Below are 57,671 nucleotides of genomic sequence, written 5' to 3' on the forward strand. Positions count from 1 at the left end.
ATAGAACTGGCCAAGAAAGGTGATCAAGCTGCTTTTACTTATTTGCTTGACCATTATTGGAACGAGGTATATGGTTTTATGCTCAAACGTACTGAGAACGAGACCGATACCGAAGACATTGTCATTGAAACCTTTGCCAAGGCTTTTGATAAAATTCACACGTATAATCCGGATTTTCAATTCAACACTTGGCTCATTGCGATTGCTAAAAATGTACATATTGATATGTTGCGCAAACGCAAATCATCGTTGTCTGTTGACTTTTCAAACGAAGATGATTTTAGAGCCTACAATATAGCTGATACCGCTCCTTCAGCTGAAGACAAGATTATTACCGAGCAAAATTTATCAAACTTACTCAGTTGTATCAAAGAGCTCAAACCACACTATCAAGAAGTAATTCAGCTTCGTTACTTTCAAGAATTGAGCTATCAAGAAATAGCCGATCAATTGAGCGAACCCCTCAACAACATTAAAATTAAGCTTTTAAGAGCCAAAAAACTATTGGCAGAAATTATCTTAAATAAACACTAACAATCCTGAAAGTGTTAAATTTTTTATTTCTGACAATATCGGCTAAAGTGTAGCCGTTTACTGCATAAAGAAATGTTTATGAGGTAAATTCTACCTAACCAAAAATTGCTATCATGTTTCGCTTAAACCCGTTTTCTCACCCAAGGGTAAGTTCATTTTTTGAAGATAAAGATGAATCCACCTGCTCTATTCAGTGGCGTGCCCTGAATAATGAAACCACTTTATTGGCCTTCTGTTTAGTGTTATCACTAGTGGCCATGTTGCTCACTATTCCGCTTTTGGCCTCGAGTTTTGAGCCAGATTCGGCACATGAGTTCAACAAACATATTTTTCAAGTATCTGAGTTGCCCATCACAACGCAAAACAATTAATTCGTTTAGTTTAATTATACGAATAACGATAACCCTAAAATACTTCCGCCTATGAACCAGTAAATACTTAAACCACTAAAAACTATTTATTATGTCAAAGTTGAGTATTTACCAAAAAGGTTGGATTGACCTTGTTTTTGAAGAAAAAAACAAAACCTACGGTGCTTATCAGTTGCGTCAGCAAAGTGACCGAATTACCCTTATTGCTTTTTTGAGTGGATTGGCACTGCTTAGCGGCGTTTCTTGTGTGTATTTGCTGTCTCATTTATTGAATCATCATAATGAACCAATTGCTTTACCCGAAACTCTTGATCGAATTATCCAAATAGACCAATACCCAAAGCCTATTGATTTACCACAAGAACAGGTAAAAACTTCTGTCACCCAAAAGACAGAACCCACAGCTCACGAATCTTGGTTAAATCCTGAAATTGTGCATGCGCCACAAGCGAGCCCGACAGAACCTGTTGTCAATACTACAGTCACCAATTCAACCGGTTCATCAACCACTGACGCAACTCAGCTCGTCACCGGAACTGCCAACAACACACCTATAATAGATGTTCCGGACACAACCATCAGAAACACGATGGAACTAGACAAACAACCTGAATTTCCGGGTGGTATTGAAAAGTTTTATCAGTTTATTGGGCGCAACTACAAAAACCCAGACCTCGATGAGCCTCAAATGTATCGCGTGATGGTTTCATTTGTTATTGAAAAAGACGGAAGCATGAGCAACATTCGCGTATTGCGTGATCCCGGTTATGGCATGGGCCAAGAAGCCTTGAGGGTTTTGGAATCGCTCAAAACCAAATGGGCACCCGGCTTGCTCAAAGGTCAAAACGTTCGGACGAGTTATACTTTGCCGATTGTGGTGAAGATTATGTAAACAAAAAGCCTCGGTAATTCTGAGGCTTTTTATTTTATCTCAAGGGATGTTTACTTTTGTAACCATCTTGAGTTTTTTTATACTAACGGCTCGCGAGATATTCAATCATGAACCCAACACTTGAAGCCTTATTCATTGGCCCAACGTTCTTCTTATCATTTTTGATTTTGGCCAATATGCAACGCGCCAATATCAAAGCCAGTTATTGGTTTGCGGGTTTTATCTTCTGTATTTTTCTCATTCAGCTTGACGCTCCGCTTGCTAGGATTGGTTTGGATAAAAACTGGACATTCTTAAATGACTTTATCGGGCTTTCAAATTTTGTAGTAGCGCCGATTTTTTATTTGAGCATTGTTTATTATGTCAAACCTAAGCGTCAATGGAAAAAAAGAGACAATCTGCATTTTTTATTTCCAATGCTGATACTGATTCTTTTGATTTTAAGTCACTGGGTTGACCCTGAGCCGGTGTCGAAACCGCAACCTGAAATGGTTACTATCAGTACCGTCATTTTTATCATTTGCTTTTGTTTTTACATTGTTTTTTATTGTCTGAAATCTGTTGTAATCATCAATAAATACCAAAAAAGTCTTGTCTTATACACATCAAATACCGATGTTTTTGATTTAAAATGGCTTCAACAAGTGAGTTTTTGCGTATTGTTTATAGCTACTTTATGGATGCTCGATATCGCGTTTCAACTTTCTGAACACTCAACTCTATATAGTACTATATCGAGTGTTTCAACCTTTATGAGTATTTGTTTTATGGGTTATCATGCGTTGAAGCAGAGAGAAATTTATCCGTATAAGGCCGAAGAACAAAAGGAAATCGAAAATCTTATTACAGAAAATGAACCTACCGAAACGTTTAAAAAGAAATTGATTCCGGATGAGCAGTTGGATAATTTCAAAACATCGCTGATTGATTTAATGGAAACCGAAAAGCCATTTCTTGAAGCCGAACTGAGCTTGGTTCGCTTGGCGCAACAATTAAAAATCAGCCCGCATTTGTTATCATATGTCATTAACAACGGGTTTGGAGAAAACTTTTATCAACTGGTCAACAGATACCGAATTGAAGAAGCGCAAAGACTCATGAGCGACTCCGGAATGAATCACTTAAGTTTATTGGGAATCGCATACGAAGTTGGGTTCAATTCAAAAACTGTTTTCAACACCACTTTTAAAAAAGTTACCGGACAAACTCCATCAGATTACAAAAAAACGGTACAACACAAATAAAATGAAGTTCGGATTGATAAGTTAGAACGTTCGCAAAGCAGTAATAACACACTTTTGCGGCGAATTACAAACTTAAAAATCATGCTGACAAAAATTCTTCCGCAGGCTTTTACTCGGAGGCTTATTCCAAAAACATTCTACTTTTTTATTGCCTTTTGTACTGTTTCTTGTTCAAAAGAAAATAGTTCGACCGCTAATCCATATTCTGAAACTGACGTTGATTTAGGAACGCATAAGCTCAGAACTTATCAAATAAATCACAAAAGCAAGTATTTGGTGGTCTTTGAATCGGGTTTAGGCGATGGTCATTTATCGTGGAATCCGTCGGGAACTTCACAAGAAGTAAACGAACTGGCTCAAGCTTTAGGTTCAGATATCTTACTGTATGACCGAGCCGGTTATGAACATTCAGGCCAGAATAACAATCCGCGCAATATTGACAGATTGCGCAGCGAGCTCGAACAAGTAATCAGTCAAAAGGCACAAGGTCGAAAAGTCATATTGGTTGGACATTCGTTAGGAGGTATGATTGTTCGCGATTACGCCATTAAAAACCCAACAAAAGTAGCAGCGCTGTTGTTTGTAGATTCTATGCATGAAGGATACAATAATCCGGCAGTTGAAGACTATATTTATCAAGCAATGTACACGCAATTCGGAGCTGACTTTGGCGGTACTCTGGAAGCACGTGAACTCGCAGAAGACATTGCCTACGGTGCCTTGTTGCCACAATTACCCAATGTTCCGGTGGTTGCTTTAACGAGCATGAAAGATGACCCTAGCAGTCAGCAATCAGATTTGCTCAACGGAGCAACCCGCGAGCAATGGTATCAGGCCCACGAACAATTAGGCAACGGGCTTTCGGATTTTACCCACATTGCCACCGTAAATTCCGGGCATTATATTCAACTCGAAGAACCTGAATTGGTCATTGAAAACATTCTCTTATTGCTATCTAAATTGTCCAAATAAAAATGAAAACAGCTCCGTTATTCATCACGCTTTTTGCGGTTGTTGTGATTTCATGCTCCAACAACAAATCTCAAAATACCAATCAACAGAAATATTATCCGGCGGTAAAAACAATCGTCGCCGAAAAATGCCTTTCCTGTCATGCCTCAAACGGAACTTGGGCCGGTCGTCCGATAAAACTAGATTCTGATCAAGACATTTGCAATCAAAGTGAAATCATCAAAAAATCAGTTGCTGACCCAGTGAGTCCAAGCAATCGAAGAATGCCGCAAGAAGACAGTTTAACAGCAGAGCAAATTCAAGTCATCGTGAATTGGTATCAAAAAGGCGGTCAAACAAATCAATAAAATCAACATGAAAAAGATCATATTTATAACCTTAACGCTATTTTTCATAACGGCTCACGCGCAAACAAAAGGAAAATTTCGAACCGATATCAACTTGGATTTGTTATTCCCTTCGCCAGGCGGCTTAGGCATGGCTATTGACTTTGAACCTAAATATAACCTTGCTTCAAATATGAGTTTAGGGCTTAGGTTATCAAATGGCTTTGCCGTTAAAGAAATAGACTCATCGGTCAAAAACGCACCTAAAGAAGAACGCACCACTGTTTACACTTCTATTCTTGGCACCTCTGATTATTACTTCAATCGTTTGGGCACAAATACGATTCCTTTTGTAGGAGCCGGTTTAGGATATTTCAGTATGATTAATGCACAAGCCGAATCCGGCACTTCGCTCAATGATTTTGACCATCTTGACCGTGTTGGAAAATGGGGCGCGATGCTTCGATTCGGGTTTGAAACAGGAAAGTTCAGATTGGGAGCGAGCTATCATCTGATTCCAAAAACAAAAATTCAATCAAAAGACGGCAGTACCTTAGGCAGCCAAAATAACAACTACTTCACACTTCATTTTGGTTTATTCATCGGGGGAGGAAAATGGAAAAAACACAACTGTCCACTCAAATAAGTTGGTTATGCTTAAGGTAAGCACTCGGCTTTGTTGCTTGGGCCGGGTGCTTTTAAATTTCATCGGTTAAGTTTCACTGCTAAAAATCCAAGCCAACAAAAAAGCCTCAGGAATTCTGAGGCTTTTTATTTATTTTTTCTTTTTGATGGGTTTTTTCGTCGGTTTTTTGGTGCCGGCTTTTTTGGGCACTTCTTTTACGTAAGGCTTATACAAACCATCGGCTTCGGCGCGAGCTTTGGCATCGGCAGCGCGCTGTTTAGAATCAGGGTGCGAACTCATCATTCGATCAATAATCGATGAAGATTGTCCTTCTGAGAGTTTGGCCAAAATATTAAACGCTGATTCAACCGCATTGACATTATAACCGTTGCGTTTCATAAAATCATACGAATAAGCGTCCGCTTCTGATTCTTGTGTGCGACTGTGTTTACAATCAATCAAGGCGTTGGCCATTTTTCCGAGTTGACTATCAGTTACTGCAGCTACCTTACCTGATTGTGAAGCCGCTGCGTCTAAAAGTGCTTCTTTTTGGTATGCAGCTTTCATGGCATCGCGTGAATCATGATTGGCTACGTGTCCGATTTCATGACCAATCACCGCCAAAAGTTCGTTGTCATCCATGATGTCCATCAAACCTGAAAAAACACGTACACTTCCGTCTGCGGTAGCAAAAGCGTTAACTTCTTTGACTAAATATACTTTGTAATTAAGTGTCAATCCGTTTTCATTTTTGTGTTTGCCAAAAACTTTATTCAAACGAATCGTATAAGGGTCATTAGGACCGGCAACTTTGTTTTCTTTATCCATTTTGTCAACGGCTTGTTTTGAAAGATTAGCTGCGTCTGCATCAGAAAACATAAAACCTGATAGGCCTTTTTGCACTGCACCCAAAGCGCGATCGTTCAAATCAATGCCAATTTGTGCGTGAGCCAAAGTCGAAAGCATTATGATAAATGAGCCAAGGAAAAATTTTCTTTTCATAAATAAAATCTGATCAAATGTTGACACAAATATAATAAGTTGATGCGCTCAAAATAGGATTCTGCTTTTATTTTCAACGAATTTTAATATTTTTGAATGCATCACTCTCTCAAATATACAACTATGACAGCCACAGAAAATAAACTCAAACATCTTTTAGGTCTTCCGGTCATTGTGGCCGCTTTGGGCTATTTTGTTGACATTTATGATTTGTTGCTTTTTGGAATTGTACGCGTGCCAAGTTTGCAATCACTAGGGGTGAATGCCGATGTAGCCGGAACCCACATCATGAATTACCAAATGACCGGTTTGCTTTTGGGCGGAATTCTGTGGGGCATACTCGGCGACAAAAAAGGACGACTGTCGGTTTTGTTTGGTTCGATCATCGTTTATTCGACGGCCAATATTGTTTGTGGATTTTTACCTGTACTCAATGGGCCTTATATTGTTGAAATATACGCTTGGCTTCGATTTATTGCCGGCATTGGGCTGGCCGGAGAATTGGGCGCAGGCATTACCTTGGTTTCAGAAAGTTTGCCCAAAGAACTCAGAGCGCTCGGCACTTCAATCGTAGCCGGATTCGGTTTGTTTGGAGCGGTCGTAGCCAACCTAACTGTGGAACTTGCCGGAAGTTGGACCACCGCCTACCTCATTGGCGGCGTCATGGGATTGGCCTTGCTGGTATTGCGCATCAGCGTTTCTGAAAGCGGAATGTATCAGTCGCTTGAAAAAAAAGAACATGTTGCTAAAGGAAACTTCATTTCACTATTTACCCACAAAGGCCGTTTGATTCGTTATTTAAAATGCATTGCCATTGGTCTACCCACTTGGTTTTGCATCGGAATTTTGGCAGTCATGGCCAATCAGTTTGCGCCGGCTATGGGTATTGAAAGCCTCAATCCTGGTAAGGCGATTATGTGGGCTTATGTTGGAATTTCAGTGGGTGATTTTGCTAGCGGATTTATCTCACAATGGCTGCATTCGCGCAAAAAAGCCATTTTATACATGATGCTATTTACAGTTATTGGCATTGTACTTTTGCTCAGCGGAGTAGCCCATACCGAAAACCAATATTATTTTTATTGTGCTTGGATGGGCTTGGGCACCGGCTATTGGGCGATGTTTGTGACTTTGGCCGCCGAGCAGTTTGGCACCAACATACGCAGTACTGCCACAACAACGGTCCCGAATATGGTGCGCGGATTACTTCCGGTCATGCTTTTGGGCTTTGACTTTTTGAAGCCCAATCAAGGGGTCATCATGGCCGCAGCTGTGGTAGGAATTGTTGTGTTTGCTTTGGGAATTTATGCAACCATAAGCATCAGCGAAACGCATGGAAAAGATTTAGATTTTACCGAATAAATTGTTTTTGACGCTTCGATTGCTTAAAATCGATTTTGAGTTTAGCAGATTTTTTTGAAATTTAATTTATTTTTATTGTTTTTCAATAAATATTTATTATTTTAGCCGCGTTATTAAATCTCATTCGTTATGTCAAAAACCAATCAATTTGTGTTTCAAGGCTTACATATTGTAGCTTGGATTATTTTTGTCGGCTTGTGTATTGAAGCCGGCGCACTACTTGTAAATTTTGCGTTTGCCTTGTTCAAACCCGAAACCGTCAGTCATTTGTATGAAAAACTTAACCTCAGCCAAATGTATCAAACCAACGTTTGGGCTTTTGTGGGCATGTATAGTTTTATTATAGTTATTTCTGTACTCAAGGCTTATTTGTTTTACATCGTTATCAAACTCATGAGCAAACTTGATTTGACGCGTCCGTTTAGCAGCTTTGTATCAGAACAAATTACCCAATTGAGTTATTATACTTTATCGATTGGTTTGGTGGGATACATAGCCCGAGAAAGTGTGCGAAATTTGGAACATCGCGGTTATGAAATCGATCAACTCAGCAAATTTTGGCCCGATAGCCAGGCTTATATTTTGATGGGCGGTGTGATTTATGTGATTGCGCTGATTTTTCAGAAAGGAATCGAACTTCAAACCGAAAACGACTTAACCGTATAGCTATGCCAATTGTTGTAAATTTAGATGTGGTGATGGCCAAGCGAAAAATGTCGCTCAACGAACTCTCTGAAAAAGTGGATCTGACTTTATCAAACCTATCAATCCTTAAAACCGGAAAAGCCAAAGCCGTACGCTTTAGCACGCTTGAAGCGATATGCAAAGCACTTGATTGCCAACCGGCTGATTTGTTAGAATATACACCTGAAAAAGAATAATTAAAGATGAGATTTTATTTCAGTCGAAGCAACTGACCTTTGCGGCGAACAATGTTTTTGTAATCCCATTGAATATCGATGCTTTTTTGCAGCCAAACTTTGAGTTGCTCAGCATCAATATCATTTATATTTTGGTAAAAAACAGAAGCGTCTTTGAATTTTTTTCCGAGGATATTGAGCGCGGGTTCATCAAAATCGGCACCGCTCCAAAACATCAAACGAATGCCTGCCTTTTGCAAACTATAGCCCACAATCGGGTTTTGATCGATAAACCACACCGGATGCGCATGCCAAATTTTGCTTTCGGCATCGCTGAGTTCACTGTCTATGATTAGTGCCAAAGAATCGCACACCAGCTGATGTTCGGGACTCTGACTTTGATTGTATTTTAAAATATCTGGATGCATATTTACTTTTGATTTTGCGCTTCAAATCCGATGTTGATAGCTTTTTTTAATACCGATAAATCAATGTCTTTGAGCGATTTAAATTTAATGCAATAACCGCTCACACTGGCTTTTCCTATTTGATCAGCAAAGTTATTCGTCAAATAGTTTTTGTCGTCAATCCCCATAATATACACCGAAATTCCAGCGGTATTGGCACTGAGTCCCACTTGATAAAACGTTCTGGTTTTGCCGTTTGCATATTGTATTTCATAGCTTCCGTAGCCAATGTTGGGGTTTGAAACCACTTTGCCTTGGTCATTGGTTCCGTCTAAAAACCACAAAAGCGCATCAGGATTAATTTGCAAAATAAGTTCGTGCAAAATGCGCAAATCATTTTGTTTGAGCTCGCTTTGCGCAGCTATATAATTATGGATTTGCTCCTGAACACTCATGCCCATCAGCCTTGATTTACGTCATATTCAATCATCCACTCAATGCCAAAACGATCGCGAAACATAGCAAAATAAGTGCCCCACGGGCTGTCTTCAAGCGGCATTTCAATAGTTCCGCCTTGTGACAAACCTTTGAATAAATGCTCAGCTTCTTGCCTGCTCTGTGCGCGCAATGCAATTTTAGAACGATGCTCTAATTCATTGACGGTTCCCATAAAAGCCGGCACGTCATTACCGCTCAAAATATTATCGCCGACAGGCAAAGCAATATGCATGATTTTCTGCGCTTCTTGTTCAGAGACTTCGGCATCAAGCCCAGGCAAATCTTTGAAGCGAATTATTTTGGTAAAGCTTCCGCCAAAAACCGATTGATAAAAGTTAAAGGCTTCTTGGGCGTTTCCGTTGAAGTTGATGTGTGTATTGAGTTGCGGCATCTTTTTTTGTTTTAAAGATAGGATTTTTAAAATAAAACCAAAACATGCATGAATCTGTGCACCGCGCCAGGGATAGCAGCGGATATCCTTTTGCGGCGCAAGCAAGCAAAAGATAGCAGCGTATAGCCCGCTCGGGCGCCCTAAAAAACGAGCCTATTTTAGGAATTGTTAATTTGCACATCAGAGCAAAACAATCGTTATCTTTGCGGGGCAAATTTCAAATTATGGAAACCGTTCTTGACAACAATCTTCCGGTAGGTAAACCCAAATGGCTTAAAGTTAAATTGCCTATTGGCCAGAAATATACTGAGCTGCGCGGCTTGGTTGATCAGTACAAACTCAACACCATTTGCACCTCGGGCAGTTGCCCCAATATGGGCGAATGCTGGGGCGAAGGCACGGCTACGTTTATGATTTTGGGCAATGTTTGCACGCGCTCTTGCGGATTTTGCGGCGTTAAAACCGGTCGCCCGGAAACGGTTGATTGGGACGAACCTGAAAAAGTAGCGCGCTCAATTAAAATCATGAAAATCAAACATGCGGTAATTACCAGTGTGGATCGCGATGATTTAAAAGACGGCGGCTCAATTATTTGGATCGAAACCGTACGCGCCATCAGACGCATGAATCCTGAAACAACGCTAGAAACTTTGATTCCCGATTTTCAAGGTATTGAGCGCAATATTGACCGCATTGTAGAGGCCAACCCAGAGGTAGTTTCGCACAATATGGAAACCGTTCGTCGCCTAACGCGCGAGGTGCGCATTCAAGCCAAATACGACCGCAGCTTAGAAGTTTTGCGCTATTTAAAAGCTCAGGGCATTCGCCGAACCAAATCGGGCATTATGCTGGGCTTGGGCGAAACCGAAGAAGAAGTAATTCAAACCATGCGCGATTTGCGCGAGGCCAACGTTGATATTGTGACCATTGGCCAATATTTGCAACCGAGCAAAAAACACTTACCGGTGAAAGAATTCATCACACCAGAGCAATTCAAAAAATACGAAGATTTAGGCAAAGAAATGGGTTTTAGACATGTGGAAAGCGGCGCACTCGTGCGTTCGAGTTATCACGCTGAGAAACACATTTTGTAAATTTATGTTGCATGTTGTATGCTGAATGTTCAATGGAGCGCAGTGGAATAAATAATGAATAATGGGGCGTTCCCTGCGGGTCGGGCTTTCGGCACTTGCTTTTTGGTTTCATTGCATTACACCAAAAGAGCTCAGACAAAGCCTTAATCCCTAACGCAAAACTGTATATCATTAAACAACTGTAGTCAACTCTAAACTTTTTAAACTTTCTAAACTTTCTAAACTTCTTCTTCTCAACTTCTTCTTCTCATGATTAAAATTGCCATCAACGGTTTTGGACGCATCGGACGCAATTTGTTTCGGTTATTGCTGAATCACCCGCACATTCAAGTGGTGGGCATCAATGATTTGGCCGACAACAAAACCATGGCTCATTTGCTCAAATATGACAGTATTCACGGAGTTTTGGCTGATGAAGTATCTTATGACGAGCAAGGAATTTTAGTGAATGGTCAACACTATCGGTTCTTTCATGAAAAAAATATTTCTGAGATTGGTTGGGCGCAACTCAGCCCCGATTTTGTCATTGAAGCCACCGGAAAATTCAAAACACATTCAGACCTTTACCAGCACATTACGGCCGGAGCTAAACGAGTCATTTTATCGGCGCCTTCAGAAGTTGCAGAAATCAAAACCGTTGTTTTGGGTGTGAACGAGCATGTTTTAGACGGTTCAGAATTAATCATATCCAACGCCAGTTGTACCACCAACAATGCTGCGCCGATGATTAAAATCATCAATGAACTCTGCGGTATTGAACATGCGTATATTACGACTGTTCACTCCTACACCACCGATCAAAGCCTACACGACCAACCACACCGCGATTTGCGCAGAGCTCGCGGAGCAGCACAATCTATTGTTCCGACTACGACCGGAGCTGCCAAAGCACTTAATAGTATTTTTCCGGAAATGCTCGGAAAAATTGGTGGCGGAGGCATTCGTGTGCCGGTTCCTGATGGTTCTTTGACAGATATTACTTGTTATGTTTCACGCGAGGTGAGCATTGAAGAAATCAATTTGGCGTTTAAAAAAGCCTCCGAAAATGAGCTTAAAGGCATCTTAGCTTATACCGAAGATCCGATTGTATCTGTTGATATCATTGGCAATCGCAACTCTTGTTTATTTGATGCACAACTTACCTCAGCTCTAGGAAAAATGGTTAAAGTGGTGGGGTGGTATGACAATGAAATTGGTTATTCCTCAAGAATTATTGATTTGATTGTACATCTGTCTAAAAAATAATTTCGTATTTTTAGAGCCCCAAATCAACAATAAATTCTTTTCTATGAGGTATTTACTAGCCGTATTGCTTTTTCTAAGCATCTTTGCTCAGGCGCAAAAAAAGCCCAAAAACACCCGAAAAACAGACAGTGTAGCCTATTACATCGAGCTATCAAACTTCAATATTAAAACCAATAACTACAAATATTCTTTAGATTTTGCACAAAAAGCGATTGATTATGCGCACAACCAACGCAACGTAAAATCTGAAGCCTACGCCAGTAGTGTTTTGGGTGGTATTTATTTTGAGCTCAAGAAATATGATGATGCTATTGATTCTTATTACAAGAGTGTTGCATTATACAATACGCTCAAACCTTCGGGAAATCAAGGTTTCTGCTATTATCAGTTGGGGCTTTGTTTCATGGAAAAAGAAAACTACAATTCTGCCGAAGCCAATTTTGATAAGTCTAAAACCATTTATACAGCCATCAAAATTCCGGATGCCATTGAGCTTTTAAATCTGCAAAAGGGAATTTTATACAAAGCCAAAGGTCAATATAAGCAAGCCATTCCTATTTTTAACCAGATCATCGCCAAACCCGATCATACTGATATTACGCAAACCAAAGCCGAAGCGCTGTATCAAATGGGTAATATTGAATTGATCAATGAGCGAAGTAATCTGGCGTTGAATTATTTATCAAGATCACTTGCTATTAATGAACGCAATAAAAATCCGGAGCAAAAAGCTAAGATTTTATTGGCGCTGAGCAAAGCCTATGACAAATTACTCAATACCGAAAAAGCGTTTTACTTTCTTAAAAAACATTTGGGTCTCAAAGATAGTCTGGCTGCACTCAACAGTAAAAAATTAGGCGTTGAAGATTATGTTGAATTCAAAGACAACGAACGGTTAAAAACCATCGAACAGCTGGACCGCGAAAATAAAGAGCAACAAAAAGCCAACAAAGTAGCCAAACTGATTAGTATTTTGGCTATTGCGCTCATATCCATTTTATCTCTTTTGAGTTTGTCATTGTACAAAAACAACATCATCCGCAACCAATCTAATCAATTACTCAAAGAAAAAAACAGCGAACTTCAAATAGCCAAAGAAAAAGCCGAAAAGGCTTCTAAGGCACGTGCTGAGTTCTTATCAACCGTAAGTCATGAGCTCAGAACGCCACTGAACGCCATCAACGGAATCACGCATTTGCTTTTAGAAGAAAACCCAAAACCAAGCCAGATGAATTACTTGAATTCTCTGAAGTTTTCGGGAAATTATTTGCTGACCTTTATCAATGAAATTCTTGAAATCAACCGTATTGAATCAAGTGCTGTTGAGACTGAATACATCAATTTTGACCTCAAACTATTATTGTCAAACATTCAGCATTCACTCAAAGAATTGGCAGGCATCAACAACAATACGTTTTCTGTTGAGATAGATCCGAGTATTCCGGATTATTTAGTGGGCGACCCGACTAAATTGTCCCAGATATTTTTGAACTTGATCAACAACGCGCTCAAGTTTACCAAAAACGGTGAAGTAAAAGTGATTTTGCAAACCAATGAACTCAACGAAGAATTTACTTCGATTCACTTTAGAATTGTCGACACCGGAATTGGGATTCCGCAAGAAAAACTCGAAACCGTTTTTGAAAGTTTCTCTCAAGGCTCTATCGAAATCAATCGAAAATACGGCGGGACCGGTTTGGGGCTGACTATCGTAAAAAAACTCATCGAAATTATGGGTGGCAAAATTCACTTGGAAAGCGAAGTGGGCAAAGGCTCAACGTTTTATTTTGATTTGAGTTTCAGAATTGGTCATGACCAAAGCCATCTTGAAGCACAATCATTAGATTATGACGATTCTGTTTTAGATGGTAAAAAAGTCTTGCTCATTGAAGACAACAAAATCAACCAAATGATCACCAAAAAAATGGTTGAGAACAAAGGAATGATTTGCGAGGTAATCGACAATGGTGAAGACGCCATTGAAGCAGTCAAGAACAACAAATACGATTTGGTTTTGATGGATGTGCATTTGCCGGGCATCAACGGAACGATTGCTACCCAAACTATTCGAACCTTTGATAAGAAAACCAAAATTGTAGCGCTTACGGCTATTTCACTTAATGAAAACCGTGAAATGCTCTTGTCTTACGGAATGAATGATGTGCTTACCAAACCGTTTGACCCGAACGACTTTTATCGTGTTTTGAGCCAAACAGTCAGTAAAAAAGCTTAATATTTTTGAATTAACGCCTTGATTAAACTGCGAACTTGAGGTTCTGCTTTACGAGCAGCTTCGAGCACTTCTTCGTGGCTAACGGTTTCAATATTTTCTTCGTTACCCATATCAGTAATTACCGAGATTCCAAAGGTTTCAATATCCATGTGACGCGCTACGATTACTTCAGGAACTGTTGACATTCCCACGCAATCAGCGCCTAGGATTTTTACCATATGATACTCAGAAATGGTTTCAAAAGTAGGCCCCTGCAATCCCAAATAAATACCGTCTTGAACTTCAATACCGAGGTCTTGAGCTAATGATTTAGCTTTGGCTATCATGGGTTTACTATACGGCTCGCTCATGTTGAGGAATCTTGGGCCAAAACGCTCGTCATTTTTTCCGCGCAACGGATGCTCCGGAAACATATTAATGTGATCATTAATTAAAACCACCGAACCTACTTGATATGAATCTTTCACACCGCCAGAAGCATTGGACACAATAAGTTTGCTCACGCCCAAATGTTTCATGACACGCACCGGAAAAGTGACTTCTTTCATAGAATATCCTTCATAAAAATGAAATCGCCCTTGCATGGCCACAACTTGTTTGTCGCCGATGGTTCCAAAGACCAAAGCGCCTTTGTGACCTTGTACCGTTGAAACCGGAAAATTCGGAATTTCACTATACGGCAAAGTGTGTGTAATATTGATGTCGTCGGTAAAACTGCCAAGTCCTGAACCTAAAATAACTCCGTATTCAGGATTGAGTCCGGTTTTGGCTTTAATATAATCAGCGGTTTGTTGTACTTGTTCCCACATAATTTAAAATGATTTGGTCAAAACGTGAAGCCTGTTGTAAGAAAGAAGTTTTTATAGGCAAATAATACAATGCCTTTTGCTTCATATGCGGTATAAGCCGAACATAGTCTTTTTCAGTGGTCACGATAACCCGGTTTTGCGATAATTTAGTAATTTTTTCTATATCGTCTGAAGTAAAATGATGATGATCAGGATACTTTAAAACAACATCTTCTTGTTGCTGCAAATATGCAAAAAATGGCTCTGGTTTGGCGATACCTGCTATGAGTAATTTGTGTAAACTTTGCAGTTCGTTCATTTTTAAGGTTTTGCTTTCTGAACAAACCGCTTCGCCATAGGCAATAGAACTAAAAAAAACGGGGACACCGACACCTAATTTAGCAGTAATAGCCAATTGATGTTGCTCAGATAAATTTGTCGGGCATTTAGTAACTACGATTAAGTCAGCTCTTTTAACACCGTTTTTCGGCTCTCGCAGGTTACCGACCGGAAGTACATAATCATCACAAAACAAATCGCCATAAGCCGTGAGTAAAATATAAAAACCGGCTTTGACTTTTCGGTGTTGGTAGGCATCATCCAGCAAAATAACATCCGGAGTTTCGGGCAAAGCCAATAAATTCTGAATACCTCTATTTCTGTTTGCATCAACCGCCACAAGTATTTTAGGAAACTTGCGATAAAACTGATAGGGTTCATCGCCTAAAGTTTCAGCGCTTGCATTTTCATCAGCTAAGACAAAACCTTCACTTTTGCGCTTATAACCACGGCTGAGCACGGCCACTTGATATGATTCTGAAAGTAACCGGATAAGATATTCAATTTGCGGACTTTTACCGGTGCCGCCCACACTGAGGTTTCCGACGGCAATGATTGGTCTTGAATAAGTTTGAGATGCAAGTAGATTTTTATCGTATAAGAAATTTCTAATAGCCGTAATCAACGCATACAAACCGGCCAAAGGAAAGAGTATTTTTCTCAAAAAAATCATAGCACGAATGTATAATATTTTATCTTTGGAATGAAAAAAAACAACCCTAGATTCGCAAGTTGTTGCTCAAAAAACTTCAATATATTAATGAAAAAAATAATCTTCTCGTGGCTCGTTCTTTTGGCTGCTTGGCAAGTAAAAGCACAAGAATCAGATGTAACATCTCTTTTGAGAATTATTCTAGAACAATCGTACAAAAATGAAAAACCAGTATTTAAAAATCGTAGTCAGTTGTTGTATTTTTATTGTACCCAGGCCAACAATACCGGCGAATTGATTGAAGCCACACAAAAAACAGATTTACCTCAAGAATTTATTCAAGAAATTAAAATAAAAATCAATCAAGATACAGCAGAACGTTCATGGTCAAACGAACTTGAAACCATATTTGCCAACAATCCAACCCAACTCAAATTAAAAGTAAAAGAATGTGTTGAACTTGAAAAATACCAAGAAGTATCAACCCGACTTCATTTGAATAATCAGCGCCTTCTGATTGTAAGCAAACCACTTATTTATAGCAAAGGAAATCTCGCTTTAGTCAAAGTGGTTTATTACCGCAATATAGAACACAACAGCAGCAGCATTTGGTGGCTTGAAAAAAAAGACGGCCTTTGGGTTTTAAAACAAAAATTGAATTCTTGGACCACGTAGCAACATGATGAAACTTTCGCAAATATTACCTATACTCGAAGAAATGGCGCCTCAGGCCTACGCCGAAGATTTTGACAATGTCGGGCTTTTGGTCGGAAACCCAGAACAAGAAATAAAAGGGATTTTGGTATGTCACGACGCGCTTGAAAACGTAATAGATGAAGCTATTGCCAAAAATTGTCAACTGGTGGTTTGCTTTCATCCGATTATTTTCTCAGGGCTGAAAAAAATCACCGGCGCAAATTATGTTGAACGCGCCGTGCTTAAAGCCATTAAAAATGACATCGCTATTTATGCCGTTCACACCGCTTTAGACAACCACCGCAATGGTGTGAATAAAATTTTAGGCGACGCATTGGGTTTAGAAAACTTGCGCATTTTGATTCCGAAAAAACAATTCATCAGTAAACTCGTCACTTATGTGCCCGCTGAAAATGCCGAAAAAGTGAGAAATGCACTTTTTGATGCTGGTGCCGGAAACATTGGCAATTATGAAAATTGCAGTTTTAATTCAAAAGGCATCGGGACCTTTATGGGCAACGAGCATAGCAATCCTGAACTCGGTGAACGTTTTGAATTTGTTGAAACCGATGAAATCAAAATCGAAGTCACTTTTGAAAAGCATCTTGAATCTAAAATACTCAAAGCTTTGTTCACCAATCATCCGTATGAAGAAGTTGCCTATGAAATTTATCGCTTAGAGAACCAACATCAAAATATAGGTCTGGGTATGTTGGGTAATTTGCCAGAACCGATGAGCGAATTGGATTTTTTAAAAATGGTACAAACCAAAATGCAAACCGGCGGAATTCGCTATAGTGCATTGCTCGGAAAGCCCATTGAGCGTGTGGCCGTATTGGGCGGATCAGGCGCGTTTGCCATTTCGGCCGCAAAAAAAGCACAAGCTGATGCTTTTATCACGTCTGATTTAAAGTATCACAATTTTTACGAAGCTGAAAATCAATTAGTTTTGACTGATATTGGACATTTTGAAAGCGAACGATATACAAAAAATTATATTGCTGATTTTCTTATGAAAAAAATTCCTAATTTTGCCATCGTTTTATCAGAAGAAAATACAAATCCAGTTAAGTACTTATAAATTATGGCGAATACTAAAGAATTAAATGTTGAAGAGAAACTTAGAGCACTCTACGACTTACAATTGATTCACACCCGCATAGACGAAATCACAAATGTACGAGGAGAACTTCCATTAGAAGTTGAAGATTTAGAAGACGAAGTGGCCGGACTTACTGCGCGCCAAGAAAAACTAAAAAAAGACTTAGAGTTGATTGAAGATCAAATCAAAGCCAAGAAAAACGCTATTGAAGATCATCAAACAGCCATCAAAAAATATGCGAAACAACAAGACAGCGTTCGCAACAACCGCGAGTTCAACTCATTGGCTAAAGAAATTGAGTTTCAAGAATTAGAAATTCAATTGGCTGAAAAGCAAATCAAAGAACTCAAAGCTTCGATGGAGCACAAAAAAGAAACCATCACCAACTCAAAAGAAAAACTTGAGGCCAAGCAATCGCACTTAAAACACAAAAAAGCAGAACTCAGCGATATCATGTCTGAGACTGAAAAAGAAGAAAACTTCTTATTGGGCAAAGCTGCTGAATTTGAAGTTCTCATTGACGAGCGTTTGCTTAAAGCCTACAAAAGAATCCGCGGAAGCGTTCGCAACGGCCTAGCAGTTGTATCTATTGAGCGTGGAGCTTCAGCCGGATCATTCTTTACTATTCCGCCACAAACTCAAGTAGAAATTGCCGGTAGAAAGAAAATCATTACCGATGAGCATTCAGGAAGAATTTTAGTAGACAGCGCCTTAGCTGACGAAGAAAGAGAAAAAATGCAAGCCGTATTCGATACGATTTAATATACAGCCTCGGGAAACCGGGGCTTTTTTTATGAACAAACACATCCAAAAAATCATTCCCAAAATTGTGGGCAGCTACATCAACCTGATGAGCTTGTGGTCGCCCCAAAAAGCTTTTGCCCTGGCCTACAAACTCTTTAGCCATCCGCGTAAAGGAAAACTCCAAAGCCACCAACTCCCCACCATTTTACAGTCAGCGCAGCGCCAAACCATGCAAAGCAACGGCCAATCATTTGAAACGTATTTTTGGGCAGGCAACAGCACCACCGTTTTGCTCATACACGGTTGGGAAAGCAATACCGCGCGTTGGGAAAACCTGCTGCAACACTTGCAACCCACCGGATATACGCTCATTGCCATTGATGCTCCGGCACACGGGCTTTCGTCCGGGCAAGAATTCAACATTCCGCTGTATGCCACCTTTGTCGATGTAGTTGTGCAGCAATATCAGCCGAATTATTTGATCGGGCATTCACTCGGCGGAGCCACTTCGGCTTTTTACCAATACTATTATCCGCAGCATGCCTTTGAGAAAATCGTTTTGTTGGGCGCTCCTTCAGACTTTAGCATCATCCTGGACAATTTTATCAAAATGCTCGGGCTCAAATCGTCCATCAAAAAACAACTCATTCAATACACCCGCGAGCGATTTTCACTTGAAATGGAATTTTTTAGCGGACAATACTTTCTCAAAAACACCCAAACGCCGGGCTTAATCATTCACGATTTGCACGATACGGTTGTGCTTTATGCCGAGGCGCAAAAACTAGTCAACAGCTGGAAAAACGCACAATTAATCACCACACAAGGCCTCGGACACAGCTTGCACGACCGCGATGTATACCAACAAATTATTTCTTTTTTAGAAGCTTGATCCTGCCATTCGCTGTAGCTTTGCCCGTTAAAGAAACCGGGCAAAGGCTGCCGCTGCTGTCAGGGCTAGAGAATTTGTATTCGCGCGGTGTTTGCTCAAAAATTTAATGCTAATTTTGCCGTATGGAAGATCAATTCAAAAGACTCAACAAATACATTGGTGAAACCGGCTATTGCTCGCGTCGTGAAGCCGATCAACTCATTGCTGCGGGTCGTGTGACCATCAATGGGCAAGTTCCTGAAATGGGCACCAAAGTTTCGCCGCAAGATGAAGTGCGCATTGACGGAAAACTCATCCGCGACAACAGCGAAAAACTTATTTATTTAGCTTTTAACAAACCGGTCGGAATCGAGTGCACTACCAATTTAGAAGTTCGAGATAATATTATTGATTACATCAACTACCCCATTCGCATCTTCCCGATTGGACGTTTAGACAAAGCCAGTGAAGGTTTAATATTCTTAACCAACGACGGTGATATTGTCAACAAAATTTTGCGTGCACGCAACAACCACGAAAAAGAATACATCGTTACCGTTGACAAACCCATCAGCGAGCGATTCATTAAACGCATGTCAGAAGGCATTCCTATTTTGGGCACTGTAACGCGAAAATGCCATGTAGAAGTAGTCAGCAAATTTGTCTTCAAAATTATTTTGACCCAAGGCCTCAACCGACAAATCCGCCGTATGTGCGAGTTTTTAGATTATGAAGTAAAAGCGCTCAAACGCGTGCGCATCATCAATATTCACTTAGATGTACCGGTGGGTCGTTACCGCGAATTAACCGCTACAGAAATCACTCAGTTACAACAACTCATCGAACCTTCGAGCAAAACTGAAGAAGCTAGTTTTCAAGAAAAACCTGCACAAGCGCAAAGGCCGCCACGCAAAGTAGAATTCAACAAAAACAAACCGCGCTTTTCAGAAAAGCCTCAAGAAAATAAACCCGAAAAAAAATCAGTTTCACCCATACGCAAAGCCGAATTCATCAAACCCACTGATCCGGGTTACCGAAAAAAAGGCGATTATTAAAGATGTCTTCTTTGTGCTCGAGCGAGCAAAGTATTTTTGAGCAACATCGCAATGGTCATCGGTCCAACGCCACCGGGCACAGGTGTGATGTGTGATGCTTTCTTACTGACGTTTTCAAAATCAACATCGCCGGTAATGCGATAACCTTTTTCTGAACTCGGATCTTCAACGCGGGTAATGCCTACATCAATCACCACGGCATCGTCTTTAACCATTTCAGCTTTTAAATAATTGGGCACACCCAAAGCGGTGATAATGATGTCTGCTTGTGTGGTAATTTGTGCAATGTTTTTGGTATAGCTGTGCGTGAGGGTAACGGTTGAATTTCCGGGAAAACCTTTGCGTCCCATCAAAATGCTCATCGGCCTTCCTACTATGTGACTGCGCCCAATAACAACGGTGTGTTTGCCTTTGGTTTCTACGCCGTAACGCTCCAGTAATTCTAAAATTCCAAACGGAGTCGCCGGAATAAAAGTAGTCATATCTAAAGCCATTTTGCCGAAATTCTCCGGGTGAAAACCATCTACATCTTTACTTGGATCTATGGCCATGATGACTTTTTGGGTGTCAATCTGTTCGGGCAAAGGCAACTGCACGATAAAACCGTCAATGTGGTCATCTTGGTTGAGTTGTTCAATTTTTTTGAGCAATTCAGTTTCTGAAGTGGTACTGGGCATTTTGATCAAAGTTGATTCAAAACCTACTTGTTCACAAGCGCGTACTTTACTGCCTACATAGGTTAAACTCGCTCCGTCATTGCCCACCAATACGGCTGCCAAATGAGGAACCTTTTCGCCGCGCGCTTTCATGCCGTCCACTTCGGCTTTGATTTCTTGCTTGATGTCTTGAGAAGTTTTTTTCCCGTCGAGAATTTTCATAATCTTGAGTTGTGTTGTATTTCTTTTAAATAAAAAAGACGTGATAATTCACGCCTTTGAGTTTATTAGTTCATGCCACGCATGCCCGACATCATTTTCATCATTTGTTTTCCGCCCGGTCCTTGCATCATTTTCATCATCTTGCTCATTTGATCAAATTGTTTCATGAGCTGGTTGACTTCTTCAATTTTGCGACCAGAACCTTTGGCAATACGTGTTTTGCGTTTCATATCTATAATTGATGGCTTGCTGCGTTCTTGTGGTGTCATCGAATAAATTATAGCTTCAATGTGTTTGAATGCATCATCTTCAATTTCTACATCTTTTAAAGCTTTTGAAGCTCCGGGAATCATGCCGACTAAGTCTTTCATGTTACCCATCTTCTTAACTTGCTGAATTTGCTGCAAGAAATCGTCAAAACCAAATTCGTTTTTGGCAATTTTTTTCTGGAGTTTTCGCGCTTCTTCTTCATTGAATTGTTCTTGAGCGCGCTCAACGAGTGAAACCACATCACCCATTCCGAGAATACGATCAGCCATACGCGACGGATAAAACACGTCTAAGGCTTCCATTTTCTCGCCGGTTCCGACAAACTTAATCGGCTTGTTAACCACTGATTTAATAGAAAGTGCCGCACCACCGCGAGTGTCACCGTCTAATTTGGTCAAAACAACACCGTCAAAGTTGAGTCGATCATTAAATGCTTTTGCAGTATTCACGGCATCTTGACCCGTCATCGAATCCACCACAAAAAGGGTTTCTTGCGGTTGAATGGCTTGATGAACATTGGCAATTTCATTCATCATTTCCTCGTCAACTGCCAAACGACCTGCTGTATCGACAATCACGGTGTTGAATCCGTTTTCTTTGGCATATTTAATGGCATTCTGAGCGATGGCCACCGGGTTTTTATTTTCGGGTTCAGAATATACCTGAACACCAATTTGTTCACCCACCACATGCAACTGATTGATCGCTGCCGGACGATAAACATCACATGCTACCAACAATATTTTTTTGTTTTTCTTGGTTTTTAGAAACAAAGCCAATTTGCCCGAAAAAGTGGTTTTACCCGAACCTTGCAAACCCGACATTAAAATCACAGTTGGATTTCCTGACAAGTTAATGCCCGAAACGTCTCCACCCATGAGTTCAGTAAGCTCATCTTTGACCAATTTAACCAATAATTGACCTGGCTGTAAGGTTGTCAAAACGTTTTCACCAATGGCTTTTTCTTTGACTCGAGTGGTAAAATCTTTGGCGATTTTAAAGTTTACGTCGGCATCCAACAAGGCGCGACGAACTTCTTTGAGCGTTTCGGCAACGTTGACCTCAGTAATTTTTCCGTGTCCTTTAAGAATATGAAACGCTTTGTCAAGCTTCTCGCTTAAATTATCAAACATAGTGTTGAGCTTTCAAAATGATGCGCAAATTTAAGTATTTGCATTTGAAGTTGTAGGCTGAGTAATTAAAAAAATATTGAAAGTTAACTTCTATTGATTTATAAGCTTAAACCATTAGTTATTTAGAGCCAATAAAAATTGTAAAAAAAATTGTAAGGATAGTAGGGTTTTTTGTAAAGGGCATGTTTTATAGCCAAATAACACAAAAGCCCCTGAGTTATGACAAGAAAAGAGTTCTTTGGACGTGTCGGTTTTGGCGCTGCAGCCTTGCTGGTTCCGGCTTGTATAGGTGGCCTTGCTGCTAGTTGCGATAAAGATGATGACGAAAATGTAACACCAGCTCCTACGAATGTTGATTTCACATTAGATATCAGTACGGGTGCGTTAGCTACTAATGGCGGATATTTAACAACTAAAGGGTTGGTTGTTGCAAGAACTACTGACGGTGCTTTTTTAGCCGTATCGGCATCATGCACGCACGAAGGAACCAATGTTAAGTATCGCTCTGCAAGTAATGATTTTCATTGTCCAAACCACGGCGCCAATTTCAGCAGTGCAGGGCATGTTACCCAAGGCCCTGCAACCCGAAACTTAACGAGTTATAACACAGAATTGACCGGAAATACTTTAAGAGTGTTTTCATAACCCAATTGAAATGAGATTTTTATTCTTTACATACAGCTTTTTATTTATCACTTTCATTGGGAATGCCCAAGATTTGAATGTTTTTGATATTGCCAGAAAAGGAACTTTGGAACAGATTGAAGCTGCTTACAAAAAGAACCCTCAATCTATTAATGCAGTAGATGAACGCAACTCAACACCGCTGATATTGGCCTGCTACAGAGGAAACACAACCGTAGCAAATTACTTAGCAGAAAAAGTGAATAACGTTAACTACAATACAGGTCGCGGGACTGCGCTGATGGCTGCAGTTATGGCTGGAGATTTATCTATTGTAAACAAACTGATTTCGGTAAAAGCCGATTTAAATCAAAAAGGCGAAGGAAACAAAACAGCCCTTATTTATGCAGTTTTTTTTAATAAAGAAGAAATTGCTGAAGCGCTTATCAAAGCGGGTGCTGATAAAAACATTCAAGATGAAGATGGCAGAAAAGCCTTGGATTATGCCAACTTCAACAAAAACACCAAACTCATTATTTTACTAGATCAATAAATTAATGATTAACCTAAATTATTTTAAAACATGAAAAAAGCTAGCCTATTAATTGCTCTCTTGGGAATGATGCATATATCATTTGCCCAACAAAGAGAAACCGCCCTGACTACTATTGGCAGTATGAAAGTTAAAATCAATTTGAACCAAGCAACCTCATTGGCCACCATTACCCTCATGGGGCCTTCGACTAAATGGTTTTCAATTGGATTAAGTACATCGTCAATGGCAACAAACAAAGATGTAATTACTTTTGGAACCACTTTGCTTGATCAATATTTTACCAGCAATGGTCACGTAGCACCTACAACCGATGCGACCAACAATCTTACATTGGTTAGTAATACGGTTTCTGGAACAACTCGTACTGTGGTGATGACGCGCCCTTTTAGTACCGGTGATGCAAAAGATTATACTTTTACTTATGCCATGACTTCATTAGGAATCGTTTGGGGTGTTGGACCGTCAACTACTGTTACGGCAGAGCACTCAACTTTTGGAACTAAAACTTTGACTTTTGCTGATGTTTTGGCAAATGAAACCTTCCAACTAAAAGACATTTCTGTAACGCCTAACCCTTCAAGCGGTATTTTCAACATCAGTAAAAATGACATGGTAGATATCAAAACCATTCGTGTATATGATGCCAATGCCAAGTTAATTCGCGAAATCAGTTCATTTGACACCAACAACCCTTCGGTAGATTTGACTGATTTAACCAACGGTCTTTATTTTATGGAGATCTCAAATGATTCTGATAGCACTGTGAAAAAAATAGTACGCAACTAATTTTTTAAAATCATTATTATGAAAAAATCTCGTATCATAATTGCATTGGTCATTGCTGTAGTAATTGGAGTTGGAGTTTATTGGTATATCATGCATGGAGGAGCCCGGAATTTAGCCTCAGAAGATGCTGCTTACACGGTAAACGCCAATGACATAGTTCAGGAATTTTCAACAAATTCAGAGCGAGCAAACAAAAAATACCTTGAAAAAGCCGTTGTAATTACCGGTAAAGTTACCGAAATTCACGCCAACCAAGTAATTATTGACAACAGTGTTGTATGTTTGCTTCAGCAGCCCAATAGCAAAATCAAACTTAACCAATCGATTATTATGAAAGGTCGTGTGGTTGGTTTTGATGACTTTATGGGCGAGATTAAATTAGACCAGTGTTTATCCATTTAAAAGAGTCATTGAGAATGAAATTAAAAAGCTTTTTAGCAATCGGAAGCGCACTTTTTTTAAGCATGCAGCTTCACGCTCAAGACGACTTATTGAGTCAGCTTGACAGTATTAAGCCGACCAAAAAAGAAGTCGAAATGGCAGCCTTCAAAGGCTTGCAAATTTGCAACATGCAATCAACTAAACTGCCGGTAAAAGGTGAATGGTACTTTTTAGTTACCCACCGTTTTGGTGATTTGACCGAAGGCATCAACAATTTTTTTGGTTTAGATAATGCGCTCACCAGAATTGGAGGCATCTATGCGCCAACCAATTGGTTATCATTAGGAGTGTCACGTCACACAGCCAACAAAATTTATGAATTATCAGGTAAATATTTATTGGTAAGTCAAAAAGTAGATGGATTTCCGGTAACCATAGTTGGTTATAATACCGCCGAAATCAATTCATCAAAGTTTGACAAAGATGAATACCCCGAGTTCAAAGATAATAATCGCTTGGCCTATACCTCGCAGTTGTTGATTTCAAGAAAATTCAACGAATCGTTATCGTTGCAAGTTGCGCCGGTTTTTGTTCATAAAAATCTATATGATGCGCAACCCGGTACTGAACGAAAAGATGACTTTTTAATTACGGGCGGTGGTCGTTGCAAATTGTCAAAACGCATTAGTTTTAATCTTGAATATGCATATAGATTAAACAAACCTGATGTTGACTATTTCCAAAACCCGCTTTCAATGGGGTTTGATATTGAAACAGGCGGTCACGTTTTTCAGTTGGTGTTTTCTAACTCACAAGCTATGAATGATGTAGCCTATTTAACCAATGCCATTGGCAAATGGAATGACAAAGGAATTTTCTTCGGATTTAACATGTATAGAGTATTTTAATTATGAAAAAGATCAAATTGGCCCTATTAACTTTGATAGCCGGTTTAGGCATAGCCCTATACTCATGCGAATCAAATACCTACGAAGAAGTAGCCGGAGTAGTTGAAAACCCAACCTACAACGCAAATGTAAAAGGCATTATGCAAGATAAATGTTTTGAATGTCACAACCCTGAATATGGACAAGAGCCATACTTAACTAACTACACTGAAGTAAAAGACGCTTGCGAAAATTACAATTTATTGTGCCGAATCCAAGGCACAGATTGTGGTGACATTATGCCTACTTCAGGAAAAATGCCGGCTGCTCGCATCAAAATAATCCAAAACTGGATTGAGCAAGGTTACGTAGAAAATTAAAAATAAAAACCATGAAAAAACTAGTAATCATTGCCTTATCCCTTTTACTTGGTGAGGCGCTTATAGCTCAGAAAATGATGACCCGTGATGGTGAAATCAAGTTTGATGCTTCTATGCCCAATTTAGTTGAAATTGCGGCTACCAACAAAACAGCTTCATGTATTTTAGATGCATCAACAGGTGATTTAGCAGCGTTGGCTTTAGTTAAATCATTCAAGTTTAAATCTCCGCTGATGGAAGAGCACTTCAATGAAAACTATATGGAATCATCGAAGTTTCCGAAAGCCACTTTCAAAGGAAAAATCTTAAACATTGGAAAAATTGACAAAACCAAAAACACTTATGATGCCGAGGGTGATTTAACCATGCATGGTGTTACTAAAAAGGTAAAAATCAAAGTGAATTTGGTTCAAAATGCTTCAGGTAAAGTAAATATGACGAGTAATTTTACCGTAAAAGCAAAAGATTATAACATTGATATTCCTAATCTAGTTAAAGAAAATTTTGCAGAAAACATCAAAGTTTCGCTCAATTTTGAATTAGAAGGGAAATAGAAGATAGTTTGTTTGTTTAGTTGAAAACCACTTGGAAACTTCGGTTTCCGGTGGTTTTTTTGTTTTTTGCAATCCATCTCAGTAATTAAATAATATCATCAAACAACACTAATATAGATTCTTCATGCAAAAAATACATGGGCTCTATAAAAAAGTTTTTTGTTAATTAGGGTTTTCCCTATTGTACGAAAAATTAGAATAATTACTTTTGCCTTAATCCTTTAATTATTGATCTAGTTCAAGGGTGAATTAAATTCTGGTAGAAATACCATGAGGGAAGAGTTTAATTTGAATGATCTAACCCCAATTTCCTTTGTTTGTTGTTCTGGGTTTAGGATAAAAGAATTGCATTTAAAAGGCCTTTAAAATAAGTCAAAAAAAAAACCAGCCAATGGCCGGTTTATAAAAACAAGAGAGCAAAAACTTGTTTTTTAGGAAAAAAATTGGGTTTAGATTTTTTCAAAAGTTAAATAATCAACGCTACCGTCACCACCACTGGTGTGCTTTAGCTCGATTTTGGTTGATGACGTGCTCAACACATCCCAATCCTCGCTAATGGATTCGAAAGATCCGCTCACGGCAGAAAATCCTATATCCATTTTGGTTCTACTGCTGTCTCTGTAAGTACTCCAACTGCCTGTTTGAATAGAAGAACCGTTAACGGCTGTCATATCACCGCTTGATGCAAAGTTGAATGCATATCCTGAAAAATCAGATGTGTGTATTGAGCCGCTTTCATTGTATAAAGTTACCGTCCAATTTCCGTTGGTAACCGATTGTGTCACCTGAGAAGTTGAAGGTGACGACGACGATGAACTACTGCTGTCATCAGAGCTGCACATCGATGCCACATTGACCATAAAAACACAGGCCAAAATCAAAATTAATTTAATTTTTTTCATAAGATTATTTAAATTGATTAGATTCTAGAAAGAGTCATCAAATGAGTTTCGCCGCCGCCGCCGCTTTGATGAGAAAGCCTGATGGTTGTATCGGTAAACTCTACTACTTCCCAGTCTTCCTCCATGTGATTGAGTGGATTGCCACCAGTGTAGTAAAACTCTAATTTTGTTTTTCCATCATCTAGATAAGTTGACCAAGTTCCGTTGGTGTTTACACTGTTTTTGGTAGCAACCGTTGTTCCGTTGGATGCAAAAACAAAAGTATATCCATTAAACTCATAGGTTTCATCATGTGTTCCTTCCATAAATGAAGTAACTTGCCAAGTTCCTTGTACAATAACCTCTGAAAGCGTATTCTGGTTAGAAGATGAATCACAAACGTTAATATTGTTCTCAATAAATGATTTGAGTTCTGCATTGTTATTCACAACTGTCCATGTTCCATCAGGATTTTTCATTTCGGCCGGATAAGTAATACTGTATATTTCATCAGCTTTCAACGAAATAATGTAATTATACATTTCTGAATTATTGTATAATTTTCGAGTAGATGCTGACTGAGAATTGGTATTATAGAGTTTTACCTGAATAGGAAATTTAAATCCCACACAACTAATTTCATGAAAATTAGCATCAGAACCACAACTGCTTATAAAGTCATTATATTGCTGTTGCGATTGTACAACTGTTGATGAATAATCAGGTTTAATTAGCGTAATCGGAAAATTAAAATAAACAATATCATCATCTGTATTACTCGCATTTTTTACAGTCTTCACATAAGCTAAATCGTCATTGTCATTCACATGAATGTATTGACTATTCACAGTAATAGATACGGGTAAAACAACCGAAAACGAAGCTGTTCCATCTAAAACATTGTCATAATAGGTAGGATTTTGCGCAACTCTTCTTATCAAAACCGACAAGGGCGCATCTTTGGTCAAAGTCTGAGTATTATCAATAGATTGAATTTCTTCTTCATCTTGACAAGAAGTGAGACTTAAAAAAAATAGACCGAAAACCAAAAATATAAGACGTTTCATGCGTCGAAATGCTTTGTTGACATAAAAAAAACAAATTTCAATAAAAAAACCCTACCCAAAAATTATTTTTTTTTTAATTTCACCAACCAATTAAACAATCCATCACTTCAAAGCCCTTATATGGCAGGCATTTGCAACGAAAATATTTTTTCAGCTTTTTTTAAGTCACAAGCCAAAAGTTTGCGCAATTACTTGTATTTTAAGTATGGCAATGAAGAAATGGCCAATGATATGGCTCAAGATGCTTTTATCAAACTTTGGGAAAAATGTGCAGATATTCCTGAAGAAAAAGCCAAGTCGTTTTTATATACTGTAGCCAACAATGCATCGCTTAATCAGATAGCGCATCAAAAAGTAGTTTTAAAGCATGCCAAAAACGTGGGAGCCAATGAAAGCACCGATGTTGATCCGGCCTATATAATGGAAGAAGAACAATTCAAGGTAAAACTTGAAAAAGCCATTGAAAGTTTAACCGAGGCACAAAGAACTGCCTTTTTACTACATCGAATAGAAGGAAAAAAATATGCAGAAATAGCCGAGATGCTCGAGATTTCTGTAAAAGCCGTTGAAAAAAGAATCCACGGAGCTTTGTTATCACTCAGAAATGAAATTGACGGGTTCAAGTAGGGTTTTTTTTTAAGTACTTGTTCTAGCAATACTAATGCATTGATATTATGGAAGAGAATTACGAATTGGCAAAATGGTTAGCGGGCGATATGAGCCCGGAAGAGCTCCGTGCATTTGAAGCGCGTCCAGAGTTTGCTACCTATGCCAAAATCGCCCGATACAGCACTCAACTGGAAGCCCCAAGTTTTGATGCTGATTCTATGTATCGCAAAATTACTGTCGCTCCAAAAGCTACTAAAGTAATTTTGTTATATCAAAAAACCTGGTTTAAGATTGCAGCAACCATTACAATCTTACTTGGAATAACACTATTTTACAAAACCAACGTTGCCATATCTGAAATATCAGAAAACGGCGAGTTAAAATCATTTGCACTACCCGATGATTCTCATGTAGTGCTCAATTCAGGTTCATCTATAAATTACAGCAAATGGGGATGGGATAAAAATCGTTCCTTAGATTTAAATGGTGAAGCTTATTTTAAAGTTGCAAAAGGAAAAAAATTTGAGGTAAACACCAACCTCGGAACCGTAACTGTTTTGGGTACACAGTTCGATGTTAAAGCGCGAAAAAATCGTTTTGACGTGGTTTGTTACGAAGGTCGTGTGAAAGTGAATTATCAAAATCATGAGGTGATTATTACCAAAGGTAAAGCAGTCTCATTTGAGAACGGAATAAAACTAAACATTCCGAATCATCTAAATATACATCCTAGCTGGATGACAGGTGAGTTCTCATTTATCCAAGAGCATTTAGACAATATTATTGATGAAATGGAACGTCATTTTAACGTTGATATTGAGTGTAAAAGTTCTGGAAACGGACAATTATTTACCGGTAGTATCCCACAATTAAATTTAGATCAAGCACTTGCAATAATTTCCTCAACTTATCACTTGAAAGTACAAAAAGTGAACAGTCAAAAAATTATTCTGCAAGTGGCCAATGAAGAGAAGTAAAGCCCTTTACCTCTTATTCTTCTTATTACTTAACTTCATTTTTGTTTCGGCCCAAAATAGCAAAGATGAAGTTTCGCTCAAAATACTATTGCTTGAAATTGGTCAAAAACATAGCATTGTCTTCAATTATATAGAAGACGAAATCGCTATTTTTAAAATTCAACCACCTGATGAAAGTTGGGAGCTTTCAAAAAAATTAAAATATATCAATCAAAGAACACATCTGCGGTTCAAAGTGGTCGGAGACAAATATTTTACGGTTTATAACGACCCTAAATACGACAAACCTTTATGTGGTTACCTATTTAATGAACAAACCTCAGAGCCAATTGAGAATGCTATGATTCAAATTGATAACATTGGCATTCAAGTTTTTTCTCAAGCTGATGGTCATTTTGAATTACCTGTAATTTCACCACATCCTATTCGATTTATTCATCAGAGTTTTGAATCAAAAATTATTGATCCGCAAGAGCTATATGTTCCGGATTGTCCAAAAATTCTACTCAAACCACATTTTAACGAACTAACCGAAGTTATTGCCGAAAGGTTCATGACATCTGGTATCACACAAAAAAAAGACGGTTCACTACTGATTAAACCTAAAAAATTTGGTTTACTTCCCGGACTTTCAGAGCCCGATGTGCTGCAAACATTACAACAATTACCTGGAGTAAACAGTACTGATGAAACTATTTCAAACCTAAGTGTACGTGGTGGTTCGCATGATCAAAATCTATTTTTATGGAACGGAATCAGGATGTTTCAAACCGGACATTTTTTTGGGTTGATATCCGTTTTTAATCCGTCGTTGGCGCACGAAATTAGCTTCATCAAAAACGGGACTTCAGCTTTTTTTGGCGAAAGCGTTTCAAGTGTTTCTAACATTTCAACCCATCGCGACAAAATAGATAAATCCGGAGCCAGTATATCAGCTAATATGATTAGCGCCGAGGGAAACACTCATATTAAGCTTTCTCCAAAGGCTTATGTTGAAATATCGGGACGGCGATCATTTACTGACTTTTTTAACTCACCTACTTTTCAGCAATACAATGAGCGTGTTTTTCAAAATACGGTGGTTACAGATCTCAATGCCAATACTCCCAATAACATCTTGAGTACCAAAAAGTTCTATTTTTACGATATGACCTTGCATTATTTACAAAAAGTTGGAGAGAATCATGAATTATCTATTGACGCTATTACCATTCGCAACACTTTAGGGATTGATCAATATACTTCAGCTTCAGAAAAATTTAGTCGTTGGGGTCAAGAAAATTTTGGAACTTCAATACGCTGGAAAGCTCAATGGTCTGACAAATTCAATACTGAAATCAATGCGAGCAGTTCGTATTACAAGCTCAATGCATTTAATGAATCGGTTACCAACAATCAAATTACACTACAAAGAAATTCAGTTCTAAACCTTAGTGCCCAAATTAAGACTTCTTATCAATTAACTTCTGAGTGGACACTCAACAACGGGTATGCAGTTGATGAAATCGGTGTTACAAATGCTGATAACATCAATGATCCGGCCTTTGATCGCAACCTCAAAAATGTTTCGCTCAACCATGCCGGAGTTGCCGAATTTGAATTCAAACCTCAAAGCAACAAAACAAGACTTACATTTGGAGCAAGGCTTAACTATTTCGGAAAACTAAAGCAAACATTGATTGAACCAAGGTTTTTTTGGAATCAATCACTCACTGATAATATTTCCTTGAATCTGAGCGGTGAACTAAAAAGCCAAAGTTTAGAACAAATTATTGATCAGCAACGCGACTTTTTAGGACTTGAAAAAAGACGATGGGTTATGGCTGATGGCAATACTACTCCCATTCAAAAAAGCAAACAGGTTGGTTTGGGCTTACTCTATAAAAACAAAAAATGGCTATTGAGTTTGGATAATTTTTATAAAAAAGTTGAGGGAATTACTTCACAAGAAGAAGGTTTTCAAAACCAATTTGAGTTTTCTAGAGCTATTGGTCAGTACGAGATTTTTGGAACAGAGTTATTTATTCAAAGAAGTTTTAAAAAGTGGCAAACCTGGTTAAGCTACAGTTTTAACCAAAATCATTACAAGTTTCCGGAATTATTTGAAAAAGAATTCCCAAACAACTATGAATTGGTTTACAGTTTTGCCAATGCAATTATTTATGATTGGAAGTCTCTAAAAGTAGCATTGGGTAGTCGTTGGCATTCTGGAAAACCCTACACCACACCGGCGAGTAACACGATAAACACAACTGATCCTGCGCATCCAACTATTGATTATAATAAACCCAACAATGAACGTTTAACCGATTATTTTCAGTTGAATGCTTCAATCTCTAAGAGTTGGAAACTCACTAAATTCAGCTCAATTGAATCAGGCTTATCGTTGCTCAACATATTAAACAAACAAAACTTGATTCATCGATATTACCGAATCAATGCAGCAGGCAAAGGTATCGAAGACGTAAATGTATATGCATTATCGAGAACTCTGAACATGCATATAAAGGTTAGTTTTTAAAAAACTACATTCTTTCCGGAACTTCAATACCCAGCAAGCCAAAACCGCTTTTTACAACTTGGGCTACCAATGCCGATAATTGTACGCGAAATACTTTTTGAGCTTGATTTTGTTCGCCTAATATTGATACAGATTGATAGAAAGAATTATATTCTTTAACCAACTCGTACATATAAATAGCCACTACCGCCGGACTGTGACTATTTGCAGCAGATTGAATTACCTCAGGGTATTGTTGTAATTGCTTGATGAGTTCTTTTTCTTTTGAGTGAAGTTGCACCGTTATTACAGAATTTGACCAATCAAAATCAGCTTTGCGTAAAATTGACTGAATACGCGCATAAGTATACTGTATAAAAGGCCCAGTATTTCCGGTAAAATCAACCGATTCTTCTGGGTTAAACAAGATGCGTTTTTTGGGATCGACTTTTAAAATATAATACTTCAGCGCACCCAAACCAATGATATCGTATAATTTGTTTTTCTCTTCTTGGGTGTAACCGTCAAGTTTTCCTAATTCAGACGAAAGCGTTGCTGCCGTTTGCGCCATTTCATCCATGAGATCATCGGCATCAACAACAGTTCCTTCACGTGATTTCATTTTCCCGGATGGCAAATCAACCATACCATATGATAAGTGAAATAAACTCTGAGCCCAACTAAAACCGAGTTTTTGTAAAATCAAAAACAGAACTTTAAAGTGATAATCTTGTTCATTACCTACCGTGTATACCATTCCGCTAACATCCGGAAAATCTTTGACGCGCTGAATAGCCGTGCCAATATCTTGAGTCATATAAACCGCAGTACCGTCAGACCGGAGCACAATTTTTCGATCGAGTCCGTCAGCCGTTAAATCTATCCAAACTGAACCGTCAGGATCTTTTTCAAAAATGCCTTTTTCAAGGCCTATTTGTACCACTTCCTTCCCTAATAAATAGGTGTTACTTTCATAATAATACTGATCGAAGTCAACACCTAAACGTTTGTAAGTAGCTTCAAAACCATCATATACCCATTGGTTCATCGTTTTCCAGAGCGCAACCACTTCAGGTTTTCCGGCTTCCCAATCCAAAAGCATTTGCTGTGCTTCAAGAATAATAGGCGCTAGTTTTTTGGCTTCATCTTCAGTTTTGCCTTGCACAATAAGCTCTTTGATTTGATCGCGATAAGCTTGATCAAAAGCAACGTAATACTTACCTACAAGCTTGTCGCCTTTCATGCCTGAAGATTGAGGCGTTTCAGCTTTTCCGAACTTTTGCCAAGCCAACATCGACTTGCAAATATGAATACCTCGATCATTGATGATTTGAACTTTGTAAACTTTTTTTCCGGAGGCTTTGAGAATTTCAGCCACGGAATAACCCAACAAGTTATTGCGCACATGTCCTAAATGTAGCGGTTTATTGGTATTGGGCGAAGAATACTCAACCATAACAGCCGGTGCATTTGGCTCAGGTAAAACAAATCCGAAAGTGGGATTATCTTTTATTTGCTCAAAATAAGATACGTAATAATCGTCTGAAATTACCAGATTCAAAAAACCGGAAACAACATTATAACTATCAACATTTTGCGCGTGTTCTAGTAAATATTCACCAATGCTTTTGCCTATTTCGGCAGGATTTGCCTTGATGACTTTTAAAAACGGAAATAAAACAACGGTAATATCTCCTGGGAATTCTTTTCTGGTAGATTGAAATTCAACTTTGTCAATTGAAACCTTAAAAATTTCGGCTAATGCCTTTTGAATTTGATCAGTAAGTATTCCTGTTAATGCCATCTATTTTGATTTTGACGACAAAGATACAGATTAAGAATTGTAAAGAAAAACCAATCCAAAAATCAAATATTGAACTAAGTGTAAGAAAAGTTATTTAAAATTATTTGGTCTTGTAAGAAAACTTATTGTAAGAATTTTACCTTTTAAAATGTAAAAAATATGCATTTCATCGATTTTATTTGTATTTAGTCGATATATATTACAATCTTTGAACCGTCAAAACATACTTATAGTTAAACCCCAAATTTACTATGAAACGATTATTACTCAATTTGGTCCTGGCCATTTCGGCCTTTGGCTACTCACAAGCCATCTCAGTGAATACCGGTGCGTACACAGTTCCGCAGTTGGTAAACAACGTTTTAATTAACTCACCTTGCGTATCTGCAACCAACATTACTTGGTCAACAGGTTCCAATTTTGGAACAGCAAACGGTATTGGTTTTTTCCAGAACAGCAATCCTAATTTTCCCATGAACTCAGGTGTGATTCTGAGCACGGGTAATGTGATGAATGCCGTGGGACCGAATACCAGCATGCTCAATGACGGTAACGGAAACTGGCCCGGCGATGCAAGTCTTGAAGCCACATTAGCTCAATCAGGCATTTCAATGAATTCTACAAACGCAACCGTTTTGGAATTTGATTTCACTCCGATTTCGCCCACTTTTAGCTTTGAGTTTTTATTTGCTTCAGAAGAATATGGCAATTTTCAGTGTCAGTTCTCGGATGCATTTGCTTTCTTATTGACCAACACCAATACAGGAGTAACGACCAATTTGGCTGTAGTTCCGAGTACAAACTTACCTATTTCAGTTGTGACAATTCGTGACTTTTTGTATAACTCATCATGTCCGTCTGCCAATGCTCAATACTTCGGTAGTTTTAATGGAGGTTCATCGGCTTTTAGCTCTGCAACAAACTTCAATGGACAAACCAAATTGATGAATGCTTCAGCTGTTTTGGTTCCAAATACTACATATCACATCAAATTGGTTATCGCTGATCGTGCCGACGAAAGTTCTGACTCTGCAATTTTTATTTCATCAGATACTTTTAATATTGGTCAAGATGTTTTAGGACTTGATTTATCTACAGCCAACAATACAGCCGTTTGTTATGGATCATCACAAACTTTAAACTCAAACCTTGATCCAGCTCAATACAATTTTAGTTGGACCAGAAACGGCCAGCCTATAGCAGGTGAAAACGGCCCGAGTTTGGTGGTAAATCAGGCAGGAACTTATGCTATTACTTATCAAAAAAACACCAATGGTTGCCAACCGGTTACAGACTATATCAATGTTGAATTTTTGCCAGAGATTGCAGCCGGAACACCCTCAGATTTGTATAGATGTGATATGGGTAATACAAATTACACTTATGACTTATCTTACAATACGCCTATAGTAAAAGCAGGTCTGAATTCTGCAACTCAAGTTAGTTATCATGCTTCACAGTCTGATGCAGATGCAGGAAGTAATGCACTGCCTAACAATTATACGGCAACTCCAGGAACCACTGTTTATGTCAGAATCAAAAACCCTAATAATGCTTGTTACACTACAAGAACATTCAATTTGTTGGTGTCAGCTCCACCAGTAGCGAATCAGCCCGGAAACATGACCAAATGTTCCGGATCTGCATTCAATAATGCCGGATTTGATTTGAACCAACAAACCAATGCTATTTTGGGTGGACAATCAGCAACCATGAATGTGGTTACTTATTATTCTAGTTTAACTAACGCAAATTCGCACATCAATCCGATCAATAATAACTATTTGTTTGCCAATAACAACACACCTGTTTTTGCTCGTGTTGAAAATGCATTTGATAGTGGTTGTTACAGCATAGTTAGCTTTAATCTATTGGTTACGACATTACCACAGGTTGATACTATGTTGAATGTTTTTGTTTGTGATAGTTATACGTTACCAACTCTGAACAACGGAAATTACTTTACTTTACCTAACGGAGGAGGAACAGCGCTTCAAGCAGGAGAAGTAATAACACAATCATCAACCATTTATATATTTAATCAACCCGGAGGACCAAACACTTGTTCAAACAGTAGTAGTTTTTCGGTAACCATACTTGATCCGAATTCAATTGCTCCTGAGAGTGACAGTTATTGCGGAAGTTACTCACTTCCGACACCTCCTGTTGGCGGCTTCTTTACTGGTTCACACGGAACAGGAACTCAAATACCGGCGGGAACTAGAATAACATCAACCCAGACAATCAATTTCTATTTTGTATCGCCTGAACCACCATTTTGTGTGGTAGATAAAGATTTTACAATCACAATTCTGCCAACCATAAGTTTAGATAGTTTTGCAAATGTATTTGGTTGTACATCATATACTTTACCTGAACTGGCCGTCGGAAGTTATTATACTGAAGCCAACGGGCAAGGAACTCAAATGCCTGCAGGTACAGTACTGACAGCTTCACAAACTGTTTATGTTTATGCAGCTACACCTGACAATTGTACTGCTAATGCCTCTTTTGAAGTAATTATCGGGATGGATACGCCAGAGAATATTTCTCAATGTGAGCCTTATGTTCTTCCAGCCCTACCAATTGGTAATTATTATACAGCTCCTTTAGGTGGCGGGCAACAAATTGCAGCAGGAACAGCTATCAACTTATCACAAACCATTTACATATATGCTCCGGTAAGCAGCGGCCCTAATTGCACTGATCAAATGCACTTTGATATTGCTATAGCGCAACCAATTATTGATGAATTACCAAGTATAACTGTTTGTGATAGTTTTACATTACCAGCATTGACTAACGGTGAGTATTTTACAGGCCAGAACGGATCAGGTCAGCAATTACAACCCGGTTATGTAGTTACATCATCAAGAAGATTTTACATCTTTAAGAGATCAACAACAGATGCCAATTGCAGCAACCAGTCAACGTTTCAAATCACCATCAAACCTAAACCTTTTATTGACTCTCGCTCAGATATTGATATTTGCGACTCATATACTTTGACTGATTTAACCGTGGGTAGATACTATACTGGCCCTGGCGGAACTGGAACAATGCTTCCAAGCGGAACCGTTATTACTACCTCACAAACCATATACATTTATGCAGTTTCTGTCACTGAACCATACTGTACAAATGAGAATAGTTTTAACATCAATGTTTATTCAATTCAAGCCGATGCCCCAGCTGATGTGGTTGCTTGTGACAGCTACACTTTACCTGCTCTAACCAGCGGTAAATATTATAGACTACCGGGTGGCCCAAATAGTGGTGAAGGAAGTTTAATGCATGCAGGCGACGTACTGACAAGTTCACAAACCGTTTATGTATATGCTGAATCTGGTGAGCGTATCAATTGCTCCGATGAGAATAGCTTTACTGTTACGATCAATACAACTCCAGTTGTACATGCGATTAGTGATGTTCAAATTGCCAACGCCTATACTTTACCGGCTCTTACAGTCGGAGATTATTATACCGGACCAAACAAAACCGGTCAATTATTACATGCTGGTGATGTACTCACTACAAGCCAAACTTTGTATGTCTATGCCGAAACCGGAACTACACCAAATTGCTCAGATGAAAAAAGCTTTGACATCACAGTATATAATGTAGATGAATTACCAAGCGTTACTTCATGCAGCAGCTATATTTTACCGGCACTGACCGTTGGCGGATACTATACCGGACCTTTGGGCACTGGAACACATTTGAATCCGGGGCAAGCCGTTACCACAACTAAAACGATTTATATCTACGGAGTTACTCCGTTTGATCCGAATAGTTACGATCAAAGCATGTTTACTGTAAATATCGTTAACCCGCCGGTAGCTTATCCGGTTCCGAACAATTTGTTGGCCGTTTGTGACGAAGACGGCAACAACGACGGCATCACTGAGTTTGACCTAACAACATTAACTAGTGCCGTATTAGGAACCCAAACCGGATCAGAGTTTGTAGTGACTTATCACCCAACTTTTAACGATGCTGTAGCCAACTTACATGCGGTAACAACCACAGAACTTCAAACCATTTATGTGCGTGTAACAAACACTTTGGCGACGAATTGCTTTGATGTAAAAGTTTTGACAGTTCGTGTGAATAAGATTCCTGAACCACAACCCGTAGCCGGTATTATGTGTTATGATTCAACAAATCAGGTATTGCTCAGACCTTACGTTATTCCGAGTGGTTTGAACGCAAGCAACTACGCCATCAAATGGTACAACCAAGCCGGTGATTTAGTGGGAAGTGGCAGTACTTATCAAGCCGTTTTACCCGGAGAATACACTGTAATTGCTACTGATTATCTTACCGGATGCTCGTCAGCTCCAACACCGGTAACTGTTTTATCATCAGAACCAGCAATTGTGGCATTTACACAAACTGACGCTTTTGATGACAACCAAGTTATTACCGTTGAAGCTACAGGTGCAGGCGGAGATTATGAATACCAATTGGATTTTGGTCCGTATCAAGACAGCCCAATATTTCAAGATGTGGCCAGTGGCACACATACAATTTCTGTTCGAGACAAAAACGGGTGCGGTATTACCAAAACGTTTGCACTGATTGTAAATTATCCTAAATTCTTTACACCAAACGGTGATGGTTACAACGATACCTGGAATATTAATTCATTAAAAGACCAGTCAAAATCAGTGATTTATATTTATGATCGTTACGGAAAATTCATCAGCCAAATCAAACCAGGCTCCGCCGGATGGGACGGAACCATCAACGGAAACTCAGTTCCTGCCGATGATTATTGGTTTACGATTACTTATAACGAAGATGGTCAAGAAAGAGAATTTAAATCGCATTTTGCAATCAAAAGATAATTACTTGTAACAGAAAATAAAAAAATGAGTCTATAGAGATACATCGATCAAAATAGGACTCATTATTCAGAAAAAGAATAATAATTGGGTTTTATAAATTGAGTTTTAGTTAGAATTGAAAAGCCGGAGCTTGCACTCCGGCTTTTTATTTTTACCATCTAATGATTGCGCTTCCCCATGTAAAACCGCTTCCAAAAGCGGCCAAAACAACCAAATCGCCAGATTTGATTTTTCCGGCTTCCCATGCTTCGGTTAGCGCTATCGGAATAGATGCTGCGGTTGTATTACCGTACTTTTGAATATTGTTAAAAACCTGGTCATCGGTCAGATTAAACTTCTTCTGGATAAACTGTGAAATACGCAAATTGGCCTGATGCGGAACCAACATATCTATATCTGAAACCGATAAATTATTGGTCTGCAAACCTTCATTGATAACTTCGCTAAAACGAGCCACCGCATTTTTGAACACAAATTGCCCGTTCATGTACGGGTAATAACTTTCATCCTCCGGATTGTTATCGGCCAAAATATCGGTTACCCAACGACCTCCCATGCCCGGAGCTTGCAAGGCCAATTCTAGTGCGTGTTCTCCTTCTGAATGCAAATGAGTTGACAATACACCTTTTGACAAATCAGTTTCTCGGCTTAATACGGCCGCTCCTGCCCCATCGCCAAAAATCACCGAAACTCCACGGCCACGAGTTGTCATATCCAAACCTATCGAATGCAATTCAGATCCGACAATCAAAATATTTTGATACATGCCGGTTTTGATGTATTGATCTGCAATCGACAAAGCATATACAAAACCCGAACACTGATTGCGAATGTCTAAAGCGCCTACAGTTCGCATGCCAAGTTCTTTTTGCAAAGTAACGCCCGGCCCCGGAAAATAATAGTCCGGAGATAAAGTCGCAAATACAATAAAGTCAATATCTTGAGCTGTCAAGCCTGATCGTTCAATGGCTATTTTGGCGGCTTTGATGCCCATCGTGGTTGTGGTGTCGCCATCACCTTTGACAACATGTCGGCGCTGTTGAATTCCGGTACGTTCCTGAATCCACTCGTCATTGGTGTCGATGATTTTTGATAAATCGTCGTTGGTCACTACACGCGGTGGTACGTAATATCCGAGTCCGGCTATTCGAGAATGATAAGTCATATCCTTAAATATTATAAAAAAGATGCTCAAATGTAAACAATTGTCTTTTTGATTGTCTGCAACTGAGCATTTTTTAAAAAGTGCCTTTTTTTATTTAATAAACTTCAAAGATTGTCTTCCGGTATTGTTGTGCAAATTGAGAAGATATGCACCTGATGCGTACGGAAAATCAAAAATATAATTACGTTTGCCCGGAGTAGTAATCTCATCTAATTTGAGTTGTTTGATAAAACGACCCGCTGCATCATACAATTCAATCACTAAATGGTCAGGGTTACTGAACTCAACTGTTATGTTGAGTTTGTCTTTAACCGGATTTGGGCTAACGGTAGCCTTGAGCGGAACTCGGTTATTCTCCTGAAAGTTAGTTGCTGATAGACTGGTGTCACTAAACTTATAAATCGTGGTTCCTGATGCATAAGCTAAGTGATCAGATAAAATAACCACTCGATTCAAATTGCTGCCCACGCCAATATCAGTCCATGTATCGCCGCCATCTGTGGTTTCAAGAATCGGGAAATTTTCGCCTAAATGCGATACATAACCACCCATCCATCCATGGTTTTCGTCCATAAAACCAATGGCTTGAACACTTACATAAGGCAAAGGTTTGCTCACCCAATTTTGCCCGCCATCAACCGAACGCAACATTTTGCCAAAGTTGGGTGCATTGGCCTCGACCGAGCCAAAAATAACATTGTGATTCGAAGCCAAAACTTGTAATTTCCATACATATTCTCCGGCAATTCCGGTATTGTAAAGTGATGTCCACGTTTGTCCGCCATCAGTAGTTTTCAGAATCACGCCTCCGTTTGAATTAGAACCTGAAGCATATCCGTTGAGTTCATCCAAAAACAAAACTTCTACCAAAGCAGTTGCATAAGCGCTCATATTGATGTATTGCCAAGTTTCACCACTATCGGTAGACTTTATAACAAAAGCCGGTGAAAAATAGGTTCCGCAACCGTATATGGTCGTCGGTCCAGCAGCAGCTAAACCACAAACAGCTGGCGAAGGCTGTGGCAGAGTTACCGGATTCCAATGTTCACCTCCATCAGTAGTTCTCAGAAATAAATTGTTGAGGCTTCCGACAAAGCCAACATTTTCGTTGAGAAATTCAATATTTCTGAAATAGTAATTTCCGCCTAATGAAGTCTCGTTGACTTGGGTAGCCCAAGTTGTACCTCCATCAGTAGTTTTATATACAGCTGCATTTTCTCCGTTGGCAGCCCAACCTAAATTTTCATTGAGAAAAAAAACATCATCAAATCGATGGTTATTGGTGTTAGAAAATGCAGAACTCAAAGGTCGCCATTGCAATTGTGCCTGAACGAATGCTGAAAAGAACAAACATCCGAGAAATATTTTTTTCATGAAGAATTATTTTAAGCCTCACAAATTTAGACAACATATTGCAAATAAACCGTGGTTTGAGTCGCTAAAAAAGTAGGGTGTTCAAAAAAAATGGTTCGGTCAAAAAAATAAGCTTCAACCAAATAACTGTGCCCTCTAAAATAAGATTGAATCACGCGCACCGGACACAGACTCTGCGCCACCACCCGCAACTGAAACGGATAAACCAAAACTTCTTTTTGAAATTGTTCTGAAAGCCCTAAAACTTCTGCGGGCAATAAACTTACTTCTTCATAAAGCGAGGCCACATATTGATTTATCGGGTTTCTGAATACTTCTTCTGATGATCCTAAAGCCAACATTTGTGCGTCTTTGATGACCAAGGTTTGATCTGTATATCCCAAAATATCAGCGCGGTCATGCGTGGCTATAATACAGCTGATGTTTCTTTGTTTGAGATAACTAAAAATACGTCGGCGTAAATGGTTTTTTCTGAAGTTATCAATATGACTAAACGGTTCATCAAACAAAACCAACTCGGGCTCTAAGGCCAACACACGAGCCAAAGCCACTCTTTGCATTTGTCCGCCACTTAAAAATTTAGCTTTTGTATGCGCAAATTCAGACATTTCAACCAATTCAAGCAATTCATCAACGCGCTTTTTCTTTTCTTGGGCATAAATATTTGACAAAAACTTGCCGACATTTTCTGCCACAGTTATATAGGGCATCAAGTCAAAATCCTGCGGTAAATACTTCATTGAATCCATGCCTGGAATCAAGTTAAACTTAGGCCCAGTCACTGTTTGATCATTCCAGAAAACAGTTCCTGAATCAGCATCTAAAAGTCCGTAAACAAGCCTGAGCAAAGTGCTTTTACCGCAACCACTTTCGCCTATGACCGCTAAACTATCGCCCGTTTTGAGTGAAAAAGTGATGTCTTTAAGAACCACTTTTGTATCATACGAAAAAGCCAAATCAGTTACTTGCAGCATGCATTTTTTTTGAATAGCAAAGGTGAAAAAAAAACATCAGTATGCAAACAAGCGCTTTGTTAACTTCTTATCGAGTAAATATCCTTTTAATCGTTTTTAATTGTCATTCTTAAAATTTGAAAGTAATTTTGATTCAAATATTTGATTATGAGATTAATATTTTACTTTTTAAAAACTAATAATTGATTTTTTGAAATGTAAATCAATCCTAATAATTAAATAAAACTTATTTTTGCCCCAACCATCAAACGAAGAATATGAAGTTGAAACTGCCCCTTGTTTTGATAATTATATTTTTGTCTATTAATTGTTTTTCACAGATTGGAATCGGTACTACTAACCCCAATGCTGTTTTAGACATCAAATCAAGCAATCAAGCTACACCTGCCAACACCGACGGTATTCTCATTCCAAAAATAGATGCTTTCCCCGCGATTAATCCCACAGCAGCACAACAAGGCATGTTGGTTTATTTGACAACAGTCTCAGGTTTGAACCAACCGGGATTTTACTATTGGGATAATACTTCTTCTACATGGATCGGAATGAACTCTACCATGAATTCAGATGCAGATTGGTACAAAGTTGGAACCACATCGGCTCCTACCGTGATTACCGATCAAATGTTTCATACCGGAAATGTCGCCATCGGAAAAAATACCACTTCGTATCCGTTTGAAGTGCTTTCAACCGCTTATGACCGAGGTATCAACAACATATTTACCAATGCAACAAACAACGGTGCCGATAAAGCTGCTTTATTCAACACGCATAGCGGAACTTCAAACGATCCGGTCTATGGAGTGAGTAATACAGTAAATAACTCCGGAACCGGATCACATTTCGGAACCGGCAATAGCCTCAATGGAACCGGAAGTGGTTCGCACTACGGCACATACAATACCTTGACTGGTACTGGAACCGGTCTGCAAATTGGCACTCGGAATACGATTAGTAACTCAGGAAATAATACACATTATGGTATAAGCAGTTCGTTAAGCGGAACCGGAAGTGGTGATCATTACGGGAGTTTAACTGACCTAAACGGAAACGGAACCGGAGAACAACACGGTAGTGATAATCTGATTAGTAATTCTGGTAACAACACGCATTACGGCACCAACAATGTTTTGAGCGGAGCTGGAACTGGTTCGCATTACGGATTCAATGCTACACTTTCGGGCGCAGGCAGCGGTCGTCAATACGGACATTACAACAACATCACCAATTCAGGCGACAATATTCATTACGGAAATTACAATGACCTCAGCGGAAGCGGTATTGGGAATCATTTTGGCACCGTCAACAACCTCAACGGAACCGGAACCGGAATTTTATACGGAGTTTACAACAGTATCAGCAACACCGGAGGCGGAAATCATTTTGGCGGATATACCGATTTAACCGGAACCGGAACCGGTCAACAAATTGGCTACAACACTACCATCAGCAATACCGGTAATGGTATTCATTATGGCTATTATTCTGATTTGAGCGGTACCGGAGTTGGTGACCAATACGGTTTGTCTAACAGCATCAGCAATACCGGAGCAGGGATTCACTACGGAATTTCAAATTTACTTTCAGGTGCCGGAACCGGACAGCAATACGGCATTTCAAATGTCATCAGTAATTCAGGAAATGCCACACATTACGGGAGTTTTAATTCTTTATCAGGCACAGGAACTGGCAATAAATATGGTGCATACAATTTTATAGATTCAGCTGCAGGCGGAACGCATTATGGGGTTTATTCTGAAACATTAAAATCAGGAAACAACTATGCCGGTTATTTCTTAGGGAAAGTTTCTATCGGAACCACAACTGCTAACAATTATATCCTGCCTACATCACGCGGAACTAATGGTCAAATCATGCAAACAGACGGTCTGGGCAATGTTACTTGGCAAAGTTTGAACGCTAGTTCTTGGCTGACCACCGGCAACAGCGGAACCGTTCCGGCTACCAACTTCATGGGCACCACCGATGATCAAGACATAGTGTTTAAAAGAAACAACATCCGTGCTGGCTTTTTGGGTAATCCGAATACTACCAGTGGAAATATGAACACTTCGTTCGGGGCCAATTCACTGGTGAATCCATCGGGAACCGGAACCCGCAACGTGGCCATCGGAACCAATGTTTTACCATCGAACACCACCGGAAACCGCAACGTATCTATTGGTGACCAATCAATGTTTTCAAACGTTTCCGGCACTGAAAATACTGCAATGGGTGTAGGCGCACTTTATTCAAGTACTCAGGGCGTCTGCAATGTAGCTATTGGCCGAAATGCACTCACCACCACCAATGGGCTTTCAGGTACACAAGGCTCAAACAATACCGGTGTGGGTTATGTGGCGCTGCGCAGTAATACCATCGGTGCCTACAACAATGCCTTAGGCCGCGATGCACTATACAGTAATACTTCAGGGAACAACAATGTCGGAATCGGATATCAAGCTGGTTATTCAAATTTAACCGGAAGCAGCAATGTGTTTATCGGAAATCAAGCCGGATTTAATGAATCGGGAAGTAATAAGCTGTATATAGAAAACACTAATGCTGATGCCAATAACTCGCTCATTTACGGCGAGTTTGACAACAACATTCTGCGCACAAACGGTCAGTTACAAATCGGAAACCCAGCTGTGAGCGGTTATGCCTTACCCGTATCTCGGGGCAATAATGGACAAATTTTGCAAACCAATGGAGCCGGAACTACTACTTGGGTTGATAATCCTGTGAATAATTTTTCTGTGATGCGAGCCAACCTCAGCAGCGGACTATCATTAACTAATTCTGGATGGCAATTGATTAATTTTAACACAACTGCTTTTGATGTTAATGCTGAATTCAACACAGGAACCAGTCGATTTATTGCTACAAAAACTGGATACTATCAAGTCAATGCCGGTTATTTTACAGACAGTCAATCCAACACACAATATTATTCAATTGGTGTTAGAAAAAATGGAGCTTTCTACCAAGAAAACGGTAGCAATCATATAGCCAACGGTCCGGTTTCAAGAACGATTAATTGTTTGGTTTATTTAGTGGCCGGTGATTACCTCGAAATTTACGCAGAAAACTATCAGAGTGGTGTTACCATAGATTCTTACTCTGGAAAAACATTTTTTGAAGTTCATCAGGTTCGATAAAACAAACCTTTCATAATAAAAAAAGCTGCCCGATTTGAGCAGCTTTTTATGTTTTTATATGTTTTGATTATTTACCGTTTTGTGCGTCTTGAACCATTTTGTCATTGGCTGTGATAGCAAACTCAACACGGCGGTTTTTGCTGCGTCCGGCATCGGTATCATTTGATTCGATTGGATCAGCCATACCCATTCCGGTAGTGGTAAAGCGACTTGCGGCCAATCCCTTTTTAGCTAAATAAGCTTTTACTGAATTGGCTCTGTCTTGTGACAATTTCAAGTTGTAATCAGCGGCACCTTTGTTATCGGTATAACCGTAAATAACAATATTGGTATCGGGATATTCAGTAAAAACTTTTACTAATTTATCTAAATTGGCTTTGGCTTGACTGGTCAAGGTCGATTTGTTGAAGTCAAAACGAACAGCGTTTTCACCCAACACCAATTTGATTCCTTCGCCCACGCGAACTACATCGGCACCCGGCAAAGCATTATCAATTTCACGGGCTTGTTTATCCATTTTGTTTCCGATAATTCCTCCGGCAACACCGCCAACTACACCGCCAAGAACAGCTCCAACAGCGCCGTTCCCGCCTTTTCCGATATTATTTCCGAGTACAGCGCCCAAAACAGCACCTCCGGCAGCACCAATTGCTACACCACGTTGCTCATTACTGCTGTTTTTAACCGCTTGACAACTGTTCAATAAAATTGAACTCAAAATTACCGCTGCTAATGCTAAGTTTGTGATTTTCTTGACCATATTACTTTACTTTTTCAAATTGAAATACTACATCGGTAGGCTTATTTCCTACATTAATTTTATCTACTAGCTGAAAGTTTCCGGATTCCTGAGGAACAAAAGTCATCACATATCCATCTCTAACCTTTTTGGCTTTTTCTCCGGCATTGACAAGTTTCAAAACAAACTGTCCTTCTTTATTGATGTACCATTTAATCGGTGAGCTAAAAGAAGTACAACCCGCTTTTGACATGCTCATCTCACCTGAATTATTATTGGCTACAAATTTCCAACTGCTTCCTTCAAAACACTTAGCATCATCCAACTGAAAAGCATTTACTTTGATATATTCTGAACTTGGATAAGTTACAGAAGTCATGATCCAACTTCCCTTCAAAATTTTTTGAGCTTCATAGTCAGCTTTGTTACTTACAACCGAAGTTGGTGCCGATGATTTACATGACCACAAACCAATGATCATCAAACTTAATAAAATAATTTTTTTCATATACATTAAGATTATGCCGACAAATATACAACCAACCATCCAATGAATTGTCATTTAAAATAATATTAGTATGTAGAAAAAGTACGACAATTAATTTGAGTAAGACAATTTGTCATTTTTTTAAGCTTGGTATTTTATTTGACTAGCGGCAGCAAATTTTAAACTAAAAAAAATCAATATGACAACAGGAAAAATTAATGTATCGGTTGAAAACATCTTCCCGCTGATTAAGAAGTTTTTATACAGCGACCACGAAATTTTCTTGCGCGAATTGGTCTCAAATGCCACCGACGCGACCCTGAAACTCAAACACCTCACAAGCATCGGCGAAGCCAAAGTTGAATACGGTAAGCCAATGATCGAGGTCAAAATTGACAAAGACGCCAAAAAAATCCACATCATTGACCAAGGTTTGGGTATGACGGCCGAAGAAGTTGAAAAATACATCAATCAAGTAGCTTTTTCAGGTGCCGAAGAATTCCTTGAAAAATATAAAGATTCTGCCAAAGATTCAGGTATTATCGGTCATTTTGGACTTGGCTTTTATTCTGCTTTTATGGTGGCCGAAAAAGTTGAAATCATCACCAAATCATACAAAGACGAACCGGCCGCACATTGGACATGCGACGGCAGCCCAGAATTTACTTTGGTAGCGCATGACAAAACCGAGCGCGGAACCGAAATTATTCTACACGTAGCTGAAGATTCTTTGGAGTTTTTAGAAGAAAGCAAAATTGGTCAATTGCTCACTAAATACAACAAATTCATGCCGGTGCCGATTAAGTTCGGAACCAAAAAAGAAGCACTTCCAAAACCGGAAGATGCCGGAGATGATTACAAAACGGAATACGTTGATGTAGACAACATCATCAACAACCCAAATCCGGCTTGGACCAAACAACCCACAGATTTAAAAGACGAAGATTACGCCGCGTTTTACCGTGAGTTGTATCCGATGCAATTTGAAGAGCCGTTGTTCAACATTCACCTCAACGTAGATTATCCGTTTAACTTGACCGGAATTTTGTACTTCCCGAAACTCGATGCGAATCTTCAGGTGCAGAAAGACAAAATTCAATTGTACCAAAACCAAGTATTCGTGACCGATAATGTTGAAGGCATTGTACCGGAGTTTTTGGTGATGTTGCGCGGTGTGATTGATTCGCCGGATATTCCGCTCAATGTTTCGCGTTCGTATTTGCAAGCCGATGGCAATGTCAAGAAAATCTCGAATTACATTACCCGAAAAGTAGCCGACAAACTCAAATCGCTCTTCAACGAAAACCGCGAAGATTTTGAGCAAAAATGGAATGACATTAAAATCGTGCTTGAATACGGCATGCTTTCAGAGCCTAAGTTTTATGAAAAAGCCGGAGATTTTGTGCTTTATCCAACTGTGGATGGTAAATTCTACACTTTAGCAGAACTCAAAGAAGCGCTCAAAGACAGCCAAACCGACAAAAATGGAAACTTGGTGGTTTTATACGCTTCCAACCAAGATGCGCAACACAGCTATATTGACATCGCCAAAGAAAAAGGGTATCAAGTGTTGTTGTTAGATTCGCCGATTGTATCACATTTGATTCAAAAACTCGAAGCCGACAATGAGAAATTGACTTTCGCCCGCGTGGATGCTGATCATATTGACAAACTCATCCCAAAAGACGAGGCGCAGATTTCAAAACTTTCAGAAGAAGAATCTACCCAGCTCAAAACGGTTTTAGAAGGCATTGTTCCCAACACAACTTATTCAGTACAACTCGAAGCGATGGACAGCCACGCAGCGCCATTCATCATTACCCAACCTGAGTTCATGCGCCGTATGAAAGAAATGAGCCAGAGCGGTGGCGGCGGAATGTTTGGCATGGGCAACTTGCCGGAAATGTATAACTTGGTTGTGAACACCAACTCTGATTTGGCTTCGACTATTTTAAAAGCCGATACATCAGTGCAAGAAAGTTTGGTCAAACAAGCTTTAGATTTGGCGAAGATTTCACAAGGTTTGCTCAAAGGCGAAGAACTCACGGCTTTTGTCAAACGAAGCTTTGAACTGATCAAATAAAACCCGTTTTCAGAAATAAAAAACCCGCAAATTCAAAACTTGCGGGTTTTCTTTTTTATCGTTTGAGCGAGAAATGCGCTTTAAAAGTTCGTTCATTACCTGATGAAGTTTGATAATCAATCACAAACCAATAATCAGTTGAGGGCAAAATTGCTCCATTGTAGGTTCCGTCCCAACCTGTGCTGTGCGCCGAGAATTGTTTGAGCAGTTTTCCGTAGCGATCAAAAATACTGATTTGCCCTTTTTGGTCAGATTTTAAACCATCAATATTCCAAGTGTCGTTGTAGCCGTCATTGTTGGGTGTAAAAAACTTCGGATAACCCAAAACCGTCACCGGCAAATCAAAACTGCTGCAACCGCTTATATCTTTGACATGTACGACGTAATCTCCGCCTTGAGTCACCACAAAAGTATTGTCGGTTTGAAAAGCGCCGTAATTGAGTTGATATAAAAACTGTCCGCTTCCGCCTGAAGTCAGCACGACAATTTGTTGTTGATCAGCCAATTCATCATTGACATAAACCTCAGCCGTAGCCGGTGGACTATCGAGCACCGTAAACAAATACGTAACGGTACAACCGCTGGCAATTTCAGTAGCCACTGCTTGGTAATCCCCAATAGTTAGTGCCCAATGTGCCGAAGATGTTTCAGTCAAAGGCAAACCATTTTGCGTCCAAACAAAAGTATAATCAGCTGTAGATAAACCCGTATCTAAAAATGATTGCGTCAAAGGCAAACCCGCAACATCAGAACAGATATAAGAAGTTTGCGCATAAACCGGATTCGGATGAATGGTTACTTCTAGACTGGTTTGCGTAGCACATTCAACTGCTGATGGTGTAAAGACATAAATTCCGTCTGCCAAATGATCAATCACAGCTGGCAACCAAGTTCCGGTGATTCCGTTGGGCGAAATGTTGGGTAAAGTTGGAGCTAATCCGCCTTCGCAAAGATCTAATTGAGTGGCAAATGAGGGAACTGTTTTAGTAATAATAGTTTGTGTGAGTTGGGTTGGCAACGCACATTGGCCCGCGTTGGGCGTAAAAGTATAAACCGTCGTTTGCGTATTATCTACAGGCGGTGACCAGGTTCCGGTAATTCCGTTAAGCGATGTGGTGGGCAACGGCGAAACAAAATTTCCCTCACAAACTGGCGTCAGGATATTAAATAAAGGCAAAACATTGCTGACTACTGTAATTCCTATCTGTGTAGGTAAAGCACATTGCCCTGGGTTGGGCGTAAAAGTGTAAATGTCTGACCGAGTGTTGTTCAAAGCTGGCGACCAACTTCCGGTAATTCCGTTGAGTGAAGTGGTGGGTAAAGGCGCCAAAAATTCACCGGAACAAATTGGGGCGACTGGGTTAAAAGTCGGAAGAATATTGGCATTGGTTACCACAATATCCATAAAAGTCGGCAAAGCACATTGCCCTGCATTGGGTGTAAAAGTATAACGTGTAGTGGCAAGATTATTCAAAGCGGGCGACCATGTTCCTGAAATACCATTGTTAGAAACAGTAGGCAAAGCCGATAGATTTTGACCCGTACAAATCGGTGCCACTTGTGTGAAGGTCGGAACAATACTCGGATTATTCACTACGATGGTCATAAACACAACTGTAGCACATTGCCATGAATTAGGTGTAAAAGTGTAACGTGTAGTTTGTGTACTGTCAAGCGCCGGCGACCAAGTTCCGGTGATACCATTGAGTGATGTTGTTGGCAATGCAGTTAAAGTTTGCCCAACACAAATGGGCGCTACTTGGGTAAATGTTGGGGTTATGACCGGATTAACCACAATGCGCAATGTAGTTCCGGTTGCGCATTGTCCGGTTGTGGGTGAAAAGGTATAATCTGTGGTTTGCGTATTGTTTAAAGCCGGTAACCAAGTGCCGGTAACTCCGTTAAGCGAAGTAGTCGGCAATGCGGTTAAAGTTTGTCCAGCGCAAATAGGCCCAATCGGAACAAAATTAGGAACCGTCGGTTGTTGTACTTGAATGTTCATAAAAGCTACAGACGCACATGACCCGCTTGAAGGTGTAAAAGTATAAGTGGTATTGGCCGTATTGTTGATTGCCGGAGACCAAGTGCCCGTAATTCCGTCATTTGAAGTTGTGGGCAAAGGCAAAAGAGAATCTCCACTACAAATGGGTGCAACTTGAGTAAAACTTGGAGTCACAAGATTATTTACTACTATAGTCATGCTAGTATTATTGGCACATTGACCACTGTTGGGCACAAAAGTATATAGGGTTGTTGCTGAATTATTAGGCGCTGGAGACCAGATTCCCGTAATTCCTTCGAGCGATGTGGTCGGTAATGGATTTAAAGTTTGATTGATACAAATGGGGCCAATCTGAGTAAAAGTCGGCGTAATAGCACTCGTCGTCACCCCAATGGTCATTTGAACAATTTGGTTGCTGCATTGTCCGGCATTGGGCGTAAATGTATAAAGGGTGGTTTGGGTGTTGTCAACGGGCGGTGACCAACTTCCGGTGATTCCGTTGTTTGATGTGGTGGGCAAAGCCGATAGTGGTTGTCCGGCACAAATGAGCGGAACTTGTGTAAAAGTAGCAGCCGTAGATGGTGTAACAACAATTCGCATCGTAGCCGTGGCTGCACATTGACCTGTATTTGGAGCAAAAGTATAATCGATGGTTTGGGTATTGTCTAGAGGCGGTGACCAACTTCCGGTGATTCCGTTGTTTGATGTAGTGGGCAAAGCCGATAGTGGTTGTCCGGCACAAATAGGCGCTACTTGGGTAAAAGTGGGTGTTGTAGACGGATTAACCGTTATGGTTAGCTGTTTAATCGTAGCACACTGACCTGTATTCGGTGTAAAAGTGTATTGCGTTGTTTGTGTATTATCAAGCGAAGGTTGCCAACTTCCGGTGATGCCATTGAGTGATGTGGTAGGCAAAGCAGTTAAAGGTTCTCCTGAACAAATAGCTGTTGGCTGATTAAAAGTAGGTACCGTTCCGGGTGTTACATTTAAGATAACTGTATCGCTGATAGAATTCCCGCAAGCATTGGTTGCGGTTAATGTGAGTGTTACAGAACCCGATGCGGTAAAAGGCAAAGTATAATTGGTGCTCAACGAATTTGGGTTGCTAAAAAAACCTGTGGGCGCTGACCAACTCACCGAACTTTGTCCTTGTGCCGTTCCGGATAAAGAAACGGTTGCTCCGGTACAAATAGAACTAACTGTTCCGGCTTCAACCGAGAAAACATCTACAGGAGCCACACATCCCAAATTACTGTAAGTTGGATTTCCGGCTGAATTAAATGAAACACTAGCTCCGTTACCCGCAGCAGGTAAACCGTTAGCATCTACTAGTAAAGTTCTGTCATAACTTACCGAAACACTACATCCGCCACCAAAACTAACTGTTAATGTTCTAATGCCGGGATTGACGTTATAATTCCCAAAATGACCTTGAGGAACAGTTGTATTATCTTGAAATAAAATGTAAACGTCATGACTCAAAGCTCCGAATACGTTGGCTGAAGGTGTAAAGTTTTGACTCGTAATCACAATCACACTGGCATTGGCGGGAATGGTTCCGCTGGGCTCAATAAGTTGTCCGCATCCGCCTAAAGCCGAAATTTGAGCATTGAGTCCTGCCACTTTTGTAGCAGTTACTGAATTCTGAATCAAGCCTTGCCAGGATTGACTTGGCCAAGTAACGGACATCTGTGTAGTGTTAAGCGGAGTTGCTCCAACCACAAAAGTGAACATTTCGTTGAAGCCTTCATCGCCTGAGCTATCGCAAGAATCAACCAAAATGGTTTCAATACGCAAACACTGCGCAGCACTTTTCTGAAAAGTGAGCACAAAAAAAACGCCCACAATCAAATATTGCAGACTTGTTTTATGAAATTTTGATGCCATCATTCTAGGCGTGCAAGTTAGTACTAATTTGTTATTTAAAAATGATGCTTTCTTTATTTAACTATTAGTAAATTGCAGTATTATTTATCGAAAACAATCGCTTTTACAAACAGCTATGAATCTGACTATTGAAACTCCGGCACTTTTATTTTCGGCTACTTCATTGATATTACTCGCTTATACCAATAGATTTTTGACCATTGCCGGAATTATTCGCGGACTCAAAAAAAACTACGACGAAAAAGCCAACCAAAACACCTTACTCGAAATTAAAAACCTCAATTTGCGCCTCACATTAATCAGATATATGCAAATGTTTGGCGTTTTGAGTTTGTTTATGTCGGTTTTTGCCATGCTGCTTTTGTTTTTAGAACAACATTTGGCCGGCATTTATTTGTTTGGCATTAGTTTGTTGTGTTTGCTGATTTCACTGGGCATCTCATTTTGGGAAATCAGTATTTCGGTCGAAGCTTTGCGCGTTCATCTGAGCGGATTAATTAATAACAATCATGAATAGTCTATTCCCGAGCGAGCCACTGGTTTTGCATTGGCCTGATGCCGAACTTGAATATTATCCGAACTTTTTTAGTGCTGATATTGCAGATGAATTATTCAGAGAATTGCGTGAAACGGTTCCGTGGCAACACGACAAAATCAGGATTTTTGGTCAAGAGCATCTCCAGCCCAGATTGACGGCTTTATTTGGCAACGACGGAAAACCTTATTCATACTCAAATATTACCATGCAACCACATCCGTGGAATTTACTATTGCAAAAAATCAAATATCAAATCGAGAGTGCTGCCGAAGTATCATTCACGACAGTGCTACTTAACTATTACCGCGGCGGAAAAGACAGCAACGGTTGGCATGCCGATGACGAAAAAGAACTCGGGCAAAATCCGGTGATTGCTTCGGTGAGTTTTGGTGCTGAGCGTTGGTTTCACCTCAAACACAACACACTTGATATCAAACAAAAAATTTTACTCGAACACGGAAGTTTGCTCATCATGAAAGGAACTACGCAACATTTTTGGAAACATCAAATGCCGAAAACGGCGCAACCTGTGGGCGGACGCATTAATTTGACGTTTCGGGTTATTCATTAAATTTAATTTATGGAACAAATCATCGCTTATTTTTCAACGATTCCGTCAGCGCACCGAAGTTTAATCTTGGTGAGCGGCATAACGATTTTTTGGTTGATTGAAAACCAGTTTCCGCTGTTTAAATTAAAATACAACAAATGGCAACACGCGGGCATTAACATCTTCTTTACCCTCACAACCATTGTGATCAATTTTCTGCTGGCTTTTATCTTGGTCAAGACTTCTGATTGGGCGGTGAAGCATCATTTCGGATTGCTTTCTTGGTTGCCCAAAATGCCTATACTGCTGCATACTTTAGTGGGTTTGTTGCTTATGGATTTTTTCGGCGCTTATTTAATTCATTGGCTCGAACATCGCGTTTCTTGGTTGTGGCGTTTTCATTTGATTCATCATACCGATACATGGATTGATACTACTTCGGCCAACCGTCATCATCCCGGCGAAAGCGTTCTGAGGTTTATTTTTACAACTTTGGGCGTTGCTTTGGTAGGTTGTCCGATGTGGATGATTTTTTTGTATCAGACTTTATCTGTTGTGGCCACGCAATTCAACCACGCCAATATCAGTCTGCCCGGAAAACTAGATTTATGGTTGAGTTATTTGATTGTTTCACCTGATATGCATAAGGTTCATCATCATTATAAATTACCTTATACCGATAGCAATTATGGAAACATCTTTTCGGTTTGGGATCGATTATTGGGCACATACATGACCTTGCCAAAAGAGCGAATTATTTATGGAGTTGATACGCATCCGGATCCAAACGAACACAACAAAATCAAATCGTTACTGTTGGTTCCCTTTCGAGCCAAAAGAACCGCCTCAGAACCTGAACAAAAAAATTTCGAGTAGTTGTAAATCAATAATTTTTTTTACTAATATTGGATACATAAAAACGTAACCAACTAGAAAAAACACCTTTGAAATAATTTTCAACCCATGAAAAAGAGTAGACGAGAGCTTACCCGGGAAGAAAACGAAAGATTGATTTCGCTAGCCCTTGAAGAAAGAAACCCTTTTGAGGTTATTAAAAAAGAACTTGGCATTGATGAAAAAGAAGTGCTCGAGATTATGAAAAAAAGAATGCCTGCCGACCAATACGAAGTCTGGAAGAAAAAGGCCAATGCATCCAAACCCAAGCCCAAGCCGATTCGTGTAGATGATTTTGACGACGAACTTGACGGAAAATACTACATTAGAAATAGATTTTAAAAAAACAGACTCCTGCCCTTTTCGGCGGGAGTTTTTTTATTTGCCCCAGTATCTTGAAAGGCACTTTTAATCAGTAAAACTAAAAAATAAGAAAAATAATTTTAATTTTATTAAAATATAATTTAATTTTATTTAACTTTGACTCATCAAATTAAAGTTATATGCGTCCAAAACTTCCTATTCAATGCCCGGGCTGCGAAAATCCACTTTCAGTATCACAACTAAGCTGTAGTGTTTGTAGCACACAAGTTTCAGGAACTTACAGCTTACCTATGCTATTGCAACTAACAGAAGATGAACAAAACTTTATCATCCAGTTTTTGCTCAGCAGCGGAAGCCTTAAAGAAATGGCAGCTCAAATGGGCAATAGTTACCCAACTGTGCGCAACAAACTCGACGACTTAATTCAAAAAGTGCAAAACCTCAAAGAAAAATATCAATCATGATTACTGCTTTCTTTAATCCGTTTGAAAAAACTTCAGAGCAAAAGCAATTGCTTGTGGGTTTATTGACATTACTCGTAGGTGGCCTACTAGGTTATTTGTTTAACGCTCGTTATGACGGTGTAATTGATTTACATTTTACCGAAAAAGTTCAATATTCTGAACCTCTAGTTGATTTGTTGATTGTTTGCGGCACAACGTCAATTTTGCTTTTTGGTTTAGGTAAAATCATCAACTCAAAAACTAGATTTATTGATATACTCTACCCTACATTGTGGGCCAAAATTCCCTACACTTTAATTACCTTCTTTAACATCAATCAAGCGAGTTATAAATCGGGTAATCAAATTATGGAAGCCTTTCAGAAAGGAAGCCATTTTGAACCATCAACGGCAACTTTGGCTTTACTTTTAATCGAAGGAGCTGTAATGCTTGCAGCCTTGATGATCAGTGTGGTTTGGTTGTTCAATGGCTTTAAAGTGGCTACCAACAGCAAAGGCACACGCAACAACATTTATTTTATTTTGATTTTGATGCTGGCAGAAGTGCTTTCAAAATACCTTATTTCTGCAATTAATTAAAAACATTATACCATGGTTATCATTGAAATTCAAGACAACAATTATGTCTTTCACATCAAAGGATTGCATAAAATCTGGGCTTTGAGATCAAAAATTACAGTTCCTAAAAACGATGTTGTTAAAGCCTATCAAGATCAAGAAGAGCTGCATAAATTCTGTGGATTCAGGTTTGGAACTTATGTTCCGTTTGTGATCATTGCCGGAACTTATTTTCTGAACGGAAAAAAGAATTTCTGGGATATGACGCGTGAAAAAAATACCATCATCGTCGAACTCAAAAATCAATATTACCACAAACTTTATATTGAAGTTGAAAATCCTGAAAACGAATTATCACTTTTAAATCAATAAAAAAATGAAAAAACTACTGATTTTAAGCTTGCTTATATTTGCAAACACTCGGGCGCAAGAAAAGAATTTTACAGCACAAGAAGTTAATGTAAACTCATTACTCAAAGGCACACTTTACAATCCGAACAAAGCGAATAAAAATACTGATCTCGCTATCATTATTGCCGGCTCGGGCCCAACTGACCGAAACGGAAATCAACCTGAATTACAGAATAATTCACTTAAATATCTCGCAGAAAGTTTGGCACAAAACCAAATTGCCGCATATACTTTTGACAAACGAGTGATCGCGCAAATGGCTCAAGGAACTTTGTCTGAAAAAGATTTATCTTTTGATGATTTCATAAACGATGTAAAAGAAATTACTCAATATTTTAAAGCGAAGAATAAATACCACAAAATTATTCTCATCGGTCATAGTGAAGGTTCATTAATTGGCATGGTCGCTGCGCAAACTCAAGCTGATGCCTTTGTATCAATTGCAGGAGCAGGCCGACCGATTGATGAAGTATTAATTGAACAAATTCAAAAACAAGCACCCAGCATGACCGCTGAAGTCAAAGAAAATCTTGAAATGCTCAAAAAAGGGCAAACCTTCGAGCTTAAAAATCAGGCTATGGGTATCTTGTTTCGCGAGAGCGTTCAACCATATATGATTTC

General features: G+C 39.4%; 56 protein-coding genes (2 of these 56 only partly in view). 39 read left to right on the top strand and 17 right to left on the bottom strand.

Annotated features, from left to right (window positions below; translation table 11 throughout):
• From KIH23_RS03310 to KIH23_RS03340, 7 genes are all read left to right on the top strand, one after another.
• Positions 1-534, top strand: partial view of an RNA polymerase sigma factor gene (locus tag KIH23_RS03310; RefSeq protein WP_213211247.1) — the 3' portion only. The gene continues 18 nt to the left of window position 1, outside the view; only the last 534 of its 552 coding nucleotides appear in the window; its start codon lies beyond the left edge, outside the window; it ends in the stop codon at positions 532-534.
• Positions 535-647: 113 nt separating this feature from the next.
• Entirely contained in the window at positions 648-905 is a 258-nt protein-coding gene (locus KIH23_RS03315) for a hypothetical protein (RefSeq protein ID WP_213211248.1), read from the top strand.
• Between the two features lie 91 nt (positions 906-996).
• Positions 997-1,797: an energy transducer TonB gene (locus KIH23_RS03320; RefSeq protein WP_213211249.1), complete on the top strand. Its 801-nt coding sequence runs from the start codon at positions 997-999 to the stop codon at positions 1,795-1,797.
• 107 nt (positions 1,798-1,904) lie between these two features.
• On the top strand, positions 1,905-3,041 hold the full coding sequence (locus KIH23_RS03325) for a helix-turn-helix domain-containing protein (RefSeq protein ID WP_213211250.1): 1,137 nt from the start codon (positions 1,905-1,907) through the stop codon (positions 3,039-3,041).
• A gap of 81 nt (positions 3,042-3,122) precedes the next feature.
• Positions 3,123-4,013 (top strand): alpha/beta fold hydrolase, encoded by an 891-nt coding sequence (locus tag KIH23_RS03330; protein WP_213211251.1) that lies wholly within the window; start codon positions 3,123-3,125, stop codon positions 4,011-4,013.
• 2 nt (positions 4,014-4,015) lie between these two features.
• Positions 4,016-4,360: a hypothetical protein gene (locus KIH23_RS03335; RefSeq protein WP_213211252.1), complete on the top strand. Its 345-nt coding sequence runs from the start codon at positions 4,016-4,018 to the stop codon at positions 4,358-4,360.
• Between the two features lie 7 nt (positions 4,361-4,367).
• Positions 4,368-4,985, top strand: a complete 618-nt coding sequence (locus tag KIH23_RS03340) for a hypothetical protein (protein ID WP_213211253.1) — start codon at positions 4,368-4,370, stop codon at positions 4,983-4,985.
• 129 nt (positions 4,986-5,114) lie between these two features.
• Here the strand turns inward: KIH23_RS03340 and KIH23_RS03345 are convergent, their stop codons facing one another.
• Positions 5,115-5,966 carry a M48 family metallopeptidase gene (locus KIH23_RS03345; protein ID WP_213211254.1) on the bottom strand — a complete coding sequence of 284 codons (852 nt, stop codon included), beginning with the start codon at positions 5,964-5,966 and terminating at the stop codon, positions 5,115-5,117.
• Positions 5,967-6,089: 123 nt separating this feature from the next.
• Between KIH23_RS03345 and KIH23_RS03350 the strand changes: the two genes are divergently transcribed.
• From KIH23_RS03350 to KIH23_RS03360, 3 genes are all read left to right on the top strand, one after another.
• Positions 6,090-7,328: an MFS transporter gene (locus KIH23_RS03350; RefSeq protein WP_213211255.1), complete on the top strand. Its 1,239-nt coding sequence runs from the start codon at positions 6,090-6,092 to the stop codon at positions 7,326-7,328.
• A 129-nt stretch (positions 7,329-7,457) separates the two neighbouring features.
• Positions 7,458-7,994 (top strand): DUF2975 domain-containing protein, encoded by a 537-nt coding sequence (locus KIH23_RS03355; RefSeq protein ID WP_213211256.1) that lies wholly within the window; start codon positions 7,458-7,460, stop codon positions 7,992-7,994.
• 2 nt (positions 7,995-7,996) lie between these two features.
• The gene (locus KIH23_RS03360; RefSeq protein WP_213211257.1) at positions 7,997-8,209 is read left to right on the top strand and encodes a helix-turn-helix domain-containing protein; all 213 of its coding nucleotides are present in this window, start codon (positions 7,997-7,999) and stop codon (positions 8,207-8,209) included.
• A gap of 14 nt (positions 8,210-8,223) precedes the next feature.
• Here KIH23_RS03360 and KIH23_RS03365 read toward each other — a convergent pair whose 3' ends face one another.
• Genes KIH23_RS03365 through KIH23_RS03375 form a run of 3 tightly spaced genes read right to left on the bottom strand, consistent with a single transcriptional unit; the run spans position 8,224 to position 9,484 of the window.
• A complete protein-coding gene (locus tag KIH23_RS03365; protein ID WP_213211258.1) occupies positions 8,224-8,616 on the bottom strand; it encodes a DUF1801 domain-containing protein in 393 nt (130 codons plus the stop codon).
• Positions 8,617-8,618: 2 nt separating this feature from the next.
• Positions 8,619-9,050 carry a DUF1801 domain-containing protein gene (locus tag KIH23_RS03370; RefSeq protein WP_213211259.1) on the bottom strand — a complete coding sequence of 144 codons (432 nt, stop codon included), beginning with the start codon at positions 9,048-9,050 and terminating at the stop codon, positions 8,619-8,621.
• A gap of 5 nt (positions 9,051-9,055) precedes the next feature.
• Positions 9,056-9,484, bottom strand: coding sequence for a VOC family protein (locus KIH23_RS03375; RefSeq protein WP_213211260.1), 429 nt, complete (start codon positions 9,482-9,484; stop codon positions 9,056-9,058).
• Between the two features lie 224 nt (positions 9,485-9,708).
• On the opposite strand from KIH23_RS03375, the gene lipA reads away from it, so the two are divergent.
• The 3 genes from lipA (at position 9,709) to KIH23_RS03390 (ending at position 14,056) form a co-directional block, all read left to right on the top strand.
• Entirely contained in the window at positions 9,709-10,578 is an 870-nt protein-coding gene (lipA, locus tag KIH23_RS03380) for a lipoyl synthase (RefSeq protein ID WP_213211261.1), read from the top strand.
• A 249-nt stretch (positions 10,579-10,827) separates the two neighbouring features.
• Positions 10,828-11,823, top strand: coding sequence for a type I glyceraldehyde-3-phosphate dehydrogenase (gap, locus tag KIH23_RS03385; protein WP_213211262.1), 996 nt, complete (start codon positions 10,828-10,830; stop codon positions 11,821-11,823).
• Between the two features lie 43 nt (positions 11,824-11,866).
• Positions 11,867-14,056 (top strand): ATP-binding protein, encoded by a 2,190-nt coding sequence (locus tag KIH23_RS03390; protein ID WP_213211263.1) that lies wholly within the window; start codon positions 11,867-11,869, stop codon positions 14,054-14,056.
• Here KIH23_RS03390 and KIH23_RS03395 read toward each other — a convergent pair.
• Together KIH23_RS03395 and lpxK are read right to left on the bottom strand one after the other, a co-directional pair.
• A complete protein-coding gene (locus KIH23_RS03395; RefSeq protein WP_213211264.1) occupies positions 14,053-14,865 on the bottom strand; it encodes a purine-nucleoside phosphorylase in 813 nt (270 codons plus the stop codon). The two genes, KIH23_RS03390 and KIH23_RS03395, sit on opposite strands and share 4 nt — an antisense overlap.
• A complete protein-coding gene (lpxK, locus tag KIH23_RS03400) occupies positions 14,837-15,856 on the bottom strand; it encodes a tetraacyldisaccharide 4'-kinase (protein WP_213211265.1) in 1,020 nt (339 codons plus the stop codon). Before lpxK ends, KIH23_RS03395 begins: the two co-directional genes overlap by 29 nt.
• 87 nt (positions 15,857-15,943) lie before the next feature.
• Between lpxK and KIH23_RS03405 the strand changes: the two genes are divergently transcribed.
• The 5 genes from KIH23_RS03405 (at position 15,944) to rluF (ending at position 20,303) form a co-directional block, all read left to right on the top strand.
• Positions 15,944-16,510 carry a hypothetical protein gene (locus KIH23_RS03405; RefSeq protein WP_213211266.1) on the top strand — a complete coding sequence of 189 codons (567 nt, stop codon included), beginning with the start codon at positions 15,944-15,946 and terminating at the stop codon, positions 16,508-16,510.
• A gap of 7 nt (positions 16,511-16,517) precedes the next feature.
• On the top strand, positions 16,518-17,612 hold the full coding sequence (locus KIH23_RS03410) for a Nif3-like dinuclear metal center hexameric protein (protein WP_213211490.1): 1,095 nt from the start codon (positions 16,518-16,520) through the stop codon (positions 17,610-17,612).
• Between the two features lie 3 nt (positions 17,613-17,615).
• Positions 17,616-18,395: a zinc ribbon domain-containing protein gene (locus KIH23_RS03415; RefSeq protein WP_213211267.1), complete on the top strand. Its 780-nt coding sequence runs from the start codon at positions 17,616-17,618 to the stop codon at positions 18,393-18,395.
• 31 nt (positions 18,396-18,426) lie between these two features.
• A complete protein-coding gene (locus KIH23_RS03420) occupies positions 18,427-19,269 on the top strand; it encodes an alpha/beta hydrolase (protein WP_213211268.1) in 843 nt (280 codons plus the stop codon).
• A gap of 122 nt (positions 19,270-19,391) precedes the next feature.
• Positions 19,392-20,303, top strand: a complete 912-nt coding sequence (gene rluF / locus KIH23_RS03425; RefSeq protein ID WP_213211269.1) for a 23S rRNA pseudouridine(2604) synthase RluF — start codon at positions 19,392-19,394, stop codon at positions 20,301-20,303.
• On the opposite strand, the gene KIH23_RS03430 is transcribed toward rluF, so the two are convergent.
• The gene (locus KIH23_RS03430) at positions 20,300-21,181 is read right to left on the bottom strand and encodes a bifunctional 5,10-methylenetetrahydrofolate dehydrogenase/5,10-methenyltetrahydrofolate cyclohydrolase (RefSeq protein ID WP_213211270.1); all 882 of its coding nucleotides are present in this window, start codon (positions 21,179-21,181) and stop codon (positions 20,300-20,302) included. The two genes, rluF and KIH23_RS03430, sit on opposite strands and share 4 nt — an antisense overlap.
• Positions 21,182-21,246: 65 nt before the next feature.
• On the bottom strand, positions 21,247-22,584 hold the full coding sequence (gene ffh / locus KIH23_RS03435; protein WP_213211271.1) for a signal recognition particle protein: 1,338 nt from the start codon (positions 22,582-22,584) through the stop codon (positions 21,247-21,249).
• Positions 22,585-22,803: 219 nt separating this feature from the next.
• On the opposite strand from ffh, the gene KIH23_RS03440 reads away from it, so the two are divergent.
• Genes KIH23_RS03440 through KIH23_RS03470 form a run of 7 tightly spaced genes read left to right on the top strand, consistent with a single transcriptional unit; the run spans position 22,804 to position 26,752 of the window.
• A complete protein-coding gene (locus KIH23_RS03440; protein ID WP_213211272.1) occupies positions 22,804-23,229 on the top strand; it encodes a ubiquinol-cytochrome c reductase iron-sulfur subunit in 426 nt (141 codons plus the stop codon).
• A gap of 10 nt (positions 23,230-23,239) precedes the next feature.
• Positions 23,240-23,761 carry an ankyrin repeat domain-containing protein gene (locus KIH23_RS03445; RefSeq protein WP_213211273.1) on the top strand — a complete coding sequence of 174 codons (522 nt, stop codon included), beginning with the start codon at positions 23,240-23,242 and terminating at the stop codon, positions 23,759-23,761.
• A 30-nt stretch (positions 23,762-23,791) separates the two neighbouring features.
• The gene (locus KIH23_RS03450; RefSeq protein WP_213211274.1) at positions 23,792-24,550 is read left to right on the top strand and encodes a T9SS type A sorting domain-containing protein; all 759 of its coding nucleotides are present in this window, start codon (positions 23,792-23,794) and stop codon (positions 24,548-24,550) included.
• Between the two features lie 18 nt (positions 24,551-24,568).
• Positions 24,569-24,952 carry an OB-fold putative lipoprotein gene (locus KIH23_RS03455; protein WP_213211275.1) on the top strand — a complete coding sequence of 128 codons (384 nt, stop codon included), beginning with the start codon at positions 24,569-24,571 and terminating at the stop codon, positions 24,950-24,952.
• Between the two features lie 14 nt (positions 24,953-24,966).
• The gene (locus KIH23_RS03460) at positions 24,967-25,839 is read left to right on the top strand and encodes a DUF5777 family beta-barrel protein (protein WP_249684767.1); all 873 of its coding nucleotides are present in this window, start codon (positions 24,967-24,969) and stop codon (positions 25,837-25,839) included.
• Between the two features lie 2 nt (positions 25,840-25,841).
• A complete protein-coding gene (locus KIH23_RS03465; protein ID WP_213211276.1) occupies positions 25,842-26,198 on the top strand; it encodes a hypothetical protein in 357 nt (118 codons plus the stop codon).
• An 11-nt stretch (positions 26,199-26,209) separates the two neighbouring features.
• Complete coding sequence (locus KIH23_RS03470) at positions 26,210-26,752, top strand: YceI family protein (RefSeq protein ID WP_213211277.1); 543 nt, start codon at positions 26,210-26,212, stop codon at positions 26,750-26,752.
• Between the two features lie 449 nt (positions 26,753-27,201).
• Here the strand turns inward: KIH23_RS03470 and KIH23_RS03475 are convergent, their stop codons facing one another.
• Both KIH23_RS03475 and KIH23_RS03480 read right to left on the bottom strand, forming a co-directional pair.
• Positions 27,202-27,654 carry a hypothetical protein gene (locus KIH23_RS03475; protein ID WP_213211278.1) on the bottom strand — a complete coding sequence of 151 codons (453 nt, stop codon included), beginning with the start codon at positions 27,652-27,654 and terminating at the stop codon, positions 27,202-27,204.
• Between the two features lie 17 nt (positions 27,655-27,671).
• Positions 27,672-28,700, bottom strand: coding sequence for a hypothetical protein (locus KIH23_RS03480; RefSeq protein ID WP_213211279.1), 1,029 nt, complete (start codon positions 28,698-28,700; stop codon positions 27,672-27,674).
• A gap of 120 nt (positions 28,701-28,820) precedes the next feature.
• Here KIH23_RS03480 and KIH23_RS03485 point away from each other — a divergent pair, with 120 nt between their 5' ends.
• From KIH23_RS03485 to KIH23_RS03495, 3 genes are read left to right on the top strand one after another with little or no spacing between them, the layout of a single operon-like run.
• On the top strand, positions 28,821-29,327 hold the full coding sequence (locus tag KIH23_RS03485) for an RNA polymerase sigma factor (RefSeq protein WP_213211280.1): 507 nt from the start codon (positions 28,821-28,823) through the stop codon (positions 29,325-29,327).
• Between the two features lie 47 nt (positions 29,328-29,374).
• Positions 29,375-30,286 (top strand): FecR family protein, encoded by a 912-nt coding sequence (locus KIH23_RS03490; RefSeq protein WP_213211281.1) that lies wholly within the window; start codon positions 29,375-29,377, stop codon positions 30,284-30,286.
• Complete coding sequence (locus tag KIH23_RS03495) at positions 30,273-32,807, top strand: TonB-dependent receptor plug domain-containing protein (RefSeq protein WP_213211282.1); 2,535 nt, start codon at positions 30,273-30,275, stop codon at positions 32,805-32,807. Before KIH23_RS03490 ends, KIH23_RS03495 begins: the two co-directional genes overlap by 14 nt.
• Before the next feature lie 4 nt (positions 32,808-32,811).
• Here the strand turns inward: KIH23_RS03495 and argS are convergent, their stop codons facing one another.
• Positions 32,812-34,590, bottom strand: a complete 1,779-nt coding sequence (gene argS, locus KIH23_RS03500; RefSeq protein ID WP_213211283.1) for an arginine--tRNA ligase — start codon at positions 34,588-34,590, stop codon at positions 32,812-32,814.
• Between the two features lie 251 nt (positions 34,591-34,841).
• On the opposite strand from argS, the gene KIH23_RS03505 reads away from it, so the two are divergent.
• A complete protein-coding gene (locus tag KIH23_RS03505; RefSeq protein ID WP_213211284.1) occupies positions 34,842-39,440 on the top strand; it encodes a T9SS type B sorting domain-containing protein in 4,599 nt (1,532 codons plus the stop codon).
• A 151-nt stretch (positions 39,441-39,591) separates the two neighbouring features.
• On the opposite strand, the gene KIH23_RS03510 is transcribed toward KIH23_RS03505, so the two are convergent.
• From KIH23_RS03510 to KIH23_RS03520, 3 genes are all read right to left on the bottom strand, one after another.
• On the bottom strand, positions 39,592-40,605 hold the full coding sequence (locus KIH23_RS03510) for a 3-oxoacyl-ACP synthase III family protein (protein WP_213211285.1): 1,014 nt from the start codon (positions 40,603-40,605) through the stop codon (positions 39,592-39,594).
• A gap of 90 nt (positions 40,606-40,695) precedes the next feature.
• A complete protein-coding gene (locus KIH23_RS03515; protein ID WP_213211286.1) occupies positions 40,696-41,979 on the bottom strand; it encodes a YCF48-related protein in 1,284 nt (427 codons plus the stop codon).
• A gap of 26 nt (positions 41,980-42,005) precedes the next feature.
• Entirely contained in the window at positions 42,006-42,953 is a 948-nt protein-coding gene (locus KIH23_RS03520) for an ABC transporter ATP-binding protein (protein ID WP_213211287.1), read from the bottom strand.
• A 257-nt stretch (positions 42,954-43,210) separates the two neighbouring features.
• Between KIH23_RS03520 and KIH23_RS03525 the strand changes: the two genes are divergently transcribed.
• Positions 43,211-46,114 (top strand): beta strand repeat-containing protein, encoded by a 2,904-nt coding sequence (locus KIH23_RS03525; protein ID WP_213211288.1) that lies wholly within the window; start codon positions 43,211-43,213, stop codon positions 46,112-46,114.
• Positions 46,115-46,181: 67 nt separating this feature from the next.
• On the opposite strand, the gene KIH23_RS03530 is transcribed toward KIH23_RS03525, so the two are convergent.
• The gene (locus KIH23_RS03530) at positions 46,182-46,874 is read right to left on the bottom strand and encodes an OmpA family protein (RefSeq protein WP_213211289.1); all 693 of its coding nucleotides are present in this window, start codon (positions 46,872-46,874) and stop codon (positions 46,182-46,184) included.
• Between the two features lies 1 nt (position 46,875).
• A complete protein-coding gene (locus tag KIH23_RS03535; protein WP_213211290.1) occupies positions 46,876-47,361 on the bottom strand; it encodes a lipocalin family protein in 486 nt (161 codons plus the stop codon).
• Positions 47,362-47,539: 178 nt separating this feature from the next.
• Between KIH23_RS03535 and htpG the strand changes: the two genes are divergently transcribed.
• On the top strand, positions 47,540-49,423 hold the full coding sequence (gene htpG, locus KIH23_RS03540) for a molecular chaperone HtpG (protein WP_213211291.1): 1,884 nt from the start codon (positions 47,540-47,542) through the stop codon (positions 49,421-49,423).
• Between the two features lie 55 nt (positions 49,424-49,478).
• On the opposite strand, the gene KIH23_RS03545 is transcribed toward htpG, so the two are convergent.
• Positions 49,479-53,315, bottom strand: coding sequence for a T9SS type B sorting domain-containing protein (locus KIH23_RS03545; protein ID WP_213211292.1), 3,837 nt, complete (start codon positions 53,313-53,315; stop codon positions 49,479-49,481).
• Between the two features lie 112 nt (positions 53,316-53,427).
• On the opposite strand from KIH23_RS03545, the gene KIH23_RS03550 reads away from it, so the two are divergent.
• The 8 genes from KIH23_RS03550 to KIH23_RS03585 form a co-directional block, all read left to right on the top strand.
• Positions 53,428-53,829: a DUF2721 domain-containing protein gene (locus KIH23_RS03550; RefSeq protein ID WP_213211293.1), complete on the top strand. Its 402-nt coding sequence runs from the start codon at positions 53,428-53,430 to the stop codon at positions 53,827-53,829.
• Complete coding sequence (locus tag KIH23_RS03555) at positions 53,822-54,421, top strand: alpha-ketoglutarate-dependent dioxygenase AlkB family protein (protein WP_213211294.1); 600 nt, start codon at positions 53,822-53,824, stop codon at positions 54,419-54,421. The genes KIH23_RS03550 and KIH23_RS03555 overlap by 8 nt, the downstream gene beginning before the upstream one ends.
• A gap of 9 nt (positions 54,422-54,430) precedes the next feature.
• A complete protein-coding gene (locus KIH23_RS03560) occupies positions 54,431-55,276 on the top strand; it encodes a sterol desaturase family protein (protein ID WP_213211295.1) in 846 nt (281 codons plus the stop codon).
• Between the two features lie 87 nt (positions 55,277-55,363).
• Positions 55,364-55,636 (top strand): DUF2805 domain-containing protein, encoded by a 273-nt coding sequence (locus tag KIH23_RS03565; RefSeq protein ID WP_213211296.1) that lies wholly within the window; start codon positions 55,364-55,366, stop codon positions 55,634-55,636.
• A 161-nt stretch (positions 55,637-55,797) separates the two neighbouring features.
• Positions 55,798-56,082: a DUF2089 family protein gene (locus KIH23_RS03570; protein ID WP_213211297.1), complete on the top strand. Its 285-nt coding sequence runs from the start codon at positions 55,798-55,800 to the stop codon at positions 56,080-56,082.
• Complete coding sequence (locus tag KIH23_RS03575) at positions 56,079-56,660, top strand: hypothetical protein (protein WP_213211298.1); 582 nt, start codon at positions 56,079-56,081, stop codon at positions 56,658-56,660. Before KIH23_RS03570 ends, KIH23_RS03575 begins: the two co-directional genes overlap by 4 nt.
• 12 nt (positions 56,661-56,672) lie before the next feature.
• Entirely contained in the window at positions 56,673-57,011 is a 339-nt protein-coding gene (locus tag KIH23_RS03580) for a hypothetical protein (protein WP_213211299.1), read from the top strand.
• Positions 57,012-57,015: 4 nt separating this feature from the next.
• Positions 57,016-57,671: the 5' portion of an alpha/beta hydrolase gene (locus tag KIH23_RS03585; protein ID WP_213211300.1), read on the top strand. Its footprint extends 280 nt past the window's final position; 656 of the gene's 936 nt are visible here — the first part of the coding sequence; it begins with the start codon at positions 57,016-57,018; its stop codon lies beyond the right edge, outside the window.

Origin of the sequence: Flavobacterium sp. CYK-55, assembly GCF_018413465.1 — a bacterium.
Lineage (GTDB): Bacteria > Bacteroidota > Bacteroidia > Flavobacteriales > Flavobacteriaceae > Flavobacterium.

Excerpts from the sequence above, each read along its gene's own strand:
- KIH23_RS03315 (WP_213211248.1), top strand. The coding sequence starts at position 648 with ATGTTTCGCTTAAACCCGTTTTCTCACCCAAGGGTAAGTTCATTTTTT.
- KIH23_RS03320 (WP_213211249.1), top strand. The coding sequence starts at position 997 with ATGTCAAAGTTGAGTATTTACCAAAAAGGTTGGATTGACCTTGTTTTT.
- KIH23_RS03325 (WP_213211250.1), top strand. The coding sequence starts at position 1,905 with ATGAACCCAACACTTGAAGCCTTATTCATTGGCCCAACGTTCTTCTTA.
- KIH23_RS03330 (WP_213211251.1), top strand. The coding sequence starts at position 3,123 with ATGCTGACAAAAATTCTTCCGCAGGCTTTTACTCGGAGGCTTATTCCA.
- KIH23_RS03335 (WP_213211252.1), top strand. The coding sequence starts at position 4,016 with ATGAAAACAGCTCCGTTATTCATCACGCTTTTTGCGGTTGTTGTGATT.
- KIH23_RS03340 (WP_213211253.1), top strand. The coding sequence starts at position 4,368 with ATGAAAAAGATCATATTTATAACCTTAACGCTATTTTTCATAACGGCT.
- KIH23_RS03345 (WP_213211254.1), bottom strand. The coding sequence starts at position 5,966 with ATGAAAAGAAAATTTTTCCTTGGCTCATTTATCATAATGCTTTCGACT.
- KIH23_RS03350 (WP_213211255.1), top strand. The coding sequence starts at position 6,090 with ATGACAGCCACAGAAAATAAACTCAAACATCTTTTAGGTCTTCCGGTC.
- KIH23_RS03355 (WP_213211256.1), top strand. The coding sequence starts at position 7,458 with ATGTCAAAAACCAATCAATTTGTGTTTCAAGGCTTACATATTGTAGCT.
- KIH23_RS03360 (WP_213211257.1), top strand. The coding sequence starts at position 7,997 with ATGCCAATTGTTGTAAATTTAGATGTGGTGATGGCCAAGCGAAAAATG.
- KIH23_RS03365 (WP_213211258.1), bottom strand. The coding sequence starts at position 8,616 with ATGCATCCAGATATTTTAAAATACAATCAAAGTCAGAGTCCCGAACAT.
- KIH23_RS03370 (WP_213211259.1), bottom strand. The coding sequence starts at position 9,050 with ATGAGTGTTCAGGAGCAAATCCATAATTATATAGCTGCGCAAAGCGAG.
- KIH23_RS03375 (WP_213211260.1), bottom strand. The coding sequence starts at position 9,484 with ATGCCGCAACTCAATACACACATCAACTTCAACGGAAACGCCCAAGAA.
- lipA (WP_213211261.1), top strand. The coding sequence starts at position 9,709 with ATGGAAACCGTTCTTGACAACAATCTTCCGGTAGGTAAACCCAAATGG.
- gap (WP_213211262.1), top strand. The coding sequence starts at position 10,828 with ATGATTAAAATTGCCATCAACGGTTTTGGACGCATCGGACGCAATTTG.
- KIH23_RS03390 (WP_213211263.1), top strand. The coding sequence starts at position 11,867 with ATGAGGTATTTACTAGCCGTATTGCTTTTTCTAAGCATCTTTGCTCAG.
- KIH23_RS03395 (WP_213211264.1), bottom strand. The coding sequence starts at position 14,865 with ATGTGGGAACAAGTACAACAAACCGCTGATTATATTAAAGCCAAAACC.
- lpxK (WP_213211265.1), bottom strand. The coding sequence starts at position 15,856 with ATGATTTTTTTGAGAAAAATACTCTTTCCTTTGGCCGGTTTGTATGCG.
- KIH23_RS03405 (WP_213211266.1), top strand. The coding sequence starts at position 15,944 with ATGAAAAAAATAATCTTCTCGTGGCTCGTTCTTTTGGCTGCTTGGCAA.
- KIH23_RS03410 (WP_213211490.1), top strand. The coding sequence starts at position 16,518 with ATGAAACTTTCGCAAATATTACCTATACTCGAAGAAATGGCGCCTCAG.
- KIH23_RS03415 (WP_213211267.1), top strand. The coding sequence starts at position 17,616 with ATGGCGAATACTAAAGAATTAAATGTTGAAGAGAAACTTAGAGCACTC.
- KIH23_RS03420 (WP_213211268.1), top strand. The coding sequence starts at position 18,427 with ATGAACAAACACATCCAAAAAATCATTCCCAAAATTGTGGGCAGCTAC.
- rluF (WP_213211269.1), top strand. The coding sequence starts at position 19,392 with ATGGAAGATCAATTCAAAAGACTCAACAAATACATTGGTGAAACCGGC.
- KIH23_RS03430 (WP_213211270.1), bottom strand. The coding sequence starts at position 21,181 with ATGAAAATTCTCGACGGGAAAAAAACTTCTCAAGACATCAAGCAAGAA.
- ffh (WP_213211271.1), bottom strand. The coding sequence starts at position 22,584 with ATGTTTGATAATTTAAGCGAGAAGCTTGACAAAGCGTTTCATATTCTT.
- KIH23_RS03440 (WP_213211272.1), top strand. The coding sequence starts at position 22,804 with ATGACAAGAAAAGAGTTCTTTGGACGTGTCGGTTTTGGCGCTGCAGCC.
- KIH23_RS03445 (WP_213211273.1), top strand. The coding sequence starts at position 23,240 with ATGAGATTTTTATTCTTTACATACAGCTTTTTATTTATCACTTTCATT.
- KIH23_RS03450 (WP_213211274.1), top strand. The coding sequence starts at position 23,792 with ATGAAAAAAGCTAGCCTATTAATTGCTCTCTTGGGAATGATGCATATA.
- KIH23_RS03455 (WP_213211275.1), top strand. The coding sequence starts at position 24,569 with ATGAAAAAATCTCGTATCATAATTGCATTGGTCATTGCTGTAGTAATT.
- KIH23_RS03460 (WP_249684767.1), top strand. The coding sequence starts at position 24,967 with ATGAAATTAAAAAGCTTTTTAGCAATCGGAAGCGCACTTTTTTTAAGC.
- KIH23_RS03465 (WP_213211276.1), top strand. The coding sequence starts at position 25,842 with ATGAAAAAGATCAAATTGGCCCTATTAACTTTGATAGCCGGTTTAGGC.
- KIH23_RS03470 (WP_213211277.1), top strand. The coding sequence starts at position 26,210 with ATGAAAAAACTAGTAATCATTGCCTTATCCCTTTTACTTGGTGAGGCG.
- KIH23_RS03475 (WP_213211278.1), bottom strand. The coding sequence starts at position 27,654 with ATGAAAAAAATTAAATTAATTTTGATTTTGGCCTGTGTTTTTATGGTC.
- KIH23_RS03480 (WP_213211279.1), bottom strand. The coding sequence starts at position 28,700 with ATGAAACGTCTTATATTTTTGGTTTTCGGTCTATTTTTTTTAAGTCTC.
- KIH23_RS03485 (WP_213211280.1), top strand. The coding sequence starts at position 28,821 with ATGGCAGGCATTTGCAACGAAAATATTTTTTCAGCTTTTTTTAAGTCA.
- KIH23_RS03490 (WP_213211281.1), top strand. The coding sequence starts at position 29,375 with ATGGAAGAGAATTACGAATTGGCAAAATGGTTAGCGGGCGATATGAGC.
- KIH23_RS03495 (WP_213211282.1), top strand. The coding sequence starts at position 30,273 with ATGAAGAGAAGTAAAGCCCTTTACCTCTTATTCTTCTTATTACTTAAC.
- argS (WP_213211283.1), bottom strand. The coding sequence starts at position 34,590 with ATGGCATTAACAGGAATACTTACTGATCAAATTCAAAAGGCATTAGCC.
- KIH23_RS03505 (WP_213211284.1), top strand. The coding sequence starts at position 34,842 with ATGAAACGATTATTACTCAATTTGGTCCTGGCCATTTCGGCCTTTGGC.
- KIH23_RS03510 (WP_213211285.1), bottom strand. The coding sequence starts at position 40,605 with ATGACTTATCATTCTCGAATAGCCGGACTCGGATATTACGTACCACCG.
- KIH23_RS03515 (WP_213211286.1), bottom strand. The coding sequence starts at position 41,979 with ATGAAAAAAATATTTCTCGGATGTTTGTTCTTTTCAGCATTCGTTCAG.
- KIH23_RS03520 (WP_213211287.1), bottom strand. The coding sequence starts at position 42,953 with ATGCTGCAAGTAACTGATTTGGCTTTTTCGTATGATACAAAAGTGGTT.
- KIH23_RS03525 (WP_213211288.1), top strand. The coding sequence starts at position 43,211 with ATGAAGTTGAAACTGCCCCTTGTTTTGATAATTATATTTTTGTCTATT.
- KIH23_RS03530 (WP_213211289.1), bottom strand. The coding sequence starts at position 46,874 with ATGGTCAAGAAAATCACAAACTTAGCATTAGCAGCGGTAATTTTGAGT.
- KIH23_RS03535 (WP_213211290.1), bottom strand. The coding sequence starts at position 47,361 with ATGAAAAAAATTATTTTATTAAGTTTGATGATCATTGGTTTGTGGTCA.
- htpG (WP_213211291.1), top strand. The coding sequence starts at position 47,540 with ATGACAACAGGAAAAATTAATGTATCGGTTGAAAACATCTTCCCGCTG.
- KIH23_RS03545 (WP_213211292.1), bottom strand. The coding sequence starts at position 53,315 with ATGATGGCATCAAAATTTCATAAAACAAGTCTGCAATATTTGATTGTG.
- KIH23_RS03550 (WP_213211293.1), top strand. The coding sequence starts at position 53,428 with ATGAATCTGACTATTGAAACTCCGGCACTTTTATTTTCGGCTACTTCA.
- KIH23_RS03555 (WP_213211294.1), top strand. The coding sequence starts at position 53,822 with ATGAATAGTCTATTCCCGAGCGAGCCACTGGTTTTGCATTGGCCTGAT.
- KIH23_RS03560 (WP_213211295.1), top strand. The coding sequence starts at position 54,431 with ATGGAACAAATCATCGCTTATTTTTCAACGATTCCGTCAGCGCACCGA.
- KIH23_RS03565 (WP_213211296.1), top strand. The coding sequence starts at position 55,364 with ATGAAAAAGAGTAGACGAGAGCTTACCCGGGAAGAAAACGAAAGATTG.
- KIH23_RS03570 (WP_213211297.1), top strand. The coding sequence starts at position 55,798 with ATGCGTCCAAAACTTCCTATTCAATGCCCGGGCTGCGAAAATCCACTT.
- KIH23_RS03575 (WP_213211298.1), top strand. The coding sequence starts at position 56,079 with ATGATTACTGCTTTCTTTAATCCGTTTGAAAAAACTTCAGAGCAAAAG.
- KIH23_RS03580 (WP_213211299.1), top strand. The coding sequence starts at position 56,673 with ATGGTTATCATTGAAATTCAAGACAACAATTATGTCTTTCACATCAAA.